This is a genomic window from Janthinobacterium lividum (genome assembly GCF_011601275.1).
Taxonomy (GTDB): domain Bacteria; phylum Pseudomonadota; class Gammaproteobacteria; order Burkholderiales; family Burkholderiaceae_D; genus Janthinobacterium; species Janthinobacterium lividum_E.
Window position 1 is genome coordinate 1 of the sequence record NZ_JAAOLY010000029.1, and the last position, 43418, is coordinate 43418.

Here is a 43418-nt window from a genome sequence, read left to right on the forward strand (position 1 = left end):
TACTGGCTGCCGGCTTCGCTGACCATGCGCACAGCGCGCTCGATGACTTCGGGGGAATACTTCGGTTGCTTTTTCATAGCTCCATTTTCTCAAAGAATGGAGCCTCTACAAAACCCGGGGCGATTCAGATCGCATGAGTAAATGGCTCTGGGTGGTCGAACGCACACTGGGCTGGCTGCACCGCTTCCGCCGCCTGCGTACATACGGAAACCAAGAAGTTAGCTAACGCTCTTGATGTGCAATCCCTTTGAAACTAGAGCGTCACGTACCTTTTGCGACACCTTGCTCTCATTGGCGGCATCGCATAGATGTCGAGGTCCGATGTAGCTGATAGCCCATCAGGCCTTCAGCTTATCAAGTTGATCCGCGCTGGGTGCATGAAAATCAGTCCGCGTGCCAAATGACGTCAAGGTACCGGCATCCATCGCGAAGGCCGTGGTGTGATACAGGCTCCCTCCGAATCCACCTCTAGAGACGCCAAAATCTTGGCCTGCATACACGTTCTTCTCGCCGGCCAGCACCCATACGGGTTCTAGACCAGCACTCGCAAGCTTCGTCAGGAAGTAGTCGCTGGATACGACGCCGGCTCCTGAACCGCGCGAACGCAGTGAGGGGCCCTGCCAACGAAGAGTGCCGCCGGCGTCGACGTACTCCGGAGCCTTGCCGCTGCGCAGGTGCAGATCCAGCACATTAATGACGCCTGACGAGGGCAGGTAGAGCGAGAACCCGTCGTCGACCGAGTTGTCGTTGCCGCTGCCTTCAACGTTCAGTGATTCCACGATGCTGGCATACGGGATTTTGATGCCAGCGCTGATGTTCTGTTCCAGCTCGATTTGCCGGGTGTCGCGCCACCCATGCTCTCCTAGGAAGGGGCTCAGCGAGTCGCTTTCCCGCAGACGAGACGCGTCGCCCCGATGCCTGCCGAGCAGTTCCTTTGCTAGCTGGGGACCGTTGCCTAAAGCGGTGACCAGGCAGCTGATGCGCGACCAAGCATCCGCATGCGTGCGCCGCCCCTGGCCCGGCACTATCCAGCGACGAAAGCCGTAAACCGTTAGCCAACCTTCGCCGTCGGGGCTGGCAACCTCGATTTGACCGACTTCATTGCACAGGTCGCTTTCTACGTGCAACCATGCCAGGAGTAGGTCGGTATCGCCAGATGGTAGTCGGGGTGCAGATGGAGTCCACCATGTGACCGGTGCAGATTTCCAGCCTGTTTCGAGGGTGCTTCGAACGAGCAGCGACGGGTCCAGGTCCCTCTTCATGTCGCGGTCTCGAGGGCCCGGCTCGAATGCCCTGAGCCTACCTTCGTCTTCCCAAGAACACATCGCAAGGTTGTCAGTCATACGGGTTGCTGCCTCTGCGAGCGCGATGTACTGGTACTTCTTGCCGATGCGCTCCACTCGATGCTTACCCATACGGTCGTGGCTGATACTCCCGCCCCTCTCAAACTGCTCGAAGAGCTCCTCGGTCCACCCGAGCAGATGCGCTCGCTCGCAAATCCATCGTCGTACAGGGCCATAGTCGGGCTCCGGCGGGCGCCTGTTGTCATCGCTCATCCGCGTTGATTCAAGAAGGAAGTGCTCGGCGAATTCGGCGTATTCGGTGCGCAACGCCTCCGACAGCGCCTCCTTGAAGACATCGTTGGCTCTCCCGACCTCGGCCAATAGGCGCTCGGACTCCCGCCTGCTCGCTGCGCTGAAGGAGCCGCGCATGGGCCGCAGCCGGTAATCGACCGTCAGCCGGCGCAGCGCAAGGTAGGCTTCTGCCTGCTCGGTGGTCACCTTGTCCATGAGCGCGTCCTGCCAGTGTTCGAAGAGTTCCTTCGTAGTGCTGCCAGCATGAGTGCGCGGCGCGTCTATGATGCCGTGCAGCCAGTTGCGCAAAGTGTAGTTGCCGAAGTCACCGTGTTGGTCCGTGGAAGAGCAAATCGAATCGCCGTAGCCACGGCCTCGGTACTTCTTGAGGTCCTCGTCCGTAACAGTTTCCAGCGGCCATGCTGACTTGAACTTTGCCCTGCATGCATCGAGGTTGATCTGCGCGGGCAGCTCCCCTGCAGCTTGGGCGTAGAGCAGGATACCAAAGGCGTAGTCGCGAGTCATGAGGTTAAGCGGCGGCTGCTTACCTTCAGTAAAGTAGTTTTTCCAGACAGATGCGGCGAGCACACCGCAACGTGTTCGGTCCGTGCCCTGCATTGCCGCGCCGTAGCAGGCAGCGAGAAGGCGTTCTGTGATGTATGGGTCGTCGACGCCGGCAAATTGGTCCACGAGCGCAGCTGCGTGACCGAGCTTACAGGACAGGAGGTTCACGAGGGCCTTGGTGGCGCGGTCACGAACGGCCCGGTTGCTGGTAGACAAGAACCAGGTCAGCGTGACCGTCGCGAGCCGGAGACGTTTCTCGTCGACTTCGCTGGCGTTGGCCTCCCAAGCCCAGTCGATGAGCGAGGCGACGGCACCGCCCTCGTCCAGGTCATCTACGGCCAGGAACACCGACCACACAGCGTCCCTCTGCGGCATTGGACCCGGCCACAGTTTGTTGTGTAGCCAGTTGGCATTGAACAAATTCTCAGGCTCGGTGCTTACGAGCAGCATCAAGCCGTAGGCCGAGCGGCCAGTGACCTCGCAGAGCTTGTCTACCCATCCGGCCGTCCGGCTTGTGAACGCCGTCGGGCTTCGCCACGCCAGCGAACTCTCAAAAGCGTCGAGGAGAGACGGGTCGTCGATGGCCTCCTCGGACAAGACATCGAAGATTTCGAGGTTGAACTCTTCCGGCAGTTGCACTGCCAGGGCCTCGATGACCCCGGCAAACCGCCAGCTTTCATACGGCTCGAAGTAAGCGGCCAGCGGCGCGCGCCGGAACGAGCCATCTACGTCTGTGCGGTCGATCTGGCTGATGAGCCGTTTGGCACGTAGGTGGTCCGACAATCGTTCGAACGTGAATCGGATGATTTCTTTTTGGGAGCCGTCTGACTGCCACTCGACGTCCTGCGTGAGCACGCCTTCAGACATGAAGGCTGAAAAGAGGCTACGCTCCGTATAGCCGCCCGAGCTGTGAGCGCTTTCCAGCAGCGTGATGGTGTCTTCCATGGACAGGCTTCCACCGTCGCCCTGGACCGCGCACGCTTCCAGGAACTGCTCCAACGCCTTGCGCGGAATCGTCAGCTCGGGGATGAGCTTCAGCTCCCTCTGGACTTTGTTCGCCACTGCGGTCAGGTAGAAGTCGAAGATGGCGGTAACGCCGTCCATACCCTTGGGCAGTTGCTTCAGACCCTCGGCGTCGAGATACTCGCAGCAGGTTCGAAGGAACAGTGGGTTCTCGAACTCCCTGGCCAGGTTCGGAGAGCTGGGTCGCGCGATGCCACGTCGGTCGAGGTAGGCCTTTGCTGCGGCGCCGGCGTGGCCTGCGAAACCGGGATGCACGACGCGCGCGAGCTCCTTAAGCGGGAGGAAGCGGAAGTAGGTGCTGCGAATGGTCAACACCAGTGCTAGCCGAGGGAACTTCTGTACCAGCCGGATGAACCCGGACAAGCGCGTCTCCCAAAGCGCGATGCCATGTCGCTCGTTGAGGGCATCTATGGCCAGTACTGCCCTGCAATCAGCGGCCTCTGCTGCGGCGTCGAGCGCGCCGAGGAAGTTGGCGTTGGTGACTTGGGCCAAATCAAGCTGACCACGGATTTGCTCCCAGGGGTCCCCATCGGTGAGGCTTCCGCTGAGGATCAGGATGAAGGGACAAGCTGCCTCAAGCTGCTTGTGTCCGAAGTCAGCGACGAGGTGGGATTTGCCGATGCCGCCTGGGCCCGAGATGACCAGTTCCCGCTTGTTCATGAGCTGCCAGCGCTCGCTCGCAATCTCATCGCGGACACGGTCGACCGCCGAGTAGAGGTCGAAGAGGTCCTTGCGAGGGAGGTAACGGCTCTTGTCGGAAACCTTGTCTTGGACCTCGGCCAGTGCTTCGGAGATGCTGTCGATGGCTGCGACCGCTAAGGCCGCCCAGCTCTCCAGCGGCACCGATGCCTCCAACGCTGCGGGAGGTGCATCAAGGCTTTGCAGAAGCAATTCGCAGGTGTGTCGTACTCGGTCGGCAATCGTCAACAGCTTTTCGCGCGACAAGCTACCGGCCGCTCCGTCCATCTTGTACGTAATCTCGGCAGCCCAGGTCGCGGGCATCGCGAGTAGTTCTGGATCGCGAGCCACCGCTTGCAAGGCCTGCTGGATGGGCAGCTCCACGTGACTTTCGGGGCTGTAGCGTTCACCCAGATTGTGGCGCTGTACGTCGAGCTTGTCGCGAAACCAAGCCGAGCTGAACTTGACCGAATCGAACCAGTAGCGTGCCCGTCCAGAGTACATGGGGTCGTCGCGCCCAAGGCGCTCGCCGACGCTGGATGCGCTCCAGAGTTCGATTTCGATGGTGCGCCCGCTGGCTGCTGCGTCGTCGACGCCTTTCTTGCGCCACCTCTCATAGCGCTGAACTTCGCTGGCCTTCCGGCCCGATCGGTTGTCACGCAGGTCGACGGGCAGGCACACGACGAATTTCGTCAGCTGTGGATGGGCGCTAAGGGCTCGCTTCAACGAATCGACCAGGTCACCTACTTGTCCGTCCTCGAAACCGCCGATGAAGTATTTCGCTTGCCAGCCAACTTCGTGACCGTCCGCATAGGCTCGGTAGCACTCGAGCCCTTGGTCTGCCCCTGGGCCCTTGCGGATGAACCGAGAGCCCGCCGCCGGGTCTTCCAGGGCTGCCAGCTGACAGCAGAGTTCTTCGAAGCCGCCGTTCTGAGTTCCTCGATGTTCCCGAATACGTCTAAAGTCCAAGTTCAACGCCAACACTGCCTCCATTTATTTTTAGGCGCTATCCAAACTCAGCTATGACCGTCGTTCCAGCGATTGCTTACGCTGAAAAAGTAGAAGCTAGAGTTAACCTACGTAGAGTCCGCTCTTAGGCGTTAACCGACCAAGAGCATAACAAATTGCCAATCAGAAAAACTCACGCATTGTCACATGCTTGTGCGAAAGTCCGCTTGGGGCGAAAGCCATCTGCCAGCATCGAGTCGCTGCAGCCATCAACTCTGGTGGCAATAGCCAGGCCAATCTGGAGACGACCTTGCTCAACTATTTAAAACTTTACAACCACCTCATTCCACAACGGGCCATCGGTGCAAAACACCCACCCAGGCGCTCAAGGAATGGCAGCAAGAGAAGCCGGAGCTATCCGTAAAGCGCTATTATGATAAAACCGGCCTGGACAGTGTCAGTCATGGTTGCGATGCATCGTATGCCCGTGAGGGCGGCAAGTTGACGATTTTTTACAGTTCACTGCACTGGCCTGGTTAAATCGGATCGCTTTGCCCCGCTCAACCGGTATCCACGTCCTGACAATTCGTGCCAGTGACACCACTGCCGACCGCGGTGTACTGCCGAATAAGGAAGAGCGCGGTCACTACGGTACATGCGTGGTCCACATCAAAGGCTCGCGCCACAAGGATATGCTAGATGCCGGTAGTGAACAATTGAAGGCCAAAATTGTATCCGCCATCGATACTTTCCTCGCTCCAGCGCAGCATCCTAAATACGCTTGCGACCGAGACTCAAAGCTCGAATAATGTTCAGGCGATTATTTTGATATTGCAAAGTCCGCCATGGGACGGAACTTGCCGATGACGACAACCGGACAGAAGCGGCCAGCGCAACTAATCCCTTAATCACCATCACTCTTCGCATATGATGAAACCGATGGAAAAGCCAAGGATACGGCGTAGCCGAGTATCTTGCCATTGCGTTCGAGAGCGAACCACGGTAACTGCGCGCCGACAGAGGCACGGTGTAACCCAGAGCCAGGGAGATGGCCAGGTTGACGGAACTCGCCACCAGGTCCCTCAGGGCGGAAATTTGCAAGGCATCGCTAGCCAGCGCGTTGCGCGTCAGGTTGCTGTCAATGCCCAGCACAGGCAGGCGCCGACAATGTCGATCGCGCCTCATGGCACGCCAAGCTAAGCAGGGAATATCCTTTGAAATGACTGGCAATCTTCGACGAGCGAAACATTGTCGGGCCCTCCTAGACCTAGCCCATCTACTACTTTCCCATCGGGCGTAACGTAGAGGGGAAACTCATTATCTTCGTCGCCATCTTTTCTAAAAAAAACTTCTCTTATCGGTACAAAGCTCCATTGGACATGTGCCCCATCGTGGACAGGGATAAGAAGGAAGATATCAAGCAGCTTTCGCTTTTCGTCTATGTTCGCATGCTTACAAAACGACAGCGCATCGTTATGTCTCCAGAAAATTGAGGTCTGTGGCAACCAGCCATTTTCATGCCTAATTGCGTAACTCATGACAACGTAAATCACCCCTACGTGAAGTGTGACCGCTCTCCATGTTGACACGCCAGGTCCGGTCGCAAAAGGGAATCTAGGGAGCTCATGCTCCTGCTGTGTGGTTAGCATTTCAATTTTTCACCAACAATGAACACTATAGATTGTAGCCCTAAAGTGCGCGGCGTGAGTACATCGTGTATTTTGCACTGGACCAATGTATGGGTTTACTTGAACGCTTCGGCGCGGGCCTACAGAAGGCACGGAAGAGCCGCGGATTTACCCAGGAGGACTTTTCGATTGTATCCAGTCGAACTTACCTTAGTAGCTTGGAGCGAGGACTGAAGGCGCCAACTATTTCAAAGATTGATGAAATATCATCGGTGATGGAAGTGCACCCTCTATCGCTACTCGCACTCGCGTATTTGCCTGAAACAGACGAGGAGCGCAAAGAACTATGGGAGCGGGTCCATGCAGAAATACAGTCGTTTGACCGCATTTTTCCCGACAAGGGTGGTGCTGACGAAACTTAATTTGCGCCACTACGGCGAAAAATACCTTGTTTCACACAGATCAAGAACGCTTCATGTTGATAACAAAAGTAGCATCCACTGCTTCAGGCTGAAATACGTTCCTTACCGCCGCGACGACCGCCGCGGCTAACGAGGTAGCAGCGAGGTGAGGAAACTTTTTAATTAGGTCGTTTGACACTGTCCAGCCATTGTCACGCACTGACCGGATGATTTGATCTAAATCAGAGTTCGGTCCCTCCAGCGAACCTTTGATGGCATGCCGTGCACGTTCAATGTCACGCTGAGAACTAGCTTCGTTGCTCATTTCTACTTCGATGGTGCACCTGATGATATTGCAGAGAAACTCGGACTGGTGTGTTAGGTCCGGGTAACGCCAGGTCGGCAGCGCATCGTCGTAAGCATCAAAATGGAAATTAGAGCGAACGCCATCTGGACAAGTGTATTCGTTACCGAAATGAAAGTCCTCTTGGTACATGCTTACCAAGGGCCGCGACAAGTTTTCCAGTGCACGACTATACCCTAACCGCTGCTGCGCCCTGTTAGTGATAGTTGCTGAGATCGGCAGGATGAAGGGGGCCGGTATAGCACCGTCTCTGCGCAGCATGTCATTGACCAAAAATCGAGAGATGCGGCCGTTTCCATCGCTCATCGGGTGAATATAAACAAAGCCGAACGATGCGATCGATGCGCGCAATAACGATGATGTACCTGTAGTCTTGGCCAAGCACCGCTGGAGACCTACGAGCAATTCCATCGTTCGCTCTCATGGCGGTGCGATGTACTCGATGATATTCTCAACGCTGTGCGTATATCCGATGACGGCAGGTGATTGGCGAACGCCATAGCGCGTAGCAATGCCGAGGATTTCACCTTGAATCTCGCTAAGTGCTTGTAGCGCGAGAGGATCACCATTTTGACCGCATCGGTGCTCCATGACCGCAGCGAAGCGCTTCACTCGATCGACCTGTTTTTCCTCGTTCTCAATTGCAAAAGAGGCACGCCCCTCTTTGATGGAAAGCCATACGGCACTACGCGCCAAGATATCGGCACCAAACTGGATCTCGAGGGATTCAAGCGCTGCGGCGCAATTGAAGTGCTCTAGAGCACGAACAGCGTCAGTTCGCCGGATCGTTGGGCAGAAGTCACGGGTTCCAGGAAGATTATCTCTAACACGCCAGCGCTGGGTGTTGGAAGCGCGGGATGCTACGACAAATTGATAGGATTTAGGGCGTCGACGTAATTTCAGGATGAGGTATCTTGCACGTCGAGACGGCGGCCTGTGAGCCATTCAAACAGAAAGCCTGCGCGCCGGGCGTACGCGCCAGTAGGTTCGCTACGAATCCAGTCCTCCAGTACCGCCTGGTCGATTATCGAGAAGAGTCTCGCCAGAAACTCTAGATTGACCAGCTCATGCTTCAGGGCAAAAGAGAGATGACTGGCTGTTGTTGGATCCGGCCGAACAGTCCTGCTATATGTTTCTTTCCTGATTGAACTGATCACCGTTCGACGCAACTTGCCTACTTGACTTTCTACCGCGAGAGGCTGTACCTCCCGGATATCCAGCTGTTTAGCCAGCCACTTAAAACCTATGTAATCTGTCATTTTTCAGTTAAACCGCTCACTTTTTATATAAAAAATAGTGCCACGCAAAAAATATGATTATTAAATTGCATTCTTACAAACACTTCGATGCCTAAAATGCAAATAATCTGAACATCTCAACCTATGTCAAGACTTTTCGATCGATCTCATCAGGCTGCTCAAGCTGGTGTAGACGTTGAAACACTGCCACCTTATGGCCGGACATTGGCGCATGTTCAGCGTCCTCATGCCAGTCGGTCATCCAAACTTCTGACGCTGCCACATTATTCGCCCAAAGAAGGTCAGCCAAGCGAACGGGATCAGTGTCCGATAGGCGAAGACCATCCTCGCGTATAGCAATCAGCAAACCATCAGCAAAATAAATTTTGGTTCTCATAAAAATCCGTTGGGAAAATGCTCAATGATAGTTAGCCATTTTTTTGCCATCCGACAGATAGATTCATTTTCGATAACAATTTGCATTCATAAATTTGCTTACCGTGCCGTGTGCACGTCGTGAATTGCACAGATAAGTGAGCATTTCCCGTAGCACTTGTGCTTCGATCTCTCTTTCGCCATCTTACCCTCATGAAGCGCTATACGCCGACATAATAATTTTATTAAAAATACCAATTGTAGTGATGAGCCGTGAATTCGTATAGCTTCCTTAATGTTTATTTTTTTTATGCCACCATTTTAACAAGATCAAACCATCTTCAGTCTTAGCTAAATGAATCGCACCTCCTTGCGGCGGATAGCTTTCTGGATCTTCGCCGCACTCAATATCGTCCAGCCAATCGAATAGTGAATCGGAAAAGGACTCCACTTCAAATTGTGTAATATTTTCTAGCACCAAATTAATAAAAGGAGTTCCGATCCACTCCATGTAGGGTAAAAAATTAGGGGAAAAGTAAAAATATTCATCAGGAGACGAATTCAATTTCATATTAAATTTTACTAGACCGATTTTATTTAATTCTTTGGCATATTTTATGTACTCAAGACGTTCTTTATAAGATTTTCGATCTGATAAAAAATCAAGTCGCAACCCCACAGCAAGCTCAAATTCCTGACGTGCAACATCATGTGGACAGGTTATCTGCCAATGTGGCCAGTGATTTGGAGATACACCAATCCAATGCGTTCCGAAAGAAATCACTTCCCGCCCCCATTTGCAATGGCATTTTGGATGACGCTCATCTAAGGCCTGACGCACAAGGTTAATCTTTTCAGTAAAAGGAAAATGTTGCGAAGAATATGCGGCCGCACATTTATAAAACATCCACAGTAGATCGATATTTAGATCGGCAATACTTTCGAATTCTTCCTTAGCTTGAATCGGAAAATGCATTACCTCCACTTTCCAGCCCTCCTGCACATCAGTAAACAGCGGAGTCAAGGTTTCTGGAATATGTTGAAGGGCACGAACCATTCCCAACAACTGAGCATTATCATGCGGCCGAGGGGGCCTAGTGTTAGTGCAATACCAAAATTCTCCCTGATCAAATTGCTTTGCCACTTTAATGACGCGAGGCATCCATTCTGCGAGCGCTCGGAAGCACTCGTAAGATTCCGGAAAAAAAGGTTCCGGACTTGAAGCTGGCCAATATGGGCAGGCCGTCTGCATCAGCTCCAGCAACGCTTGGCCGCGACGCACCTGAATTTTTGTATAGTCCTTTCCGGCGCAAGTACTGTGCAATGGCGTCTGGTGAAAAGGGCATCGTGCCATCCAAAGTTGCTCATGTAAGTAACTGTGGTAGCCGATTTTCGAACATTCCGCACAGTAGCGTAAGGAATAGCGCGGCCATTGATCAACGGAGCTCAGATAGATATTATATGGCAATGAAATCGCCATATTGAGTACACTTTTGGTGACTTGAATATCCTCTCCCAGTATGTCGTTAATCCACTCGATATCCACATCATCGAGGGAAAAACCCGCTTCAAGATGGCCACGAAAGAAACTATTACATTGTTTTAAATCGATTCCATTTAGTACGGAAAAACGAGTCGCTAGTGAAATGAATGACTCATAAGGTCGCAAATTTCCTTTCCACCAGTTTACGGCTGGAAAAGATTTCATATCAACCAGCAGTCGCAATGATTCGCATGTGGTCCGAGTAGTTGACCTTGGCAAGCTCATTTAGCCAGCTTTCATATGATGTAGCTACATTCCAATCTTCGCCGTGTGAAAGGCGGCTTAATATCTCCTCCACTGTCCTCGCTATATGCTGCATCGGAAATTCCGTATAATTTTTTACGGATGCAGGACGTAGCTCAATCAGTGCTCGCCATAAGTATTCAGCACAGTCAACAAGGCGCTTTCCCTGAGCAAATGAGGTCGGGGCGAAACAATTCAGGAATGATATCCCACTACCTGCCGGCCATTCGGAATCCACGTCATAGTTATTGAGGACATATCGAATCTCCTCTAGTGTACGAATGCCATGGAAGCGAGCGTGTGCGGCCATAAATCTGGCAGCAATATGTGCATTTCCGGTACTCGCCAAGTATTCGTGACGATAGCCTAATTGATGCGATCCTATTGAGAATACACTCAGAAGAATCCCACTGTAATCCAAACGATTTTGCAGACCGACTAGCCACTTCCATTCATGCAGCGTCATTTCCTGGGCCTCATCGATTACTAGCACTACATAGTTTCTTCCAGCATTTTTGGCTATCGAAATGAATCGCTGCAGGCACAGATACGCTCCTTCAGTTTTTTTTGCTGGCTTACGTGGGTCAACGAATTGAAAATTGGAAGCTACCAATAATTGATGCCAGAATGCTGCTTCGGTTGGCAATGAGTCTGACCTATCCCAGATAACAAGCGGAACAATGGCACCGAAACGCTCAGCCAATACGTCTGCGAGATACCAAATGATTGCACGTGTCTTCCCCAAGCGCGATGCTCCATAAATGTATCCTCCCGGACGCTGCTGATCTATCCAATCACCTATCTGAACGGTCATCTCGTGTATGGGTTGGGTGTAGACCGCGTATTGCTTGGTACAAATACAATGATCTGGATCAATGTGAGATGCGCGCATAGTTATTTCCGTATCGAGGTCATACGGCGGAGCAGTATGGTAGTTTGCGCACTGAGATTATTGCTTGATGTGGCCGGTGGAGTCCGAGGAGCATTAGAAGATTTGACAGGCCACTCATAGTCATCTTGAGACGGAGAAGGCCTTACACGGTCCTGCGCGGCCTTCAGCAAACTTTCGCCAACAAACTGATCTGCGGCTTGTGTCAATATTCTGCGTGACTCAAGATATGCTGGGTGAATAGGCAGCTTATTATTTGGCTGGTGTTCGACAAAATTTATGAATGTGTCAATTCCGTCGCCTCCCGCTGGAATCAAGAATTGTCCCCGTGCCTCAGCTTGGCGGACCGCTTTACGAACTGACAGGCTATGCGGGGAAATATGCCATGGCGGTGATGCGCGGAGAATTCCTAATGGCATCCCGTCTAGCGTAGAAGCTAATGCTACGCGGCCATCGTCCTCTTTATGGTTAATAACCCAAATATCGGTGCCTACAAGATCCTGACGATTTTGTAACATCTCATTTGTGTAGTGCGCATAGTAAAACTCGACAAATACTGCTCGTCCAACTTTGGCTCCACCACGGACCCGGCACTTTTTCCTAATACTAAACAGTGATGCAACCACATCAGGTTCAACGTGACGCATCGGTTGTTGGGAGTGTTCAAACAGGAACTTCGCGTAGTTCAGCGGAGTTTTTCTGCCAATACCTTTGTGCGGATGCGCATTGTAGTTAGCGATTAGTACGTTCAGGAGTTCTTCAGCGTACTCGTACGAAAAACAAGACGTGATGGCCACCGTATCAGGATCACGCCCCTTTCGATCCGCAGCTTTAGCACCAGTAGTATTGGATAAACGTTGGAACCCATTACCAGCTAGGTTCCGGAAAAAAGTTTCAATATAAGGTCTGTCGTCCAAACCCCGTTTAACAGAAAAGGAGTTTTCCGGTTCCAGTAACACCGACCCAACTGCGTCTTTCAGTGCCCCCCTTACTCGAGTGCAAACTTCTGCCAATGCGCCATCAACGCTGGTTTCATCCCAGCAAAGACCTACAAAGTCTTCCCCCATCGTTGACAACAGCCCTGCTCCTTGCACATAAGGCTCCTTGGAAAACGACACCGGGCGAAGATACCACTTAGTAAGAGCACTCTTGATCGCTCTCATCACGTCATCGGAAGATACTTCTTTCCTCAGGCTGAAGTAGTAGCCAATAACGGCGCGGGATACTACCTCTACCAGCACAATGACCCAAAGTCGATATACGATACGTTCCCTGCTCTCGCCAGAAATATCCGGTATCGATACACAAAACCGGCCGTCAAGCTTATGTGCATCCATTTCAATCCGTTGCATGAACCGCATAACTGGACGGTTGGAGCCATCTCCAGTCTTAAGCTTGCGCACGAGATTTTCTCCGCCGGCATTATTTGCCAAGGCTTTTACATCAGATGCAAGAACTTTGTCGATATATCGTCGGACCGAATAATAAGCAGTACTGCTGGTATTGAAAGGCCATTCACCTCGTTGTTCGTAGCCGAGACTTCGCAACTCATCAAGAAACCAAGTGCACTGCCTAGCCACGGAGCGTTTTATTTCGACTAATTTCCCTCCACCTGGCACCGCTTTGATCCGTTTCTCAAACCTTAGCCTTAGGTCAGGGTGAGCATCCAGCATTGTATCCATCGCACCGGCGCCGCCAGCCCCGAATTGATCTAGCTGGATTTTTTTTCGTCGCTTGTATGATCGTATCCGGAGGTATGGAATTAGCGCACGCCACCCATATGGTTGACCATCGACATGAATGGCTAGACAGCGTTCCCGAATCAGTCTATATGCTTGTTTCGCCCCAAGTGAGGTAACTCGCTTTATTTGAGCGGCATCCGCCCCCTGCAAATAGAGCGTGACTGCGGACTTCCGTGCGAAATAAAGGGCACAGTCTTCGCTGCTCAGCGCCCCCTCGTCTGGAGTAGGCCACTGGCTCGCGTCTATACATTCGCCGTTAATTACGCGAAATGAGAATTGAGCCTTGACCTCCCCACCTTCTGGCATCCCAGCTCCCGAGATCATGTCTAGTCAGTTATCAAAATAGCATATGCAACAACTGAGGACAAGAAGTTTGATACGTGTTCGGATTAGCTACAATTTTATGCAAAATGCATGCAAAAGATACAGTTTTATGCAAATTTTTTTTGCATAAAACTGTACTTATAGACGATCTCGCTAGGGGGAAGTAGCAGGAACACTATTATGCAAAATGTCGTCTCCGGTTTTATTCAAAAAAAATATTCATTTCCGCACTTTGGCGTCCTACTACATCTTCAGCACCGTCCGATGAAGTTAAGCGGGGTTGATCGGTTACGACCCTGTGAATGTCCTGCAGCGTGCACATCAGCGCGATACAGTCTGCGCGGTATAGCGTTGCGTCACCAATAATGGATGCGCCGCTTCCGTCGCATCTTGGTCCGATGGGAAAGGCTCGCCACAACCTGTCTCGCCTTTCTTCATATCACCTGCGTCGTGATTATCTGGCGTGCTGCCGGCCTACTGGCCAACGGTCGTTTAATTGATTGCGCTTCTACTCTGGCATCATAAATTTAGCCAGCGCAGTATCGAAATCAAATCGCTCTAAGGCGGCCGTAATGTCGCGCAACATCGCGCCGCCTGCTACATCTGTTGCTGCATCGCTCAACTCTGCCGCAAGTTCCATTGCCTCTGTATCGCTACTGAGCAATAGCGTGCGCAAACGGGCCAGCTTGGCATGCCATTCGGGATCAATGACTGTGGCGGCAGGCGTGTCGGTTCCCGTAATCTCGGCCCGAAGCGCACGCAAGCCCGGCATAATGTAATCGAGCGATGCCACAGTCCTTGCCAATGCCTGCGCGATGCTTGCCTGGTCGGCATCTTGCACACATAGTGATTCCAGTCGCTCCGCTTCCGCGCGCACGCCAAAAGCCCCGATGTTGCCTGAAGTACCCTTGAGGGTATGCGCAAGGCGTACTACGTCCTCCTGTAACCGGCTGGTACGCGCCTGCGCAAATTGACGTGCGAAGTCACTGTGGTCCTCGACGAACATGCCCAGAAGCTTGCGATACAGCCTGGCATCGCGTGCAGCGGTTTGCATGCCGGCGTTGATATCAACCCCAGGCAGCTTGACCGGTGCTTCGATGGCCGAGGTATTAATAGTATGACGCGCCCTCTTCTGCTCTGACGCGTTGCGCGGCTTAAGCCATTTCGCCAAGGTTGCATACATTTCATTCACACGCAACGGTTTGGGAATATGGTCCTGCATACCAACCTCAAGGACCTTTTCACGATCTCCGGCCATGGCGTTGGCCGTCATCGCCACCACGGGCAGATGTGCGAATTTTGGCATGCATCGAATGCGTCGCGTGGCTTCATATCCATCCATGACCGGCATCTGGCAATCCATCAAGACTAGGTCATAGCTGGCATCAGTTTCAAGCATATCGAGTGCCTGCGCGCCATTTTCTGCCAGTTGCACAATAACGCCTGCCTTTTCCAGCAAATCACGCGCCAGTTCCTGGTTCAGATGATTGTCTTCGACGAGCAAGATTCGCGTACCGACCAGCTTTTCTACCGAGCCCTCGTTACGGCTTGTCGTGCCCGGTGGTACGCTTGGTAATATCTGGCCCCGTCCTAAGGCTTCGCCGATTGCTTCCAGCAAAGTCGACCTGGTCACTGGCTTGGTCAGTATGGCGCTAGGCTGGACGCCAGCGTGCTGTGCTGCGGTGACAGCATCTTCACGGCCAAATGCAGTCACCATGATGACCGCGTGGCTGCTGCCTGGATGATCGCGCTCCAGCTCTTGCATGGTGCGCACACCATCCATGCCAGACATCTTCCAGTCCAGCAGCAAGAGATCGTAAGCCAAATCGCGCGCGATGGCCTCCCGCACCAATAACAATGCCTGGTATCCGCTGGACACGACATCGACTTCGAGACCAAAACCGCGCACCATGGTCGAGAGAATTTCCCGTGCTGCCGCATTGTCGTCGACTACCAGCACGCGCAGACCATGTAATTCGTCGGCAAGAAACATCCTGCGCGGCTGGGGATCCTGTTGCAGACCAAATTGCACATGAAAATGGAAGATGGTGCCGCTGCCAGCAGTACTTTCCACCCAGATATGGCCAGCCATCATCTCGACCAGGTGTTTGGAGATCGCCAGTCCCAAACCAGTCCCACCATATTTACGTGTAGTTGAGGCATCGGCTTGGGTAAAGCTCTGGAACAGCTTATCGAGTTGTTCAGCACTCATGCCGATGCCTGAGTCACGTACCCAAAAATGCAGTTTGACCTGATCGTTTTCTTGGACCAGCAAGTCCACCCCCAACTCTACCTCGCCATCCTCGGTAAATTTCACAGCGTTCGAGCCGAGATTGATCAATATCTGCCCCAGCCGAAGCGCGTCACCGATCAGCGCAGCAGGCACTTCAGGCTTAATATTGAAGAGCAACTCGATGCCCTTTTCCTCAGCCTTCATGCCTATCATTGAGGCAAAACTATCAAGCACGTCTTCAAGTCGGAAATCGATGTGTTCCATAGACATCTTGCCTGCCTCGATTTTCGAGAAGTCAAGAATATCGTTAATAATGCCAAGCAGATTTTCCGCCGAGCGATGCACTTTGGTGATGTAGTTGAGTTGTCGCTTGTCGAGCTTGGTCTGCAGCGCGAGATAGGACATGCCGATAATGGCGTTCATCGGCGTGCGAATCTCGTGGCTCATATTCGACAGGAAGTCGCTCTTGGCTTTGGTGGCTTCCTCTGCAAGTTCTTTGGCGCGCGCCATTTCGTCTTGCAGCTGTTTGCGCTCGGTGAAATCCTGGTGTATGCCCACGAAGCGCAAGGCCTTGCCATGTTGATCTCGCTCAGTGGCTCGGCCCATGGAAAGTATCCATCGCCAATCGCCATGCTTGGTCCGCATGCGGAACAAAGCGTGGAAGTCAGGTTCGTCTGGATCGTTGATGCATAGCGCAAATTGGGACTGCACGGCGACGATGTCATCCGGATGCAGCAAGCTTGACCACGTATCCGCGGCACTGCCGTCTACGCTAACTTCATCCAGCGTATAACCAAGCATTTCAGCCCAGATTTCGTTAATTTCACTGCGCCCGCTGGCAATATCCCAGTCCCACAGCCCTAACCTGCCGCCTTTCAAGGCAAAGTTAAGGCGCTGCGCGCTTTTCGTCAGTGCGCGCTCGGCTTGCTGGCGTTCAGTGATGTCGTACAACCAGTTGACGATCTGTTTGGTGTTGCCGAACTCCATCTGTATGGAACTGATCAACACCGTTAATGGATCTCCATTGGCCCGCACCAAATTGGCCTGAAAATCAGTAACAACGTCATCACGCTGCAATAGCGTGACGTACGCATCGCGATCAGCGGTGCTCTTCCAATAGTGGGCAGTGTGACGACCCACCACCTTTTCAACAGGTTCGGCCAGCATTTCCGCCATGCGCTGGTTACCGAAGGTAATCTGACCGTTTTCGCTGATCGCGACGCCTACCGGACTATTTTCCAGGATACGGCGCAGACGGCTTTCACTTTCACGCATCTCCCCTTCCATGCGCTTGCGCTCGGAAATGTCGTCCAGCATCCAGATAGTGGCGCTCTCGCGGCCCATGATCTCGATGCTCTGCACATGCACGGACGCAACCAGCGCCGCGCCGTTTTTCCGATGAAAATCACATTCCGTCGCGACAACTTCACCATTGGCCAGCGCTGTGCACGTCTGTTCGTTGAAATGAATGAAGTCTTGCTGGGATGGAAAGATATCGATTGCTGCACGCCCGCTCAACTCATCAACGTGATACCCCAACAGTTCCCCCGCACGGTGATTGGCGCGCAAGATGACCTGGTCGGCAATATATAAGATTGCGTTAGGCGCATTGCGGAAAATCGCCTCCTGCTCACCCAATAATCGTTGAATTTCCTCTTCCTGTTTCTTCCGCTCAGTGATGTCGGTCGCGATGCTGCAAATGCCATAAATATCGCCGTGCTGATTGACAAGTGGCGTCTTGGTCGTCATGAAATGACGATCTTCGGCCCCATCCAAACTCGGTATGGCCTCTTCGTAGGTAGTGGCGTGGCCACTCGCCATGACCTGCTGCTCCATCTGGGTAATCTTGTCTGCCACCGCCAGTGACGTGAACGCATAGGCATCCTTGCCCAGCACGTCGCGCTCGCGGAAACCCAAAATGCTCTCGCAGGGCTCATTAATCAGCTGATAACGGCCCTGGCGATCTTTCAGCGTAATTACCGATCCGACACTGTCGACCAGGGTCCGAATCTGTCGCTGGCTATTGATGCTGGCTTGCTCCGACTCTTTCAGAGCAGTGATATCCTGATAGGCGCCGTACATGAACAGCGGCTTGCCGTTTTCATCACGCACCACTTTGCCGCCGGCATGTATCCATACAATGCGCTGATCGAGCGGACGCCGATAGGCAAAGGTTGCCTCATACGTGTCATAGGTGCCGGCAACGGCGCCTTGGTAGCGCTCGGCGGTGCGCGCCGCCCCAAGCGGGTCGGCATCGATCAGACGCGCGTACCACTCGTCCTGCAAGTGATAGCGCTGATCGTCCTTGCATGCTTCGCCCAAAATCTTGGCGGCGCGTTCCGACTGGTAGTAATGGTCAGGATCGGCAAAATCGATGTGCCAATAGCCGCAATTAGTCAGCTCCAGCGCAATGTCAGCAAGAAAATTTACACGGCGCATTTCCGCTTCCATCCGTTGGCGGTCCGTCACATCGCGTACTGCGGCGCAGACGCAGTGTCCGTCGCCCCTCAGATCAGGCAGGCGAGACAAGCCAACGTCGATGGAAAATTCGCTGCCATCTTTGCGTACGCCGAGCAGGCTACTCATGTTACGGCCCATCTGCCGGGTAGCACCTTCTGCTGAATATGCACTGCGCAGGCCTGCATGGCGCGAGCGTACAGCCGACGGCACCAGCATGTCGATCGATCGCCCGGTCAACTCTCCGGGCGCATAGCCAAACATTGTCTCAAGGCGCGGGTTCGCTAGCACGATGCTGCCCGTGTCGTCGATCACCACCATGCCATCGGGGGCCGACTCAATGATGGCGCGGAACCAGATTTCGGTTGAGCGCGTGTGTTCACTACGTTCTCGAATTTCCAGGTTGAAGGCCAATAATGGCATCGCTTCGTTCAGCAGCGCACGCAGCGTGGACGACGGCGGGCCGGCTAAGTGAAACACCGCAACGGTTCCCACCACTCCGTTGAGCAAGGCTGGCAAAGCCAAGAGGCAGGCCTGGTCCGATTCCAGTTCGACTGCGCCGAACTCCTTGGCACAACGCTGGGCAAGCTGCCCTCCGGCTTGAGCGCTCGCCACGTCTGAAGCGGAGTTGGCGACCAGCACCATCTGCTGATCTTCGCCTAGCCGCCAGATTGTCACTTGCATGATGTTATCGGCGCTTGTGTGCAGTGACAGAAAGCACTTTGCCAAGGCGGAGGTATTGACGGCTGTTTGCAAGCTGGCCGACAAGTCTGCCAGTTGGCTTTTAAGCCAGCGCTGGTCTGCCATTTGCCGTGCTTCCTCCTGCAGTGTGGCAATCGCACGCGCGAGTTCGCCGACTTCGTTGGGCATGTCGGTATGCGGGATAGTCAGCGATAGCTTGCCCGCTGCAAGCTGTTCAACGGCATCACGCAAGGCATGCAGTGGACGACGTACAGAGCGACTGACCAGCAAGGTGAGGCAGGCCTTCAGGCTGATACCCCCTAACAGCAGCAATAGCGTCACCATGAAACTGCGCTCGCTCAAGCGCTGCGATGTTCGCGCCGCCGCCAGCGCTCTATCGAGCTTGACCGTCCCCATCGTCGCCAGGGCATCGTTGGCAGCATCACGCGCTTGCCTAAACTGCGTTGAGTTCAGAAAAACCGAGGCTGCGCCGGTCTGATCATTGAGCGATCCGTCGCGCGCATCCTGGCGCGCGAGCACGATATAGCGATCAATGTTTGTGCGATATGTCTTGTAGGCGGCCTCAAACAGCGAAAGCTTGAGCAGGTTGGGCGATCCTGGCTCGATACTGGCACGCGTAGCGTCGATTTCGCGCTGAAGCTGCTGTTCGGCTTGCGCAAGTTGGCCCTGCGCCTGCGCGCCAGTGTCGCGCACATTCGCCGTGGCTGCCAGGCCGACCTTCGAGAGTGCCAGTTGTGCTTCCTTAGTGTGGGCTACGCCCTGCAAATGGTAGTGGTAGAGCGACTCAATGTCATCAGCCAACTGCGCTTGCACCCATAAGCTGTACGCGCCGATCACCGCTGCGACGGCCAATGCCACAATCAGACCGGCCAACAGTTTGGTACGCAGCAGTTGTTTATCGAATATGTCACGCAGGCTTGTCATCTTGCGCCGCCTGCTGGTGTGTGAACTGGGCTGCCTTGGCGGCCAGATCGGAATCGCTGTCCTGAAAGCGCGCTGCAACACCACGGAATTGATCTTGAAGCGCCAGGAAAGCGTCAAGAATATCCGGGTCAAAATGCTTGCCGCGCCCGTCAATCATGATGGCAACGGCCTTTTCGTGCGGCATGCCCTCTTTGTACACGCGTCGGCTGATCAAAGCGTCGTAGACGTCGGCCACCGCCATCAAGCGTGCTGAAATTGGTATGTCGTCGCCGGCCAACCCTTCGGGATACCCGCTGCCATCCCATTTTTCCTGATGACCGTAGGCAATCTCCTTGGCAATTGAGAGAAACGGCACTGACATTCCCAAATGATCCTCGGCCTGCTGTATGGCATCGCGCCCCAGCCGTGGATGGGCCTTCATGATTTCAAATTCGTGCGGTTCATAGCGACCCGGCTTCAGCAAGATATGGTCAGGAATGCCAACTTTCCCTATGTCGTGCAATGGTGCCGACTTGAATAGCAAGATCACCGTCTCGGGATCAAGGTAATGCCCGAAGCGAGGGTGGGCGCTCAACTTCTCAGCCAGCAGCTTGACATAGTGCTGTGTGCGACGGATATGATTTCCGGTTTCGTTGTCGCGCGTCTCCGCCATCGACGCCATCGCCAGAATAGTGACATCCTGGACAGCTCGCACTTCTTTTGTACGTTTATCAACCTCCTCTTCGAGGAAGGCATTTTTGTCGCGCATGAAGTCGGCGGCGGCCTTCAGTTGCAATGTATTGGCAACCCGCGCCAGCACGATAGGCGGATTGATGGGCTTGGTAATGTAGTCTGTCGCGCCCAATTTGAGTCCCAGGGTTTCATCCTCAACCGCACCAAGCGCCGTCAGGAAAATCACCGGAATCTGGCGCATTGCCGGATCAGCTTTCAGTAATTGGCACAGCTCAAAGCCCGACATCCCGGGCATCATGATGTCGAGCAATATCAAGTCGGGTGGATCTGTGCGTATCACTTTAAGCGCAGCCTCGCCGCTCGTGGCGGCCTTTACCCTATACAGTGACTTGAGCAAATCCGTCATCAGTGTCAGATTGGCGATAGTGTCGTCGACCACCAGAATGGTGGCGGGCTTGGTCGAGTTGATATCCATGTCCACGCTCATCGTTAGGGTTGGCTCGTGTATTTGGGGAGGAAAATGGTCAGTGTCGTTGTATTGCGTTCGTCGGAAACATCCAGTTCGATCGACCCGCCTTGCGCGTGGGCCATCAATCGCGCCGAATAAGCGCCAAGGCCAGCTGCCCCCGGTTTGCCCACGGTCGTGTATTTTTCGAACAAGTACGGACGGATCTGTGTCGGCACAACTCCCTTGTTCACGATCACGATACGCACCGGGTCAACGTTGATGAGCGCTACACTGACTCGGCCATGGTCAGGCGACGCTTCACATGCATTTTTGAGCAGATTTTGGAGTAGCGCAAAAGTCAGCGTCGCATCGCCTGCAATACGGGGCGGCTCGACGCCAACATCGCCATCAGAATCAACCACAATTGTCAGCTTACGTTGTTTAAAACCTGTCCGTGCCAGTGTCACGACTTGCCGCAACAGCTCCGCGATGGGTACTGGCTCCGCTTCCATTACGTAGCGGCCGCTTTCGATCTTGTACAGCTGGGATGACAGATGTACAAGATCGAGCAAATTCAAGACAGCTTGTTCGCCGTTTTCCAACTGCAGACTATGGCGCCGTAGCAATTCCTTGTCTGTCCGCAGCCCTTGCAGAACAGACAGCACCGTCTTCAAGGGACCTTGGATGTCATTGCGCATCATGTCATCAGCTGCCTCACGCAGCCGAGCCATAGCGAGCATACGGTCGCAGTCCCCTTGCAATTGGCGGCGTAAGCTGGCATAGCGCATGAAATTGCGTACGCGTAGCACTACAGACTGAGGATCGACCGGTTTGGTGACGAAGTCGACTGCGCCGAGTCCCAGGCCCTGAATGCGTGCCTTTTCGTCCGTCAGGGCTGTGACGAAAATGACCGGAATGTTTTCTGCACTTGGATGCTTGCGCATGCAACGAGCAACTTCAAAACCATCCATGCCAGGCATGATTACATCCAGCATGACTAAGTCAGGAGGGGAATCCGAGCAGCACATGTCGAGTGCCCTCTTGCCGCTGTCAGCGGCAAGAATACGGTAGCGGTCCTTGAAAATATGATACAAAACGTGCAAATTGTCAGGTTGGTCGTCAACCAGCAGAATGGTCAGCTTCTCTTCAGGATGCTGATCCAATGCAGGCTCACTCTTCTGTGCATTGTTCATCTCGTGCGTAGTCAAGCCCGACAATGCAGGAGGCCGCCGGAATGGGGGTGCCGACATGGCGCGTTCAATGCTCTTTGCCAGCCGGGCAGTGGTGTAAGGTTTTACCAGAAGGTCGGCAACTCCCTGCGCTATCGCCTCATCTATCCGATGGCGTTCTGCATCGGCAGTGATCATGATAAAGGGTATGCTGCAAAGCAAAGGATCTTCCCGCATCGCGCCCAACAGCGCCATGCCACTCATTCCAGGCATATTCCAATCCGACAGGACCAGATCGATATCATGTGTGCGTAGAAGATTCAGGGCAGCGTCGCCGGTGGGCGCCATATGCAACTGGTCGATACCCAAGTATCCAAGTTGGGCCGCAATGACCTTGCGCATCGGTTCGACATCGTCAACGACCAGCACCACCAGTTGTACATTCACCGTCGTTTCCTTCCCATGTATGTGCATTAAATAGTGCTGCGCCATTTAATCAGATCATACTTGGAAAATTTTCAACTTTACTACTTTGCGGAAAATATCAATTTCTCCTGTGCTTTAGGGAACCGCTGATTAATTCAGCGCATACCGTTCCCTGTCGCGCTTCCACCTGGGACAGTAACGGCACCTTTACCATCCACGATCCATCTTGCAAAAGAGCTTTTCCGACCTCGAATACGCCGCCAAAAAGAAGCTGACGCGGCGCGCAGATCTGGATGTCCATCGTGATCGTAGCTGGTCAGCACCGCCTCGTAAGCTTTTGCCGAATTGGCGCTACCGTCGCCGGATCAGCTGTCCGGGCTGCGGTGAGCCTTGCGCCCGCCGATCAACAACAGGTCTTGGGCGCCATCCTGTATCAGTTCGATGATGTCGCCGGTCTCGGGGGACACCAGGCTGGTTTTGCCGGTCGGCACCAGGCGGGTGGCGCCGATGTCTGGCATCACCATCGTCCAGTCCTTGCCGTCGAAGCGCAGTTCGTAGCGGTTGGCGAAGCGGCCGTCGAATCTGTCGAGCTGGTAGATGCCGACATAGCGTGTAGCCGTTGCCAGGTCCAGCGGCGCCGCCTGGACCTGGCGAGGTTTGAAATCCGGCCAGCCGTAGACGGACGACACCGCCTTGACGATTTCGCCGCCAAGATAGCTGCCGTTGTCGCCGTCGGTCATTACTACCACGCCGTTGCCGCTGTCGAGATACATGGCGTAGGTGCTCTTGAAGCCGGTGTTGCCGCCGGCATGCATGAAGCGTTTGTGCTCGCCATCACCAACCACGAACAAGCCCTGGGCATAATTGTTCAGCGCCGGCGTCAGCAGATCGCGCACCTCGGTGGCGCTCAGAAAGGCCGTGCCGGTTTTCCACGACCGCTGGACAGCGATCGCGAAGCGCGCCAGGTCGCTGGCCGTGGTCCACAGGCCAGCGGCCGCCAGTTCGGGATAGACGAAGGCCCCGCCTTCGACTTCGCTGCCGTCGGCGTAGTGGCCGTGCGCGCGGTTGTGTTCTGCCGCCGGCAATGGCTGCGCGAATGTGCTGCGCCCCATTCCCAGCGGCTGCATCACTTGCTGGCGCATCAATTCGGCAAAAGGCGTGCGCAGACATTGCTGCATGGCGACCTGGGCGATGGTGTAGCCGCCGCCGGAATATGCATAGGCGGCGCCCGGGACGGTCTCGATGGCGACCGCCGGCGTGAGCGATGGCGGCTCGCCCTTGATTATCTGAAGGTCCGTCGGGATAGCCTGCGATGGTGGATAGCCGGGGAAGCCGGACACGGTCGCCCCTGCGGTGTGGTTCAGCAAATTGCGCAAGGTCACCGGATGCTCGGGGTTTTGCTGGCCGGCGGGCAAGGTCCACGGCAGCAGGCAGGCGTCCACCGGGCTATCGAGCTGGAGCTTGTTGCTGCCTGCCAGCCGCTGCGCCAGCGCACCGGTCACGCCCTTGCTGATGGACGCGGCCTGATACAGCGTGTCGGTGTCGGCCGCTGGAGCGGACGGTTGCCGGTAGACTCCCGCCCAAGCGATCTTGCTGTCGCGAATGACTGCCACGCTGACGCTGGAGACGTGATAGCGGCGCAGGCGCTGCTGGATATCGAAGGTCTGCGCCGGCTCGCCTGCGATGTCCACCCGCTGGCGCAGCCCTTCGGCGATACGCTCGGCTATATCGGACTCGCCCGCATGGGCGGGTCCGCTACATGCCGCCACCCCCAGCAAGGCTCCCACGCGCAGCGCGCGGCCTGAAGCATGGACTGGCAATAGCCATGGACGAATGCGCATACATTTCCCTTTCATTAATTGAATGGGCTATCTTAGCGAGTGCTGCCCGAGGCTCCATGGATTTGCGACGAACAGTGGAAAGCTTGGTCCAGGCTGTTTGTTTTCACCAAAATCGCTACGCGGCGCTAGGTGGGTGAACGTACGCGCTTCGTCCTCCCCTCCTTCAGCGCAATCTGATACGCACGCTCGGCCCAGATGCACAGTGTCTCGCGGTCTTCCACGACATCTGCCGGGACCTCCCAATAGGAATGGAGCGCTTGTACCTTGCCTTTGCTTACGTATTCCAGGGCATGCGATCCTGCGGCAAGGTACGTTTTGCGCGTTTCGTCGTCGACTTTCAGGTACAAAGCACCGTCCCACACCATGCCAAAGACATGACCTTCCCGATAAAGGCCGCAGGCGCCGAACAATCGGCGTGTCGTGATGTGTGACCAACTGGCGAGCTGATCAATATAGTAGGTGGCGAGTGCCTGCTTCGGTTTTGATGGTGTCATCTTATTTTCCGGGGACTATTTATCGGATCGGCGCGTTGAAGATTCCATCGGGGAACTGGCTGCACATGAAGTCGACGAACGCCCGCACCTTGGGACTTTGCAAACGGCGTGAGGTATGCAGCACCCACAGTTCGACTTCCTCGTCGGCGCTGCCCCAGGATACCAGCGCGCCCTGTTCCAGCAAGTCGCCGATGATGGATCGCGGCAGCATTGCCGCGCCGGCCCCGGCGGCGATGGCGTCGCGCACCATCAGTAGCGACGATACCTTCAGCACAGCTTGTGGGGCGATGCTCAATTGCCCGCCGCTGACGGACCAGACATCGCCGTCGCGGTAGCTGGGCGTCACCACGGCCGCAACGGGGCCGCCCTCCTTCGGCTTGCTGATCTGCGGTGCCGCGGCCAGCACCAGCCTGTCCCTGGCAAAACAGCGGCCCACCAGCGTGCTGTCCTTGGGCGGATTGATGCGGATCGACACATCGAAATGCTCGTCGGCGAGATTGACGACACGGTCCTCGGCCACGATGTCGATCTGCACTTCCGGATAACTGGTCAGAAAGCGCGCGGCGATGCGTCCCAGTGCGACTTGCGAAAACAGCAGCGGCGCCGCGATGCGCAGCCTGCCGCGCGGTGTGGCGGAACTGTCATGCACCGCTGCCGCCGCTTCGGCCAGCTCGTTCATCGGCCCTTGCGTGCGCTGCAGCAGCAGCTGGCCAGCCTCCGTCAACTCCAGGCGCTGCGCGCCGCGTTCGATGAGGCGCACGCCCAGCGCTTGCTCAAGCTCGGCCACCCGCCGCGACAAGGTCGCCTTGGACCGGCCACTGGCGCGGCTGGCCTTGCCAAAGCCGCCATGCGCAGCCACCAGTTGAAAATCCCCTAGCGCGTTGAAATCCATGCTGTCTCGATATTGATACGGTACGTCTCCATTTTATAGTCTATGCGCCTCAATTGAAACACCTTATTCTGAAGCCCTGACCAGCCAACTCTGAAGGTGTTGATTATGAATACAGTTCGTGCGCTCGTACTGCGTAAATACGGCGGCCCCGAGGCGCTCCAGCTTGCGCTGATCGCGCCACCAACGGCCGGCAGCGGCCAGGTGCTGGTCCGCGTCCACGCCGCCGGCATCAATGGCCTGGACTGGAAGCTGCGTGACGGCCTCGTGCAAAAAGCGTTTCCTTTGCAGCTGCCACAGGTTCTCGGCATTGAACTGGCCGGCGTCGTGGAGGCGGTAGGCGCGGGCGTCAGCCGGCTGCGCGTCGGCGACCGCGTCATGGGGCCGGTCGGCGGCCTCGGCGCGTATGCGCAGCTTGTGGCAGTCAACGAGACCAACCTCAGCCCGGTGCCGGACGCGCTCGATTTCGTGGCGGCCGCCGCCCTGCCCCTGGCTACGGTCGCGGCCTGGAACAGTCTCCACCTTGCCGGGCCTGTGCAAGCGGGGCAACGCATACTGATCCATGGCGCGGCCGGCGGCCTGGGCGGCTTCGCGGTGCAGTACGCGCACCAGTCCGGCGCCGTGGTGTATGCCTCGGCACGCGGCAGCAACGCCGCCTACCTCCACAGTCTGGGCGCAGACCATGTCATCGCCTACGACAGGGAAAATTTCGAAGACCTGGCCGGCAATATCGACCTCGTGCTCGATTACGCCGGTGGCGACGTGCTGGAGCGCTCCTGGGCAGTCCTGGCCCCGAACGGCGCCATCGTCAGTGCCGCGTCACCGGACATTCTGGCGCGTACCCCCGAGGGGCGTCGCGGCCTGTGGTTCCAGAACACGCCCGACACCGGTCGCTTGCAAGCGACCGGCGAAGACGTGGCCAACGGCCGCCTGCGCTCCACGGTCAGTACCGTCGTGCGCCTGGACGAGTTGCCGGCGGCCATCGAACGCCATCGCACGCACGCCCGGCTGGGCAAGGCTGTCGTGACCTTGATCGACGCTTGAATTACAACAATTTCTTTCACCTACACAAAGGAGTCTCATCATGACCATTCTCGTTACCGGATCCACAGGCAATATCGGCCGTCAGGTTGTGGCCCAACTCGTCTTGCGCGGCGCCCAGGTGCGCGCGCTGGCACGCGATCCATCGAAGGCCGATTTCCCGGCAGGCGTTGACGTCGTTCAAGGCGACATGCTGGACGTGGACTCGCTGCGCAGCGCCTTTTCCGGCGTGTCGACGCTGTTCCTGCTCAACGCGGTGACGCCGGACGAATACACGCAGGCGCTAATCGCACTCAACGTGGCGCGCGAGGCAGGCATCGAGCGCATCGTTTATCTGTCGGTGATCCACAGCGACCGCTATTTGAATGTGCCGCATTTTTCCGGCAAGTTCGGCGTCGAACGGATGATCGAGCAGATGGGGCTACACGCCACCATCCTGCGCCCCGCCTATTTCATCAACAACGATCTCACGGTGAAGGACGTGGTGACCGGCTACGGCATTTATCCGATGCCAGTCGGCAGCAAAGGCCTGGCCATGGTCGATACGCGTGACGTCGCCGAAGTCGCGGCAATCGAACTCATACGCCGCGAGCAGTCGGCAAGCGCCTTGCCCATCAACCACATCAACGTGGTCGGCCCCGACACGCTGACCGGTGCCGATATCGCCGCCATCTGGACGGACGTGCTGGGCCGCCCTATCGCCTACCCGGGCGAAGATACGGCCGGCTTCGAAAAGAACCTGCGCCAATTCATGCCTGGCTGGATGGCCTATGACATGCGGCTGATGAGCGAACGCTTCCTCACCGAGGGCATGATCCCCGACGCCGGCGATGTCGAACGGCTGACCGCGCTGCTGGGCCGCCCGCTGCATTCGTATCGTGGTTTTGCCACCGAAGTCGCCGCTGCGGCCTGAGCTTGAGTGCGCCGGGCCTGGCCAGGAAACACCGCCAGGGCCGGCTTGCCTGTATCCGGCGCCAGCCGGGCACGCTTTTACGCTACCGTGACGCAGCACCTCATCTATAAGGAAAACGCATGACCGGCAGACTACATTCCCAGCCGGTATACATTGATGTAGATCAATCAATTTTCGCGCCGTGTGCAGCAGAATATGACCGTACGCAAGATTCTGTTCAACAAGCTATGGTAGCGCGCCTGCCTGAGGCGATTCTCCAGAACAGTAGCTTGCCCTATGCCATATCAACTTCACAAGGAATGCCATGATACCCACAACAATGCAAGCCGCAGTGGTCGAACAACTGGGCCAGCCGCTGGTGCTGCGCGAGGTGCCCGTGCCGGTGCCCGGTCCCGGCCAGATCCTCGTCAAGACGGAAGCGTGCGGCGTCTGCCACACGGACCTGCATGCGGCGCGCGGCGACTGGCCCGTCAAGCCGACGCCGCCGTTCATTCCCGGCCATGAAGGCATCGGCCTGGTGGTAGCCGTGGGCACGGGCGTGACGGAAGTGCAGCTGGGCGACCGGGTCGGCGTGCCCTGGCTGTACTCGGCTTGCGGCCATTGCGAACATTGCCTGGCAGCCTGGGAAACCGTATGCGCCGAAGCGCAGTTCGGCGGCTACACCAAGAATGGCGGCTTCGCCGAATACATCCTGGCCGACCCGCGCTACGTCGCGCATATACCGGCGGGACTGTCCGCCGTGCAGGCCGCGCCCATCATCTGCGCCGGCGTGACCAGCTACAAGGGCATCAAGGAAACGGGGGCGCGGCCGGGACAGTGGCTGGCCGTGTCCGGGATCGGCGGGCTGGGCCACCTGGCCATCGAATATGCGCTGGCCATGGGCTTGCGCGTGGCGGCCGTCGACATCGATGAGGGCAAGCTGGAACACGCGCGCGCCCTCGGTGCCGAAGTGACCATCAATGCGCACCAGGGCGACCCTGTCGCGGCACTGCGCGAAGCGACCAGCGGCGGCGCCCACGGCGTACTGATCACGGCGCCGTCGATCGACGCCTTCCAGCAAGGCGTGGCGATGACGCGCAAGCGCGGCACCTGCGTGCTGGTGGGCTTGCCGCCGGGCGACTTTCCGACGCCGCTGTTCGACGTCGTCGCCAATTGCGTGACGATACGCGGCTCCTTCGTGGGCACGCGCCAGGACATGGCCGAGGCGCTCGCCTTTGCCGCCACCGGCAAGGTCAAGGCCGACGTGGAATTGCAGCCGCTGTCGGCCATCAACGACATCTTCAGCCGCCTGGAACACGGCAAGGTCGCCGCGCGCGTGGTGCTCGATTTCAGCGCCAACTGACCGGCACGCTGGCTGCAGGGTGTGTCCTGGTGCGCGACGGCAAGGGATTGATGTTGCTATGATGACTATTCATAAAGACATAGCGAGGACACACCGATGAAGCAATCCCTCTCCAGCCTGCTGGCCTGCGCCGCCCTCGCCTTCTTCATTCCGGCCAGCGCGGCCGAGCCGGCCGCGTCCACACTGCCCGGACACTATTATCTGCAAGGCATCATGGAAACGGGCTCCGAACTGCTGCTGAAAAAGGATGGCACGTTCGAATGGATACTCAGTTATGGCAATACCGACCAGCAAGCGAGCGGCGAGTGGCGCGTTGCCGGCGACATGGTGACCCTGGTGGCGGGCAATAACGGCGGCAAGGAGCCGCAGTTCCGCGTGTTCGAGGAATCGGAAATGCGCATCCAGAAGCCCGCCGAAGCGGGCCTGTGGGTAGCCATCGTCGGCTTTCCCCAAGTGGGACCGATGGCCGGCGTGGAGGTAAAATTCGAAGCACAAAGCGGCAAGAAGGCCACGGCCGTGAGCGTGGCGAACGGCGACGCCATCGTCCGCATGCCGGCTTCGGAACGCTGGGTGCGCGCCGGTTTGCGCCGCCAGGGTTCAAAAACGGACTACCAATGGCTGGCCGTACCAGCCGAGCGCGCGCAGGAACGCATCGCCGCGTTCGCCGTCACCGACCCGCAATGGCTCAGGAGCCAGGCGTTCCAGAAGCTGGCCTTGCGTGTCGTCAAGGGCGGTCTGAAAGTCGACGATGCGGACAATGGCCTGGCCAGGGGGCTGTACGCGAAGCCGGCGTCCGGCCAGTAGGCCTGGCTCCCCGCCCCTTTCTAGAGCCTCTCCGCATCTGGTCAGCCATATCAGCCAGGGCACGCTGCAGACTCACTTTGATGCCGCTTAGCCCAAAATAGCCTCGATACCAACACCAAACTTGTTCGGGTTGAATTGAATGACTTGATAAGTTGCGATCTGCTCCCGGTAGAAGGGATCCTCTGCAAGCACGCCATCCAATTCCTCACGGCTCAGGCCTTTCACGAGGATGACACCTCCTGTTCGCGGCATCTGGGGACCGGACGCTAAAAAACGACCCGTCGCATAGTGGCGATCAAGAAAACTCCGATGCTCCTCAATGTGAGCCTCGATGGCTGCCAGCGGTTGAACGTAATGCAAAAGGACAATGAACATAAGGCTCCTCAAAACTCATTGACAGGATAAGCAAGCAAGTATGACAGAGATCCCCCCGCCATTTACGCCCGCGCGCCGTTGACACCCAGCACGGTCTGTCCTATAGTCGCCGGGTTAACGACAAATGAGAATGAGAATCATGTTCAGTTCTATCAAGAAATGGCTCGTCTGCTATCCGCTCGTGGCCGCCAGCCTGTTGCTGGCCGGTGGCGCGCACGCGCAAGTGGCCGACCAGGGCGCCGGCGCCAAGCAATTGTGGCAATTGATTGACTACGTTGCCGTCGATTACAGCGGCGCCGTCGAACACGGCAAGGTGGTCAGCGAAGCGGAATACGCGGAAATGCTCGATTTTACGGAGAACGCGACGACGCAGATCGCCGCCCTGCCCGCCCACGCCTCGCAAGCGGCCATTGCCGCTGCCATCGCCGACCTGCGCAAAGCCGTCGTCGCCAAGGCGGACGGCGTGGAAGTCAAGCGCCTGGCCCACCATGCGAACGGCTTGCTGATCGCCGCCTACCCGATACCCGTGGCGCCGAAACTGCTACCGAACCTGGCGCGCGGCGCGGCCCTGTATGCGGCCCAGTGCGCTTCTTGCCACGGCGTGGCCGGCGGCGGCGATGGTCCGCTGGCGGCCAGCCTGGAGCCGAAACCGATCGCCTTTACGGATGGCGAACGGGCGCAGTCGCGCAGCCTGATGGCGCTGTACCAGGTCATCTCCCAAGGCGTGGCCGGCACCTCGATGGCCAGTTTCGGCCAGCTGTCCGACAACGAGCGCTGGGACCTGGCTTTCTATATCGGCGGCATGTCGCACGATGCGGCGGCAAGCGCGCGCGGCGAAAAGCTTTGGCAGGACGATCCGCGCAGCAAAAAACTGTATCCGGACCTGGCTGCCGTGACGACGCTGACGCAGGAAGCCGTGGCCGCCAAGCTGGGCGCGGACGAGGCGCAAGCGTTGACGGCGTATTTGCGCAGCCATGCCGACAAGGCCGAGGCGCACAAGCCGGCCGGCCTGGCCCTGTCGCGTCTGCGCCTGGCCGAAAGCCTGGCGGCCATGCGCGCGGGCGACCGCGCGAACGCCACGCGCCTGGGCCTGTCCGCCTATCTGGATGGCTTCGAGCCGATCGAGCCGATGGTGGGCGCGCGCAACAAATCCCTGCTGCTGGCCGTGGAAAACGCCATGCTCGCCTACCGCTCCGCCGTGGCCAAGGGCACGGTGGCCGACGCCGAAGCGGCCGGTGAAAAACTGCAGCAACTGTTTACCCACGTGGAAGCGGAACTGGGCGACGCCAAGGCCGACCCGATGACGACCTTCGTCGGCGCCCTGACGATCTTGCTGCGCGAAGGCGTGGAAGCGCTGCTGATCGTGATCGGCATCATCGCCTTCCTGCGCAAGGCCAAGCGCAACGACGTGCTGCCCTACGTGCATGCGGGCTGGGCCAGCGCGCTGGTGGCGGGCGGCCTGACGTGGGTGGCGGCGACATACCTGGTCACCATCAGCGGCGCCAGCCGGGAAGTCAGCGAAGGACTCGGTTCCGTGTTCGCGGCCCTCGTCCTGCTCAGCGTGGGCTTGTGGATGCACCAGAAGAGCAGCGCCGGACGCTGGCAGGAATACCTGCACGAGAAACTCACGGCGGCGATGAGCCGGCGCTCCGCCTGGGGACTGTTCGCCCTGGCCTTCATTGCCGTCTACCGCGAAGTGTTTGAAACCGTGCTGTTCTATTCCGCCCTGGCGGCGGATGGCAATGGCGGCGCCCTGCTGGGCGGCTTCCTCGTGGCCATCGTGCTGCTGGTCGTGATCGCCTGGGCCTTGCTGCGCACGAGCGCTCGCATGCCGATCGGCAAGTTCTTCTCGTGGACGTCCGCCTTCGTGGCCGTGCTGGCCGTGATCCTGATGGGCAAAGGCGTGGCCGCGCTGCAAGAAGCGGGCTGGATCGGCGTCACCCCCGTCGACTTCATGCGCATCGACCTGCTGGGCATCCTGCCGACCATGGAAACCCTGCTGGCGCAGGCGGCCATCGTGGCCATCATCGTCGCCGGCTATGGCTGGAACCGCGTTTCCGCAGGCAAGCGCAAGCTGGCCTGATGCTGACCTAGCGGCGTAGGCAGCGTCCAGCGGGCGCTGCCTACACCTCGTGTATCGGCGCGAACGATGCGGCAAACAGATCGGGCTGGTAACCGGCGGCATTGAACAGGTGAAAGCAGGATTCGTCGATCGCGGCGCGCAGCCTGGCCTGGTCCACGCCCAGCACGACGCCACCGCGCTTGCGCACGCGCCCTTTGATGATGACGGTATCGATATTGCTGCGCTCAGCGGCGTGCACGACGGTACCGATGGCACTATTCACAGGATATAAACTGAGGTCGCCGGTGCGTATCAGCACCAGGTCGGCCTGCTTTCCCGGACTCAAACTGCCAATCCGCTGTTCCAGCCCCGCAACTGCGGCAGCGTCGATGGTGGCAGCCTCCAGTAACCGGAAAGCATCGCTGGGCGCTGCCGCATGCCGGCGCAGTTGATCGACTACCTGGTGCGCCACCGTGACCGGCTGCGGCCCGAACTGCCCGCGCTGTGGGGCCGCCAGCAATTCCGCCGTCAAGGTAGCTGGGCCGAGGTGTTGGTTACCGACTGGCAGGCGCATGAAGTCTTCATGGCGTAGGCTTACGCTTTGTGCGAATGCGGACCACGGAATGACGGCATCAATGGCGGCGTAACCGTCGGGGCCGGATTCTTTAGCTGCGACAATCGCACGCCCGACCTTTGAGTACAGGAGCAGTCATTGGCCAGCCTTTCGCTTTCCCCGCCTAGAGGTGAACAGCTCGCCCGGCCAACATGCCCGACCATGCTCCGAGGAGAGTGAGCATGGATGCTATAAGCAATGGGGTGGACCAATCCCCGAAGACATCGTGTAAGCCGCCCAGTATCATCGGACCCGCAGCTGCCATCAGATAACCGATGCACTGTGCCATGCCCGACAGCGCAGCCGCATCTCTAGCATTCGTGGTACGAAGACCGATAAAGGTCAGGCCCAATATCATGCTAGCGCCGCAGCCAAATCCCAGCAAGACAGACCACAGCAGTGCCATCGACGGTGCCAGCATCAATCCCAGCAATGAGATGGCAGACAGTGAGCTGGCGATCACGGCTGCTGCGCGCTGATCTTTCATGCGGCGCAGTATCACGGCCATGAACAATCCTGGTACTGCAGTGGCCAACTGGAGCGTTCCGTGCAGCGAGCCCGCTGCGGTTGCAGATATGCCATGCTCCATCAAAATCGTCGGCAGCCAGCCTACAGCAATATAAAACGGCATCGCATTAAGCCCCATAAACAGGCTGACTTGCCATGCAAGCGGCGAGCGCCAAACGGAGACGCTTGCGCCCTGGAGCTTGGTGGCACTGGCAGCTTTGCCTTGTTTATTCAATTGTGGCAGCCATGCCAACAGCGCTACCAGCGGAACGATAACGAACATCGCAAGCGCAGCGCTCCAGCCCCATGCTTGCGTGAGCGGAATGACAGCAGCTGAGCCGATGGCGCCGGCAGCGCCCATAGTGATGGAATACGCACCGGTCAGGGAGACCAGATGCGCCGGAAAATCGCGTTTAATGAGACTGGGCAGCAGGACGTTTCCCAGCGCAATACCAGCGCCGATTAGAACAGTTCCGCCGTACAAGGCCCAGGTACTGCCGCCGGAACGAATAGCAACGCCAGCCGCAATGACGCCCAATGCGCCGAGAACGGTGCGCTCCAAACCGAAGCGCGCTGCGATCGATGCGGCGAACGGGGAAAACGCCGCGAAGGCGAGCAAGGGCAAGGAGGTCAACAATCCGACAGCGCTGGTGGAGAGGCTGAAGTCATGCTGTATCCAGGGCAGCACGGGGGCGACAGCGGTAAAAGGTACCCTCAGGTTCATGGCAACGAGCAGTATTGCCGCGATCAGCGATACGGTTGCCCACCTAATATTCAAAGTCAATGTGTTCATCTCTCGTTTTGTCTGGAAAAACTAAGACTTTAGAGGATAAGAAATTGCTTTAATATAGATAAACTGACTGACTATACCTAAATCATGCCAAACCCCCGATTATTTGTCAGATCGCCCGAGGATTTCGATTCCGACACCTTCGAGCAGACTGCCGTGGCACTCGAACTTGCGTCGCAACAGAACGGCGTCGAGCATGTGGCGCACCAGCACCGCAAGGGACAGCTGATCCTGGCACTGCAAGGCGCCGTCACATGCGAAGTTTCCGATGCCTTGTGGCTGGTGCCACCACAGCATGGAGTCTGGATACCGAGCGGAATGGCCCACAGCTGCCGAGCAACGGGTAACGCCCACATCTACTTTTTGTTTATCGAGCCTGGTGCGGCCGTCATGCCGGACCAGTGCTGTACTGTCGCCATCGTACCTGTGGTCAGGGAGATGATCCGCTACATCGCCGAAAAGGGCCCCGTCGCTGCGACAGATGGGCCAAGCGCCAGGCTGATCGCGGTGTTGCTGGAACAGTTGTCACAAGCACCGGTCGAACAATTGCACTTGCCTATATCCGACCATCCAAAAATCAGGCGAATCTCCGATGCCCTGATCGCCGATCCCGGCGACCGCACCACCTTGCGTCAATGGGCAGATCTTCTAGCCATGAGCGAGCGGTCGTTGGCGCGGCTGGTCGAAAACAAGACAGGCTTGACGTTCGGCCGATGGCGGCAGCAATTGCACTTGATGATCGCGCTGAGTCAACTGGCAGAAGGACAATCCGTACAAAATGTGGCAGGTAATCTTGGCTACGACTCTGTCAACGCCTTCATCACCATGTTCAAAAAGGCTATGGGGAAATCGCCGACCCAGTATTTTTCATCGTTGCGGTAGACGATATGCGCGCTATCGCATTGTGACGGGAACCCTAGCTGTAGTGGCTCGCGTTTAGAACGTGCCATGCTCGCATTCGACGCGTTTCCCGGCTCAGATTAAGTGCAAATGACGCACGGCCCGTGCTCGCGCTAACTGCAATTGGAATCACCCCTACGTTGACAGGCTCTTAGAATGTGGTACTTACATGTCAAGACCCGCTTGGTTATCACGCGTTCCTTTTGATGCCCACAGCGTGATCCACGTAGCCGTCCGGACGTATGAGCAAGGCATGCGCGCCTGCCGGTGTTACTTGGGAGCCCGCAGGCACAGCTTTGATCGTATCGACCCATCGCATATCGAGCTCAGGCGTGTAGTTTCCACCCTCGCGATCCTCACTGGTCGTCAGTTGCAGCAGCAGCCAATGGCCACTGCGCAAAAAACTGAACAGCGAGGCTTGGCCACCGTTATCCAGTTTTAGCTGCCAGTCAGGCAGCCGCCGCCCTGTCCAATCGGGCAGCAGCGCCCATCCCTGCGGAACATCGACAACTGAGGCCGGGTATCGAATCCCGTAGCCGGACAAGTCATGCGCAAGCACTGCATTAAGAGCAGGAATTTTCATCAGCTCACTGAATGTCTCTCGCAGCGCCTGTCCCGGAGCATCAAACGAATTCATCATTAGTGCACTTTGCGCCAAGGTATTTTGGTACAGCGCCGCACCAACGGCATGACGCTCTTTGTGGTAGCTGTCCAGCAGCGGCTCTGGCGCATGTCCGTTCACTACGCCCGCCAGCTTCCAGCCCAAGTTCATCGCGTCCTGCATGCCCACGTTCATACCCTGGCCGCCCGCCGGAAGGTGGATATGTGCGGCATCACCAACCAGCAAGATTCGATCTTTGCGGTAGACACTCGCCAGGCGGGTTTCATTCGAGAAGCGTGATAGCCACGTCGGTGCATGCAGGCCAAAGTCCTGTCCCGCCACCCGTGTGGACGAATCAGACAACTCTTCGAGCGTGACGGGCGTGGTCGCAGGCACATCAACTCTGTCGGTATCGATCACGATGACGCGGAACATACCACTACCCAAGGGAACGATCATTAATCCACCTGCCGCGTTGCCGACACTGAATCCCGGCGTAGACGGCGGTGCGCTCAGACGAACGTCGCCAAGCATGACAGTCTTCGTAGCCGGCAGACCATGGAAGGCGATGCCTGCGTGCTGGCGAACCAGACTACGCGCGCCGTCTGCACCGACCACGTAGCTGCCAGAAATATCGAAAGGGGCGCTGTGCTGTTGTCCCATCACGGAAATGCCATCGGCCGTTTCGACAATGCGCTCCACCGTAGCATTCCTGCGCAATTCAACCCCTAGCTCAAGCGCCCATGTCTCCAGCAGTTGCTCGGTCACGCTCTGTGGGATGAACAGTGTGTAGGGATAGGTGGTGTCGATCACCGAAAAGTCAAGTCGCGTCTTCAATCCCGCAAAATGCCCGCTGGGAATCTTTATGCCGTTCGCCAGAAAGCGGTCAGCCACGCCACGTTGGGCCAGCATCTCCACCGTCCTGCCGTGCATAGTTAGCGCGCGCGACTGCGCTATTGGCGCGTCACGGCGCTCTAGTACTGTGACGCGTATTCCTGCCAACCGCAACTCGCATGCCAGAGTTAAACCTACAGGGCCTGCACCTACTACGATCACATCCGCATTTTCATTTTTCATTTGCACCTCAATCTAACATCGTTAGTTAAAAAATTTATGTTAATCTAACGTCGTTAGTCTGTCAAACAAGAAGTTTATGAAGATCCAACGTGAAGCCGTAATTGCCACCGCTTTGAACCTGCTGGACGAGGTAGGTATAGAGGGTCTTACAATGCGCCGTCTTGCCCAGGAACTGGACATCAAAGCAGCATCACTGTATTGGCACTTCGCCAATAAGCAGGCTTTGATGAATGGCATAGCCGACGCTTTGATTGAAGGGGTCGCGCACGAGCATCCGGACGAACTGTCCCCCTCGACTGCTTGGTTCGATGCGGTCAGCGCGACCGCACATGAGATTCGAAATGCGCTGCTCAAGCGGCGGGACGGTGCACGCGTATATGCTGGCACCTACGTCATCACCGACAACACACTTCGCGTTGCCGAGGCATTGATCGGCCCTTTGTGCGAGGCTGGGGCCTCCACTCGGCTGGCGTCTTGGGGTGCCTTCAGCATCATCTATTACGTAATGGGCTTCGTGATGGAAGAGCAACCGCTGGCTGCCCCTGGTGAAATATCGCTGGCCATCGCAACTCACCGTGACCAGTTTGAAGCTCTGGCGGCTAAGGGCTATCCACATGTTTTGGCTGCGGCAGCGGAATTATTCAGCCCGGATTTTGATGCGCGATTTGACGCTGGCCTCGATCTGCTTATCACCGGTCTTCGCATGAGGATCGCAGAAAGTTCCCATGCTTGAACTAATTATTAACTTTTTTACTTCACACTTGCTCCGCGAACTTATGTCATACCCTTCGGAGGGTTATAGGTCGAGGAACACGATTTTTCTTCAAGGATTTATACTAAGCGAGCGAGCTGCATCGATTCTCACGTATTGCCCGGCATGTCGCCAGGTGGAGCGATGCAGTATCGGGAGACCTGGAATTCCTCGCCGTGGCGTTTTCAATAGGCGGTGACGTATTAGCCACATCATTTTAAAGTCTGCATTCGGCCGAAGCGGAAATTGCCTCTGAGGGATTGCAAGCTCATTTGCAGATAGCGTGAGCACGGGCCCCCCGTTATTTGCAGTTAATTCGAGCCGAAAACGGCGTCGGATGCGAGCACGCCCGTTTTCAAACGCGAGCCGTTACACCTAGCCAGCGAAACAGGTCTCGGGCATGCCGTTTATTCCTGGTATGCCGACCGCAAGCACGGCGCCGTCTGCATCGGTGGGCTTAGCGAGGCCCACCCTTGCGCTGGTACAGAACAGCGTGTCGCCCGAGAGCCCGCCGATGGCCGGACAGGTGCTCTGATTCGCCGGCGACGTAATGACACGATCAATGCGGCCATCCGGGCTGTACCGAACGACCCTGCTGCCGCCCCACTCCGCATTCCACAGGAAGCCATCCGCATCGACACAGGAGCCGTCCGGCGCGCCTCCGCCGATGACATCCGCAAATACATGTTGATGTTCAAGGCTAGGGTAATCGCAGCAAAAAATGTGCGGCTGCAGCGAATCGCAGTAATACATAGTCGTGCCGTCAGGACTGAAGCAAATGCTGTTGGCGATGGCAACGCCGGGCAGCGACAGAGACTCGATGCTCATTGTTTGCGCATTGAGACGATAAAAAGCCCCCACCTGCTCCTGCGGTTCGCCTTCGTGCATCGTGCCGAAGACAAAGTTACCGGCGCGATCGCAACGCCCGTCACCAATACGTGTATCAAGGTTGCCCGGTGATGCAGCTATTTCGTTGACCACACCTGTCGCCAGATCAAAAAAGACCAGGCGGGATGCCAGGCCGAGTAACAGCACGTCTTGCCGCGCGGTGAATGCAAACGACGCCAGGCGCTCGGGCAAGGGCCAGCGCCCACGGACCCCGGTACCCGGCGCGTAGGCCAGCAGCTCGTTTCCTAGGATGTTGGTCCAGAAAAGCCGGTGCGTCCGTGGACACCAGATCGGACATTCGCCTAGCAGATCGTCGGATTTTTCAATAATTTCGAACATGATTTTCTCGTTTGTGTAGATTATTTTCTGATGCGGCTCTGCCAGCGAGACGCCGCTTTCATCCGTTCAGCGCTCTCGACACGCGGTCGCCGAATACCAGTACGGTCAAACCGGCGATCATCAGCAGCGCGCCTACCAGTTTTGCTGCGGAAATCGGCCGTGCCGTTGCACCCAGCAGGGCAAAGTGATCGATAACTAACGAAGACATCAGTTGGCCGACGACGGCCAGCCCCACCAGCAATGTCAGGCCGATGCGCGGTGCCAGTAGGACATTGCACAGCAGTGCTCCGGCACCGAGCATGCCGCCCAACAGGCTCCAGAGGGGCTGGGCAGGCACTTGCGCGAGTGATGGGACGGTACCACCGCGCAGCAAGGCGATCAAAGCGAGAAACAACCCACCGATGATGAAAGACACTAGCGAGGCCGTCAGCGAGTCCCCGCCGATGCTGCGCGCTAACTGCCCATTCAACGTGGTTTGCAAGGCGATGGCAATGCCGGCGCAGAAAGCAATCGGTAACAGTAACGCGTTCATCCAGCGCTGCTTACGAACCGTGAATCGGTGCAAAGGACGCCTCGAACAGATCGGGCTGGTAACCGGCGGCACTGAACAGGTGGCCACACGATTCGTCGATTGCAGCACGCAGCTTTGCCTGATCCACGCCCAAGACAACGCCACCGCGTTTGCGCACGCGCCCACCAACGATGACGGTATCGATATTGCTGCGCTCTGCCGCGTGCACCACGGTGCCGATGGCGTTGTTGACCGGGTAAATGTTCAGGTCGCCGGTGCGTATCAGCACCAGGTCGGCCTGCTTGCCCGGGCTCAAACTGCCAATCCGTTGTTCCAGCCCCGCAACTGCGGCGCCGTCGATGGTGGCAGCCTCAAGTAACCGGAAAGCATCGCTGGGCGCTGCCACATGGTGATGCCCGTGATGGCGCCGGGTATGATCCATCGCCCGTTGCAGATAGAACGCCACGCGCATTTCCATGAACATGTCACCGCTGTACGAGGTCTCGTTGTCGATACTCAGGCCGGGGCGTATGCCGTGCTCGAATGCCTTCTGCCAGGCGTTCACGCCATCCTCGATGCCGTAGTGTGCATCCGAGCGGGGGCAGACATTGACGCGCACACCTGCTTCGCGCAAGATGCGCCAGCCCGATTCCGGCAGGCAGGTGCAGTGGTTGAAGATGTTGTCGCTGCCGAGCATCCCCTGCGCATGCAGGCCTTCGAGCTCGGCTGACATGTCACCGCCAAAAAACTCGGTCACGATGGGAATGCCCAATTGACGGGCGACGGCCCACTGCTGCGGTTCCAGCTGCGCCATCATGGCCAGCGTCACCAGGCTGTCAGGCTTGGTGAAATATTTTTCCTGCAGGCGTGCCAGGTTACCAGGCCAATGCGCCTCGTCCCAGACGCCAGATACGGGCGCCCCGGAAGCATGCACCGCGCGGATACCGGTATCTAGCAATGCTTCCACTGCCGCGTCGGAGTGCGCAGCCGTGCGGCTGTTGTGGGAATTGTCGATCACGGTCGTGATGCCGGCGTCGATGCAGCCCAGTGCCGTGAGCAGATTGCCCACGTAGATGTCGCGCGGCCGGTAGTATTTGGCAAACGAGAAATGCGTGGCGTTGCAATAGTCCTCGAGCGTTGCCGCATTCGGGTTGATGCGGCGCAGCTGGCCTTCCCAAGAATGGCGGTGGGTATCGACCATGCCCGGAATGGCGATCATCTGCGCGGCATCGATCACTTCGGCACCGTCGGCCGCCAGATGCTCACCGATGGCGGCGATGGCGCCATCGGCGATCAGGATGTCGCCCCTGGGCATATTGCCGATATTGCCATCCATGCTGATGATCGTGGCGCCGCGTATCAATATCCTGTGCGGGACTGGGGCCAGCGGTGCCAGCAGTTGACGGTCTTGTTCGGTCATGGTGGATTCCTGGAAGAGCTAATGGGTGCACGCAGTCTAGTGCAGGCAAGCACGCGGAAAAAGTGGCGCCGGACGTTTTCATTCTGCAAAAAATCCGAATAATGTTGGGTTATAGTGCCATTTCCTTTGGCGCTACACGGACAAGACATGGATCGCGTACAAGCAATGCAGGTATTTCTTCGCGTGGTCGAGAGCCGCAGTTTTGTGCGCGCGGCCGAAACCCTGGGCTTGCCCGCCTCGTCGGTCACCAGCATCATCAAGCGGCTGGAAAAACATTTGCAGACGCGCCTGCTGAACCGTACCACCAGACACCTCAGCCTGACGCCCGAAGGCGAGCGCTACTTCCACCGCTGCCGCGAAATACTCGATCTGATCGCCGACACCGAAGCGGGCCTGCACGACGCGGGCGGGCGCCCGCAGGGACGGCTGCGCGTGGATATGCCTGGCGGCATTGCCCATGCCGTGATCCTGCCCCAGTTGGCGCAATTCCAGCAGCGCTATCCGGATATCTACCTGATGATCGGCGTCAATGACCGCCAGGTGGACCTGATACAGGAAGGCGTCGATTGCGTGATCCGCACCGGCAGCCTCGATGATTCGACCCTGGTCGCGCGCCGCCTGGGCGAACTGCGCTGGATCACCTGCGCGGCGCCCACCTACCTGGCCGAACACGGTATTCCCGCAACCCTGGAAGATTTGCCGGGACACCGGGCCGTCAACTACTTTTCCAGCACGCCGCGACGGGGCGGCGAGCTGCATTTCATCGACGAGGGCGTCAATGTCGCCGTTCCCCTGCCCGGCACGGTCGCCGTCAACGAGACGGGGCTGTACATCGAGCTGGGTCTGGCCGGCCACGGCTTGATGCAGCTGGCCGAGATCCTCGTAAGCGGCCATTTGCGGACCGGGGCTTTGGTCGAGGTGCTGGGCGACAAGCGGCCGGCGCCCGTGCCCGTATCGCTGCTCTACCCCCATCAGCGCTTTCTTTCCCCGGCGATGCGGGCATTCACCGACTGGACGGCCGGGCTGTTCTGAGATGCCCTGGACGCACCGCGTGCACGCTTTTGAAAACTGCTATATGATGATCGTCATGCAGAACTCACCGAACAAACCGGCGGCGCAAAGCCGCAAGGAAGCCACCCACGAGCGCATCGTCGAGGTGGCCACGCGCGCCATCCGCCGCAGCGGCTATGCGGGCACGGGCGTGGCCGACATCATGAAGGAAGCGGGCCTGACGCATGGCGGCTTCTATGCGCACTTCGCTTCGCGCGACGCGCTGCTGGCTGAAGCGGGCGACCGCGCGGGCGCCGAAGCCGTGGCGCTGGCGGCCAGGGTGGCCGCTGCCGCCCCGCCCGGCCAGGCGCTGCAGGCCATGCTGGCCGCGTATCTGTCGCCCGAACATGTCGCCGCCATCGAGGTGGGTTGTCCCGTGTCGGCGCTGGGCTCGGAAATGCCGCGCCAGGCACCCGAGGTGCGGCGCGCCGCCACCATCCATATCAAGGAAATGATCGACCTGTTCGCGCGCCAGTTGCCGAACTGGGGCCAGCCCGAGGCCCACGCGCAAGCGATGGCCATGGTGTGCGCCATGATCGGCACGACCATCCTCGCGCGCGCCGTGGACGAACCGGCCCTGTCGGACGCGCTGTGCGCGGCCACCCTGGCGCAGTTTCAGACACCAAGCTAGCCGCATCGCCCGTGGCCTTGATCCGTCCCGGGCTTTTTTTGAAACAAAAATATGATGATCGTCATATTCAATATTCTCAACCACTGAAGGAATGCCATGCAAAACAAGAAGATTGCCCTCGTCACCGGCGCCTCGTCCGGCATCGGCGCGGCCACGGCCCGGCGCCTGGCACAAGCCGGCTACACGGTGTACGGCACCAGCCGCCGCGGCGGACAAGCAACCGAGGCCGGCCATGCGATGCTGGCGCTCGACGTCACCAGCGATGCGTCCGTCGCTGCCGCCGTGGCAGAGGTAATACAGCGCGAAGGCCGCATCGACCTGCTGGTCAATAACGCCGGTTTCGGCGTGGCCCCGGCTGGCGCCGAGGAAAGCAGCATTGCGCAGGCGCAAGCCATCTTCGACACGAACTTCTATGGCGTGCTGCGCATGACTCTGGCCGTGCTGCCGCACATGCGGGCCCAGGGCGGCGGGCGTATCCTCAATATCGGTTCCGTCGTGGGCTTTTTGCCCATGCCTTATGGCGCACTGTATTCCGCCACCAAGCACGCGATCGAGGGCTACACTGAATCGCTCGACCATGAAGTGCGGGGCTGGGGCATCCGCGCCAGCGTCATCGAACCGGCCTACACGAAAACCACGTTCGAAGCCAATCTGCTGGCGCCCGATACTCCGCTGTCCGCCTACCGGCAAGTGAGCGCGGCCGTCACGAGCCGGCTGCAAACGCTGATGGCCGGCGCCGACGACCCGGCCATCGTGGCCGACACCATCCTGGCGGCGGCGCAGGCAAGCAAGCCCAAGCTGCGCTACACGGCAGGGCCGCTGGCGGCGCGTTTGCGCCTGATGCGCCGTTTCATGCCCGCCTCGCTGCTGGACGCCGGTTTGCGCAAGGACCTGCGCCTGGCCTGAACGCCAGCATTTCACAGCATTCAGAGAGAACATCATGCAAGCTTTGCAACTTAAAAAATACGGCGGCCTCGATCACGTGGCGTTTGCCGAACTGCCCCGCCCCACCCC

32 protein-coding genes and 1 pseudogene are annotated in these 43418 nt (G+C 57.5%); 12 read left to right on the top strand and 21 right to left on the bottom strand.

The genetic code is table 11. From position 1 onward, the window contains the following. Window positions 1-338 precede the first annotated feature (338 nt). Window positions 339-4820 carry a hypothetical protein gene (locus tag GYK42_RS27110; protein ID WP_166450025.1) on the bottom strand — a complete coding sequence of 1494 codons (4482 nt, stop codon included), beginning with the start codon at window positions 4818-4820 and terminating at the stop codon, window positions 339-341. 250 nt (window positions 4821-5070) lie between these two features. On the opposite strand from GYK42_RS27110, the pseudogene GYK42_RS29775 reads away from it, so the two are divergent. After that, a pseudogene (locus GYK42_RS29775) lies at window positions 5071-5243 on the top strand (IS481 family transposase); the annotation flags it as partial. 315 nt (window positions 5244-5558) lie between these two features. On the opposite strand, the gene GYK42_RS27115 reads toward GYK42_RS29775, so the two are convergent. Further along, entirely contained in the window at window positions 5559-5939 is a 381-nt protein-coding gene (locus GYK42_RS27115) for a hypothetical protein (RefSeq protein WP_166450026.1), read from the bottom strand. Between the two features lie 586 nt (window positions 5940-6525). Between GYK42_RS27115 and GYK42_RS27120 the strand changes: the two genes are divergently transcribed. Continuing rightward, the gene (locus GYK42_RS27120; protein WP_166450027.1) at window positions 6526-6837 is read left to right on the top strand and encodes a helix-turn-helix domain-containing protein; all 312 of its coding nucleotides are present in this window, start codon (window positions 6526-6528) and stop codon (window positions 6835-6837) included. A gap of 40 nt (window positions 6838-6877) precedes the next feature. Here GYK42_RS27120 and GYK42_RS29445 read toward each other — a convergent pair whose 3' ends face one another. From GYK42_RS29445 to GYK42_RS27175, 12 genes are all read right to left on the bottom strand, one after another. After that, window positions 6878-7591, bottom strand: a complete 714-nt coding sequence (locus GYK42_RS29445; RefSeq protein WP_240943883.1) for a Fic family protein — start codon at window positions 7589-7591, stop codon at window positions 6878-6880. A gap of 9 nt (window positions 7592-7600) precedes the next feature. Then, window positions 7601-7876 carry a hypothetical protein gene (locus GYK42_RS29450; RefSeq protein ID WP_240943885.1) on the bottom strand — a complete coding sequence of 92 codons (276 nt, stop codon included), beginning with the start codon at window positions 7874-7876 and terminating at the stop codon, window positions 7601-7603. A gap of 684 nt (window positions 7877-8560) precedes the next feature. After that, the gene (locus GYK42_RS27130; RefSeq protein ID WP_166450028.1) at window positions 8561-8815 is read right to left on the bottom strand and encodes a hypothetical protein; all 255 of its coding nucleotides are present in this window, start codon (window positions 8813-8815) and stop codon (window positions 8561-8563) included. Window positions 8816-9085: 270 nt separating this feature from the next. Beyond that, complete coding sequence (locus GYK42_RS27135; RefSeq protein ID WP_166450029.1) at window positions 9086-10501, bottom strand: hypothetical protein; 1416 nt, start codon at window positions 10499-10501, stop codon at window positions 9086-9088. Window position 10502: 1 nt separating this feature from the next. Further along, a complete protein-coding gene (locus GYK42_RS27140; RefSeq protein ID WP_166450030.1) occupies window positions 10503-11471 on the bottom strand; it encodes an ATP-binding protein in 969 nt (322 codons plus the stop codon). 2 nt (window positions 11472-11473) lie between these two features. Continuing rightward, window positions 11474-13150, bottom strand: coding sequence for a hypothetical protein (locus GYK42_RS27145; protein ID WP_166450031.1), 1677 nt, complete (start codon window positions 13148-13150; stop codon window positions 11474-11476). 892 nt (window positions 13151-14042) lie between these two features. After that, the gene (locus tag GYK42_RS27150; RefSeq protein ID WP_166450032.1) at window positions 14043-19850 is read right to left on the bottom strand and encodes a PAS domain S-box protein; all 5808 of its coding nucleotides are present in this window, start codon (window positions 19848-19850) and stop codon (window positions 14043-14045) included. Beyond that, entirely contained in the window at window positions 19834-20997 is a 1164-nt protein-coding gene (locus tag GYK42_RS27155) for a response regulator (protein WP_166450033.1), read from the bottom strand. The genes GYK42_RS27150 and GYK42_RS27155 overlap by 17 nt, the downstream gene beginning before the upstream one ends. Window positions 20998-21011: 14 nt before the next feature. Next, window positions 21012-22586 (bottom strand): response regulator, encoded by a 1575-nt coding sequence (locus GYK42_RS27160; protein WP_166450034.1) that lies wholly within the window; start codon window positions 22584-22586, stop codon window positions 21012-21014. 344 nt (window positions 22587-22930) lie between these two features. Continuing rightward, window positions 22931-24406 carry a serine hydrolase domain-containing protein gene (locus GYK42_RS27165; protein WP_166450035.1) on the bottom strand — a complete coding sequence of 492 codons (1476 nt, stop codon included), beginning with the start codon at window positions 24404-24406 and terminating at the stop codon, window positions 22931-22933. A 125-nt stretch (window positions 24407-24531) separates the two neighbouring features. Next, window positions 24532-24900 (bottom strand): TfoX/Sxy family protein, encoded by a 369-nt coding sequence (locus GYK42_RS27170; RefSeq protein WP_166450036.1) that lies wholly within the window; start codon window positions 24898-24900, stop codon window positions 24532-24534. Between the two features lie 19 nt (window positions 24901-24919). After that, a complete protein-coding gene (locus tag GYK42_RS27175) occupies window positions 24920-25792 on the bottom strand; it encodes a LysR family transcriptional regulator (protein WP_166450037.1) in 873 nt (290 codons plus the stop codon). A 105-nt stretch (window positions 25793-25897) separates the two neighbouring features. Here GYK42_RS27175 and GYK42_RS27180 point away from each other — a divergent pair, with 105 nt between their 5' ends. The 4 genes from GYK42_RS27180 (at window position 25898) to GYK42_RS27195 (ending at window position 29889) form a co-directional block, all read left to right on the top strand. Further along, the gene (locus GYK42_RS27180) at window positions 25898-26833 is read left to right on the top strand and encodes an NADP-dependent oxidoreductase (RefSeq protein WP_166450038.1); all 936 of its coding nucleotides are present in this window, start codon (window positions 25898-25900) and stop codon (window positions 26831-26833) included. Window positions 26834-26873: 40 nt separating this feature from the next. Then, window positions 26874-27743 carry an SDR family oxidoreductase gene (locus GYK42_RS27185; RefSeq protein WP_166450039.1) on the top strand — a complete coding sequence of 290 codons (870 nt, stop codon included), beginning with the start codon at window positions 26874-26876 and terminating at the stop codon, window positions 27741-27743. A 307-nt stretch (window positions 27744-28050) separates the two neighbouring features. Further along, the gene (locus tag GYK42_RS27190; RefSeq protein ID WP_346768169.1) at window positions 28051-29085 is read left to right on the top strand and encodes a zinc-dependent alcohol dehydrogenase; all 1035 of its coding nucleotides are present in this window, start codon (window positions 28051-28053) and stop codon (window positions 29083-29085) included. 96 nt (window positions 29086-29181) lie between these two features. Further along, window positions 29182-29889, top strand: a complete 708-nt coding sequence (locus tag GYK42_RS27195; protein ID WP_166450040.1) for a hypothetical protein — start codon at window positions 29182-29184, stop codon at window positions 29887-29889. A gap of 87 nt (window positions 29890-29976) precedes the next feature. On the opposite strand, the gene GYK42_RS27200 is transcribed toward GYK42_RS27195, so the two are convergent. After that, window positions 29977-30264 (bottom strand): YciI family protein, encoded by a 288-nt coding sequence (locus tag GYK42_RS27200; RefSeq protein ID WP_166450041.1) that lies wholly within the window; start codon window positions 30262-30264, stop codon window positions 29977-29979. Window positions 30265-30403: 139 nt separating this feature from the next. Between GYK42_RS27200 and GYK42_RS27205 the strand changes: the two genes are divergently transcribed. Then, window positions 30404-32347, top strand: coding sequence for a cytochrome c/FTR1 family iron permease (locus GYK42_RS27205; RefSeq protein ID WP_166450042.1), 1944 nt, complete (start codon window positions 30404-30406; stop codon window positions 32345-32347). A 40-nt stretch (window positions 32348-32387) separates the two neighbouring features. On the opposite strand, the gene GYK42_RS27210 is transcribed toward GYK42_RS27205, so the two are convergent. Together GYK42_RS27210 and GYK42_RS27215 are read right to left on the bottom strand one after the other, a co-directional pair. Next, window positions 32388-32900, bottom strand: a complete 513-nt coding sequence (locus tag GYK42_RS27210) for an amidohydrolase family protein (RefSeq protein ID WP_240943888.1) — start codon at window positions 32898-32900, stop codon at window positions 32388-32390. Between the two features lie 163 nt (window positions 32901-33063). Continuing rightward, the gene (locus tag GYK42_RS27215; RefSeq protein ID WP_166450043.1) at window positions 33064-34239 is read right to left on the bottom strand and encodes an MFS transporter; all 1176 of its coding nucleotides are present in this window, start codon (window positions 34237-34239) and stop codon (window positions 33064-33066) included. 153 nt (window positions 34240-34392) lie between these two features. Here GYK42_RS27215 and GYK42_RS27220 point away from each other — a divergent pair, with 153 nt between their 5' ends. Then, on the top strand, window positions 34393-35118 hold the full coding sequence (locus GYK42_RS27220) for an AraC family transcriptional regulator (RefSeq protein WP_346768168.1): 726 nt from the start codon (window positions 34393-34395) through the stop codon (window positions 35116-35118). A 208-nt stretch (window positions 35119-35326) separates the two neighbouring features. On the opposite strand, the gene GYK42_RS27225 is transcribed toward GYK42_RS27220, so the two are convergent. Further along, on the bottom strand, window positions 35327-36814 hold the full coding sequence (locus tag GYK42_RS27225) for an FAD-dependent oxidoreductase (protein WP_166450045.1): 1488 nt from the start codon (window positions 36812-36814) through the stop codon (window positions 35327-35329). Between the two features lie 76 nt (window positions 36815-36890). On the opposite strand from GYK42_RS27225, the gene GYK42_RS27230 reads away from it, so the two are divergent. Beyond that, window positions 36891-37547 (top strand): TetR/AcrR family transcriptional regulator C-terminal domain-containing protein, encoded by a 657-nt coding sequence (locus GYK42_RS27230; RefSeq protein ID WP_166450046.1) that lies wholly within the window; start codon window positions 36891-36893, stop codon window positions 37545-37547. Window positions 37548-37940: 393 nt separating this feature from the next. Here the strand turns inward: GYK42_RS27230 and GYK42_RS27235 are convergent, their stop codons facing one another. From GYK42_RS27235 to GYK42_RS27245, 3 genes are read right to left on the bottom strand one after another with little or no spacing between them, the layout of a single operon-like run. Then, complete coding sequence (locus tag GYK42_RS27235; protein ID WP_166450047.1) at window positions 37941-38792, bottom strand: SMP-30/gluconolactonase/LRE family protein; 852 nt, start codon at window positions 38790-38792, stop codon at window positions 37941-37943. Between the two features lie 58 nt (window positions 38793-38850). Beyond that, entirely contained in the window at window positions 38851-39324 is a 474-nt protein-coding gene (locus GYK42_RS27240; protein WP_166450048.1) for a DMT family transporter, read from the bottom strand. A 10-nt stretch (window positions 39325-39334) separates the two neighbouring features. Next, window positions 39335-40723 carry an amidohydrolase family protein gene (locus tag GYK42_RS27245; protein WP_166450049.1) on the bottom strand — a complete coding sequence of 463 codons (1389 nt, stop codon included), beginning with the start codon at window positions 40721-40723 and terminating at the stop codon, window positions 39335-39337. 147 nt (window positions 40724-40870) lie between these two features. On the opposite strand from GYK42_RS27245, the gene GYK42_RS27250 reads away from it, so the two are divergent. The 3 genes from GYK42_RS27250 to GYK42_RS27260 all read left to right on the top strand — a co-directional run bounded on the left by GYK42_RS27250 (window position 40871) and on the right by GYK42_RS27260 (window position 43310). Beyond that, a complete protein-coding gene (locus GYK42_RS27250; protein WP_166450050.1) occupies window positions 40871-41755 on the top strand; it encodes a LysR family transcriptional regulator in 885 nt (294 codons plus the stop codon). Between the two features lie 43 nt (window positions 41756-41798). Further along, window positions 41799-42404 carry a TetR/AcrR family transcriptional regulator gene (locus GYK42_RS27255; RefSeq protein ID WP_166450051.1) on the top strand — a complete coding sequence of 202 codons (606 nt, stop codon included), beginning with the start codon at window positions 41799-41801 and terminating at the stop codon, window positions 42402-42404. Window positions 42405-42500: 96 nt separating this feature from the next. Beyond that, on the top strand, window positions 42501-43310 hold the full coding sequence (locus GYK42_RS27260; protein ID WP_166450052.1) for an oxidoreductase: 810 nt from the start codon (window positions 42501-42503) through the stop codon (window positions 43308-43310). Window positions 43311-43418 lie beyond the last annotated feature (108 nt).

Bases quoted from the DNA above. Each gene is read 5' to 3' on its own strand.
- GYK42_RS27120 (WP_166450027.1), top strand. From the start codon at position 6,526: ATGGGTTTACTTGAACGCTTCGGCGCGGGCCTACAGAAGGCACGGAAG.
- GYK42_RS29445 (WP_240943883.1), bottom strand. From the start codon at position 7,591: ATGGAATTGCTCGTAGGTCTCCAGCGGTGCTTGGCCAAGACTACAGGT.
- GYK42_RS27130 (WP_166450028.1), bottom strand. From the start codon at position 8,815: ATGAGAACCAAAATTTATTTTGCTGATGGTTTGCTGATTGCTATACGC.
- GYK42_RS27135 (WP_166450029.1), bottom strand. From the start codon at position 10,501: ATGAAATCTTTTCCAGCCGTAAACTGGTGGAAAGGAAATTTGCGACCT.
- GYK42_RS27140 (WP_166450030.1), bottom strand. From the start codon at position 11,471: ATGCGCGCATCTCACATTGATCCAGATCATTGTATTTGTACCAAGCAA.
- GYK42_RS27145 (WP_166450031.1), bottom strand. From the start codon at position 13,150: ATGGATACAATGCTGGATGCTCACCCTGACCTAAGGCTAAGGTTTGAG.
- GYK42_RS27150 (WP_166450032.1), bottom strand. From the start codon at position 19,850: ATGACAAGCCTGCGTGACATATTCGATAAACAACTGCTGCGTACCAAA.
- GYK42_RS27155 (WP_166450033.1), bottom strand. From the start codon at position 20,997: ATGGATATCAACTCGACCAAGCCCGCCACCATTCTGGTGGTCGACGAC.
- GYK42_RS27165 (WP_166450035.1), bottom strand. From the start codon at position 24,406: ATGCGCATTCGTCCATGGCTATTGCCAGTCCATGCTTCAGGCCGCGCG.
- GYK42_RS27170 (WP_166450036.1), bottom strand. From the start codon at position 24,900: ATGACACCATCAAAACCGAAGCAGGCACTCGCCACCTACTATATTGAT.
- GYK42_RS27175 (WP_166450037.1), bottom strand. From the start codon at position 25,792: ATGGATTTCAACGCGCTAGGGGATTTTCAACTGGTGGCTGCGCATGGC.
- GYK42_RS27180 (WP_166450038.1), top strand. From the start codon at position 25,898: ATGAATACAGTTCGTGCGCTCGTACTGCGTAAATACGGCGGCCCCGAG.
- GYK42_RS27185 (WP_166450039.1), top strand. From the start codon at position 26,874: ATGACCATTCTCGTTACCGGATCCACAGGCAATATCGGCCGTCAGGTT.
- GYK42_RS27195 (WP_166450040.1), top strand. From the start codon at position 29,182: ATGAAGCAATCCCTCTCCAGCCTGCTGGCCTGCGCCGCCCTCGCCTTC.
- GYK42_RS27200 (WP_166450041.1), bottom strand. From the start codon at position 30,264: ATGTTCATTGTCCTTTTGCATTACGTTCAACCGCTGGCAGCCATCGAG.
- GYK42_RS27205 (WP_166450042.1), top strand. From the start codon at position 30,404: ATGTTCAGTTCTATCAAGAAATGGCTCGTCTGCTATCCGCTCGTGGCC.
- GYK42_RS27210 (WP_240943888.1), bottom strand. From the start codon at position 32,900: ATGCGCCTGCCAGTCGGTAACCAACACCTCGGCCCAGCTACCTTGACG.
- GYK42_RS27215 (WP_166450043.1), bottom strand. From the start codon at position 34,239: ATGAACACATTGACTTTGAATATTAGGTGGGCAACCGTATCGCTGATC.
- GYK42_RS27225 (WP_166450045.1), bottom strand. From the start codon at position 36,814: ATGAAAAATGAAAATGCGGATGTGATCGTAGTAGGTGCAGGCCCTGTA.
- GYK42_RS27230 (WP_166450046.1), top strand. From the start codon at position 36,891: ATGAAGATCCAACGTGAAGCCGTAATTGCCACCGCTTTGAACCTGCTG.
- GYK42_RS27235 (WP_166450047.1), bottom strand. From the start codon at position 38,792: ATGTTCGAAATTATTGAAAAATCCGACGATCTGCTAGGCGAATGTCCG.
- GYK42_RS27240 (WP_166450048.1), bottom strand. From the start codon at position 39,324: ATGAACGCGTTACTGTTACCGATTGCTTTCTGCGCCGGCATTGCCATC.
- GYK42_RS27245 (WP_166450049.1), bottom strand. From the start codon at position 40,723: ATGACCGAACAAGACCGTCAACTGCTGGCACCGCTGGCCCCAGTCCCG.
- GYK42_RS27250 (WP_166450050.1), top strand. From the start codon at position 40,871: ATGGATCGCGTACAAGCAATGCAGGTATTTCTTCGCGTGGTCGAGAGC.
- GYK42_RS27255 (WP_166450051.1), top strand. From the start codon at position 41,799: ATGATGATCGTCATGCAGAACTCACCGAACAAACCGGCGGCGCAAAGC.
- GYK42_RS27260 (WP_166450052.1), top strand. From the start codon at position 42,501: ATGCAAAACAAGAAGATTGCCCTCGTCACCGGCGCCTCGTCCGGCATC.